This window comes from uncultured Plantibacter sp. (genome assembly GCF_963518075.1).
GTDB lineage: Bacteria > Actinomycetota > Actinomycetes > Actinomycetales > Microbacteriaceae > Plantibacter > Plantibacter flavus_A.
The window spans coordinates 57,672-114,527 of record NZ_CAUQHZ010000002.1 but is presented as its reverse complement, the minus strand read 5'-3'; the positions used below and the strand labels follow the sequence as shown (position 1 = coordinate 114,527).

Here is a 56,856-nt window from a genome sequence, read left to right as displayed (position 1 = left end):
TCATCCCCTTCACCGGCTACGGATCGACGTCCTGGATCCGTGTCCTGGCCAGGGTCGTCCTGGCGGAACCGGGTAAGACCACCGTCCAACCGCAGCAGAAGGTGCGCGGCTGGAAGAGCTTCTTCGCGCTGAGCATCGCCGACCCGACGGTCGAGGTGGAGGTCGACGGGCAGCGTCACACGGTCACGGGCGACCGAGGCGGCGTGGTCGACGCGGTGGTCCAGGTCTCGCTCACCCCAGGCTGGCACACCCTCAGACTGAGCTCGGAGGGCAGCGACCCGGTCGAAGCGCCGGTCTTCATCGTCGCCGACGACATCGAGTTCGGCATCGTTTCCGACATCGACGACACGGTGATGGTGACGGCGCTCCCCCGCCCGCTCGTCGCGGCCTGGAACACCTTCGTCCTCGACGAGCACGCCAGGACACCGGTACCAGGTATGGCGGTCTTCCTCGAGCGCACGGCGCGTGAGCACCCCGGTTCGCCGATCATCTACCTCTCCACCGGCGCCTGGAACGTCGCGCCGACGCTCACCCGGTTCCTCTCCCGCAACCTCTACCCGGCCGGCGCCCTCCTCCTCACCGACTGGGGTCCGACGCACGACCGGTTCTTCCGCAGCGGTCGCGAGCACAAGCGCAACAACCTCGACCGGTTCGCCGAGGACTTCCCTCGTCTGCGGTGGCTGCTCGTGGGCGACGACGGACAGCACGACGAGGCCCTCTACCGGAGCTTCGAGGAACGCCACCCCGACCGCGTCGCCGCCGTGGCGATCCGTCAGCTCTCCCCCGGTGAAGCGGTGCTCGCCGGTGGACGCTCGAAGGTCGGCACCCAGCACGCGGGCGCCCCCTGGGTCTACGCGGGGAACGGTGCAGAACTGCTCGACCAGCTCCACGACAAGCTCTGACGGCACCGATGTCCGTCGTCCCCGTCCTGCGCACCAGATCGCGCCTGCCCCTGCTCCAGGTGCTGAAGACGGCGCTGGCCGCCATCGCGTCCTGGATCGTCGCGATCACGATCATCCCGGGCCAGCTCCCGGTCTTCGCCGCCATCGCGGCCATCCTCGTGGTGCAGCCGAGCGTCAACCAGTCGTTCGGGAAGGCGCTCGAGCGCAGCCTCGGGGTCATCACCGGCGTCATCCTCGCGACGGCCATCGGGATCGTCTTCGGACACTCCGCCTGGATCGTGCTCCTGGCCATCGTCATCTCCATCCTGCTCGGATGGGTCCTCCGCCTCGGGCCCGGATCCGCGAACCAGATCCCGATCAGTGCGATGCTCGTGCTGTCGATCGGCGCTGCGACCCCGGACTACGCGGTCGCGCGGATCGTCGAGACCGTGCTCGGTGCGGGCATCGGGCTGCTCGTCAACGTCGTCCTCGTCGCACCGGTCCTCCTCGCTCCCGCGAAGGCGGCGGTGACCGCCCTCGCGCTCGCGTGCGCCGACACCCTGGACCATCTCGCCACCTCACTCACGCGCGCGAACTCGGACGCGGAGCTGGTGGCGCTGCTCCAGGAGGCCCGCGCGCTGAAGCCCCTGCGAGACCGGGCGATCGCCGCGGTGAAGGAAGGCGATGACAGCCTGCTGCTCAACCCTCGTCGATCGAGGCACCGCGACGAGCTCGACCGTCAGCGCCTGCTGCTGCGTCGACTGGAGCCGGTGGTCACGAGGACCCTCGGCATGGCGCGATCGGTGCACGACCACGACGACCCGACCCTGCACGAGGAGCCGACGGTGGCGGACATCGCCGTCGAGCTGACGCGAGCGGCCCACGATCTCAGGCTGCTCGTGAACGATCGTGCCACGTCCGACGAGCCACCGACCGAGACCGCGGAGATCCCGGCGCTGACCGCTCCCCTCGTGATCGCCCGCCCGCACCCCCAGCACTGGATCCTGATCGGATCGCTCATGGAGGACCTCCGCCGCGTACGCGACGAGATCGTCGGCGAACCGACCTGAGTCGGCCGGATACACGAAGGGCCGGCGGAGCGAAGCTCCACCGGCCCTTCGACGTCCTGGGACTACGCCTGGTGCGCGGCCTGCAGTTCGATGGTGATCGTGACGTCGTTGCCGAGCAGAACGCCGCCGGTCTCGAGCGCCGCGTTGTAGGTGAGGCCGAAGTCCTCGCGGTTGATCTTGGTGGTCGCCGTGGCGCCGAACTTGTAGTTGCCGTAGGGGTCGGTCGCGAAGCCGCCGAACTCGACGGTGAAGGTGACGGGCTTGGTCACGCCCTTGATCGTGAGGTCGCCGTCCACGAGGAAGTCGTCGCCCTTGGCGCGGGCGCCGGTCGAGACGAAGTCGATCGTCGGGTAGGTCTCGGCGTCGAAGAAGTCACCGGTGCGGAGGTGACCGTCGCGGTCGGGCTGGTTCGTGTTGATCGATGCGACCTCGGCGGACGCGGTGACCTTCGTCTCGAGGGGGTTCTCCGGCGTGACGAACGTCGCGTTGAAGCGCTCGAACTTGCCCTTGACCTTCGAGACCATGATGTGGCGGATGCTGAAGCCGACCTCGCTGTGCGTGGTGTCGACCTCCCAGGTGCCAACCTTGTAGCCGGGAATCGTCAGGGTGTCGGTCATGCGGTACTCCTTGCGTCGATGTCGGCGCACTCGCGCCACGTTCTATTCAAACGCACGGACCTGGAAGCTATTCCCACATCCCCGAGAAATTCTCCTCACCGACATCAGCGCGACATCGGCCGGAGCGACGGCAGGCCGAGCCGGACGCGGAGCAGTCGGTGCGCCGCATCGGCGACCGTCGACTCCGGAATCCTGCCGGACCGGACCGCGGCGGCGATGTCGGCCACGAGTACGGCCGGGTCGACACCGGTCGACGACGGGTCAGCCCCGAGGACGAACAGCAGCATCGTGTTCCCGGCGGCCACGGCGCGGATCGCGTTCTCCGAGGGGTTCCGGTACTCCGCCAGGCCGGTGTGCTGCAGCATGAGCATGTCGTCGGTGATCGTGATGCCGGTGAAGCCGAGGTCGTTCCGGAGGCGCTCGTGCCACGCCGCCGACAGCGTCGCCGGCGCGGCGTCGACCGCCGAATAGACCAGATGGCCGAACATCACGACCTCGGCTCCGGCCTCGATACCGGCGACGAACGGCAGGGCGTCGGTCGCAGCCCAGTCCGCGGCACCGATGGCCGTCGTCGGGACCGTCGAGTGCGAGTCCCCCGGCGCCTGCCCGTGGCCGGGGAAGTGCTTCAACGTGCTGAGCACCGCGCCCCGCTCACCACGGACGGCCGCGGCCACCCGCTCCGCCGAGGCATCCGGCGTCGTCCCGAGGGCACGGTCGAAGATGAAGGAGTTCGGATCGGCGGTCTCGTCCGCGACGATGCCGAAGTTGACGGAGCAACCCGTACCGGCGAGCATGGCCGCTCGCTGGCGGAACGCCTCCTCGCTCGCAGCGGGCGCTTGCGACTTCAGGGTGTCGGCAGCGGCGAAGACGTCCTCGTCGATGCGCCGGACATCGCCGCCCTCCTGGTCGATGCCGATGAGCAGCGGCATGGTCGGGTCGGGGCTGAGGGCACTCGTCACCGCAGGCAGCCCCGCGAGGCCCGGCACGTTGTCGCCCATGATGATGAAGCCGCCCGGCTGATACCGCTCGACGAACGCCCGGAGCGTGCCCGGGTCGGTTCCTGGAGCGTGGAGCATCAGCATGGACGCGATCCGCTGTTCCAGGGTCATCGCTGCGAGTTCGGCGGCCGCACGCTGGTCGGCTGCAGCCGGAGTCGTGCTCGTGGGACGGTTCGTCGGCTTCGAGGATCCGGGCCCCGTGCACCCGGACAGGCCGAGGACGGCACCCGCCGCCATCGAGGCGCCGACTGCGAGAAACCCTCGTCGTCCCAGCTGCACCGGCCCACTCTAGGCTCGGATCTTCCATGCAGGCTGGGCGTCGCTCGCGGTGTGGCAGGAGTGACGAATGTGACATCGACGGCTACACTTGCGTGGGTGACCGCCAGGATGGACGCATGCGCAAGCCGCTGACAGCCCTCTCGCCCCGCTCGAGGGGCGTCTCGCGAGCCGCAGCCCTCGGAGCCGCGCTCGTCATCGCGGTGTCGGTCGCGAGCCCGGCGGCCGCCGTGACCCCCACCTCGTTCCGGACCGCCGACTACCCGAGCTGGGACGACGTCCAGGCGGCCAAAGCGAACGAATCGACCGCTCAGGCCGAAGCCGACCGGATCGTCTCCCTCCTCGACGGTCTGCGCGACGAATCCGCCCGGCTCGGCGACGAAGCCGTCCGCCAGGGTGCGGCGGCAGGTGAAGCGAAGGCGGCGTTCGAGGCGCAAGCCGCCGTCGCCGACACCATCAGTGCGCAGGCGACGGCAGCGGTGTCGGCAGCGGCATCGAGCAAGCGTCAGGCCGGCGCGGTCATCGCCCAGATGACCCGCACCGGAGGCGTCGATCCGACGCTCTCCCTCGTCCTCTCCGGTGCGGCCGACGACGACCTCCTCTCCAAACTCAGTGCGATCAGCAAGCTGAGCGAGACCTCGGCGCAAGACCTCGCGTCCGCGACCGCCGCGAGCAACACGGCGACCGCGCTCGCTGAGCAGGCGACGGCGGCGGAGACCGAACGTCAGCGACTCTCGGAGGCGGCTGATGCCAGCTACGAGACGGCGCAGTCCGCGAGCGACGCCGCAGATGCGGCGGTCGCCGAGCAGCAGGCCAATCGCGACCGGTTATACCAGCAGCTCGCCGTCCTCAAGAACACCACGGCGGCGGTCGAACAGGCCTACGCGCAGAGCCAGGAGGCGATCGCGGCGGAAGAGCAGCGACGCAACGAGGCGACCGGTGGCGAGGGTTCCACAAGCGCTCCGCCGCCGGACCTGGCAGCCGACCCGGCCGGCGCGAAGGCGTACGCGCAGTCCGCGATCGGCGCCTACGGCTGGGGTAGCGGAGAATTCCAGTGCCTCCTGCAGCTCTGGACCCGGGAGTCGAGCTGGCGCGTCAACGCCTACAACGAGTCCAGCGGCGCCTATGGCATCCCGCAGTCTCTGCCCGGGAGCAAGATGGCCAGCTCCGGCGACGACTGGCGCACCAATGCGGCGACGCAGATCAACTGGGGCCTGAGCTACATCGACAGCCGGTACGGCTCCCCCTGCGGCGCGTGGGCGCACTCCGAAGCGACCAACTGGTACTGACGCCTCGTCTCAACCAACCTGGGCCGCGCCGAGATTCGTCCCGGCCACTGCCAGCACCACGGTGACGAGCAGGGCGGCCCCGATGATCAGTCGGAACAGCAGACGGTCCGGCGCTCGGGTTCCGACGAGCACGAGCCCCCACACGACGAGCGCGAGGACGCCGACCGCGCCCAGCACCCCGACGATCGGCGGGGCGATGGGCCTGCCGACGAAGATCCCGCTCTGTCCGAGGACGGCGACCATACCTGAGACGCCGAGGGCGATGAAGGCCGTCCGACCGGCGGTCCGCGCGCCGAGCCGGTGCGGCAGACCGCGGACCCCGGTCCGCAGGTCGTCCTCGAGATCGGGTAGGGCGTTCGTGAAGTGGATCGCCACACCGAACAGTCCACCGACCGCGAGCGTCCACGCGGCCGGCACGATCGGCGGGACCGCAGCGAAGGTGACCACGGCGGGCAGTGCGCCGAACCCCACGATGAACGGGACGACCGACCAGGCCGTCGACTTGAGGCCCAGGTTGTAGGCCCACCCGCAGACCAGGAAGAGCAGGTGCGAGGCAGCCGACGCCCAGCCGAGGGATGCCGAGAGCGGAATGCTCGCCGCACCGGCCAGCAGCGCCGCCGCCCGGACTGCCGAGACGCTGAGGTCGCCGCGTGCGACCGGTTTGTCCTGTCGTCCCGAGCGATGATCGCGTCTGGCGTCGAGCCAGTCGTTGGACCAGCCGATCGAGAGTTGTCCGACGAACACCACCACGGCGAGCAGGGCCGTCCGAAGGGGTGGCAGGCCGACGGCCGATCCGAGCACGACGGCGAGGACGGTCACCGCGACGGTCGGTCCGGGATGGGAGGACGCGAACAGACGACGGACCATGGAGAACACCGCCTCAGCTTAGGGTGACACCCATGCCACGGCGGTACACTGCAGCATGACCGTCTCCGTGAGGGCGATCGGCGTGGCCGTTCCTCAGACCATCCTTCATCAAGACGAGATCAGGGATGTGTTCCGCGACCAACCCGGGCGGACCCGGCTCGCCCAGCGTCTCATCGGCGCGGCGTTCGACGCGTCCGCGATCGACACCAGGCACACCGTCATCGACGCCTTCGACCACGAGGTCGAGACGACCACGGCCGCCTTCTACGACGCGGCTCAGCGGCAGGTGCTCTCCCCGCCCACCGGCGTGCGGAACGACGCCTACATCGAGCACGCTCCCCCGCTGCTCCTGGAGGCCGCACGGCGGGCGTTGGACGCCGCCCCCGGTCTGTCGGCGGCGGACGTCACCCACGTCGTAACCGCGTCCTGCACCGGGTTCTTCGCGCCCGGCCCGGAATACCTCCTCGTGCGCGACCTCGGGCTGGACCCGGGCACGGAGCGCTACCACCTGGGGTTCCAGGGGTGTTTCGCCGCGTTCCCCGCCCTTCGCGCCGCAGAGGCGTTCTGTACAGCAGACCCCGACGCCGTCGTCCTCGTGGTCTGCATCGAGCTCTGCTCCATCCACCTCCGTTCCTCCGACGACCCCGACGTGATCCTCGGTTCCTCGGTGTTCGCCGACGGTGCTGCGGCCGCCGTCGTGACCGGTCGGGACACCGGATCCTCCGCGCCCGTGCTCGAGTTCGACGGCTGGTCCACCGCGCTCGTGCCGGACGGCGAGACGGAGATGGCCTGGACGATCGGCGATCACGGATTCGAGATGGTCTTGAGCGGCGCGGTGCCCAAGCTGATCGGCGAGCATCTCGAGATCGCCCTCCGCCCACTCCTCGCCGCAGCCGACGACGCCCCGGTCTCATCGATCGATCGCTGGGCGATCCATCCCGGTGGCCGGAGCATCCTCGACCGGGTCCAGCGCGGATTCGGGCTCGACGACGAACTGCTGGCTCCGTCACGCACGGTGCTCCGCGAGTACGGCAACATGTCGAGCGCCACCGTGCTCTTCATCCTCCAGCGTCTGCTCGACGGCGCGCCGGCTGACGCCGATGAACGGGTGTGCGCGCTCGCCTTCGGTCCGGGACTGACGATCGAGAGCGCACTGCTCCGGCTCCGGGCCGGCCGAGTCTGATGCTGCCCGACCTCGGCCGCCGTGCGACGGATCTCCTCGAACTGATGGACGACCCCGACTGCGATCCCGCTTTGCTGGACGCCACCTACGCCAGGTTCGAGACGGTGAACCGGCTCGTCTCGGGCTGGCGTGGCCTGTACCGGTCACGCATCCGTCCACTCCTCCGCCCGTCCCGGACCACGACGATCCTCGACATCGGCTTCGGTGGCGGCGATGTCGCCGTGGCCATCGCCGACTGGGCGAGGGCCGACCACCTCCGCGTGCAGGTGGTGGGGATCGATCCCGACGAGCGGTCCGTGGCCTTCGCCCGTCGCCGGTACCCCGATGGCCCCGTCGCCTTCCGTCCGGCGCACAGCAGCGACCTCGTCGCCGCTGGCGAGGAGGCCGACATCGTCCTGTCCAACCATGTGCTCCACCACCTCGATCCCGCGGGACTGTCGAGCCTGCTCGCGGACAGTTCACGGATCGCCAGACGACTCGTCCTGCACAGCGACCTCGAGCGCAACCGACTCGCGTACGCGGTCTACGGGCTCGCCACCCGTGCAGGACGACGGCGCTCCTTCCTCCACGTCGACGGGCTGCGCTCGATCCGTCGCAGCTATCGCCAGGGGGAGCTGCAGCGCGTCGTGCCGAACGACTGGATCGTCGAGCGTCGGTTCCCCATGCGACTCCTGCTCTCGCAGACCGTCTCGTCGGCAGCGGACGAGCCCCGATGACCGAGGTGCTCGTCATCGGAGGCGGACCGGTCGGCCTCGTGTCCGCGATCCTCCTCGCTCAGGCCGGCGTCGACGTGACCGTCTGGGAACGACGGTCGGACTCCCCCTCCGGCACCCGGGCTATCGGGATCCACCCACCGTCACTCGACCTGTTCGAGGAGCTCGGCGTCCTCGACGAGATCCGCCGCGACGCGGTCCGGATCGACCAGGGCGAAGCCTGGAACGCCGGACGACGCCTCGGGGCGGTCGTGTTCCGTGATCGGCCCGTACCGCACCCCTACGTCGCCGCGCTCGAGCAATGGCGGACCGAACGGGTCCTCCGTGCTCGACTTGAGGCCGTCGCACCGGGATCGCTTCGGACGGGGACGAGCTGCACGCGGTTGACTCCGGCCGAGGACGGTGTCCTCGTGTCCGGGAACGACGCCGATGGAACGGTGAGCACCCGCGCAACCGTCGTGGTCGTCGCAGCAGGCGGACGCGCCGCCGTCGACGGGATGCAGGCTCCGGGCCCGGTGCACCGGTATCGGGACCGGTACCTCATGGGGGACGTCGCGGATCGGAGTGGGGCAGGTTCCATCGCCAGGGTGCACCTGCACCACCGCGGCGTGGTCGAGTCCTTCCCGCTCCCCCATGGCATGCGACGATACGTCGTACACACCGGGTACTCGGACGGTCAGGACGCGGCCCGCCCGGAACCCACCGCGTCCGACCTCGCGTCCCTCGTCGCCGACCGCACCGGCGACGACGTCGACCCGGCGACGAACACCATGCTCAGCGCGTTCGGCGTGCTCCGTCGACGACGGAAGCGCGTCGTCGACGATCGGGTCGTCTATCTGGGCGACGCCGCCCACGAGATCAGCCCGATCGGCGGCCAGGGCATGAACCTGGGCTGGTCCGACGCACGGGTCTTCGCGCCACTGATCGCCCGCATGACCGCCGGGCATCGCTCGACACAGCACGACGTGGCCGCGGCCGTCTCCCGCCAACAGCGCGCGATCCGTCGGGCCTCCTGGCAGGCGGAACTCAACATGCGCTTGGGACGTCCACTGCCGGGCCCGCTCGTCGGCGTGCGGGACCTCGCGCTGCGAACCGCGCTCAACGGTCCCGCGATGCCGATCCTCGCCGACGCCTACACGATGCGCTGGCTGCGCTGACGCCGTCCGAGGTCTTCCGGTTCAGTGACCGACGTGCATGCCCGCGGAAGCCTGGTCCGTTCGCCGGATGAGGAACGACGCACCGATCGCGAGCAGCGAGAGCACGGCCCCGCACATGAACGCAGCCTGCACACCGGCCGCCGTCGCGTCGACCGCGGCACTCCCGGCCGCCGCACGAGCCGCCGCCGTGGTCGACATCATGGTGATGAACAACGCCGTCCCCGCCGCTCCGGCGAGTTGCTGGACCGTGCCGACGATGGCGCTGCCGTGCGGGTAGAGCTCGGGCCGCAGGGAACCGAGCGCCGAGGTGAGGAGCGGGGTGAACATGAACGCGAGGCCGGCGCTCAGCAGCACGTGGACGGCGATGATCATGACGATGGCGCTGCCGACGCCGAGCATCGTCAACAGCCAGAGCGCAGCACTCACGGCGAAGGCCCCGGGGATCACGAGTGGACGCGGACCGAACCGGTCGAACAGCGACCCGACCAGCGGCGCGAGAGCGGCCATCGTCAGGCCGCCTGGCAGCAACATGAGGCCCGTGGTCAGGGTGTCGACCTGGAGCACGGTCTGCAGGTAGATCGGCAGGATGATCAGCGAGCCGAACAACGCCATCATGACGATGACCACCAGGATGATCGAGACGGAGAACGAGCGGTTCGCGAAGGTGCGGAGGTCCATGAACGCCCGGTCGTCGCGGGCGAGCGCACGCTGGCGGAGCACGAAGCCCAGCAGGGCGAGGACACCGACCGTGAGGGGGATCCAGACGGGCATGAGCGCGTGTCCCTCGGCAGACTCGCCGATGCTGCTCAGCCCGAAGATGAGACCACCGAACGCGAACGCGGAGAGGACAAGCGACAGCACGTCGAAGCGGACCCGACGCGGCTCCGTCACGTTCCGCACGAGGACGGCACCGAGGACCAGCGAGGCGACGGCGATCGGGAGGACGATCCAGAACATCCAGCGCCAGTCGAGCACGCTGAGGATGAGGCCGGAGACAGTGGGCCCGACGGCCGGCGCGACCGAGATGACGATCGAGATCGCCCCCATCGTCCGGCCGCGTGCCGACACCGGCACGACGTTGAGCACGGTCGTCATGAGCAGCGGCATCATGATGGCGGTACCGCTGGCCTGGACGACACGACCGAGCAGGAGCGTGCCGAATCCCGGGGACAGCGCGGCGATGAGCGTACCGAGGCTGAACAGCACCATCGCGGTGATGAACATCGTCCGCAGGGAGAACCGCTCGAGGAGGAACCCGGTCGCGGGGATCACGACGGCCATGGTGAGCATGAAGCCGGTGGTCAGCCACTGTGCGGAACTCGCCGTGATGTCGAGGTCCTGCATGAGCCGCGGCAGGGCGACGCTCATGATCGTCTCGTTGAGGATGACGACGAACGCCGACACGAGGAGCAGCCCGATCAGGAGCTTGGACCCGGGTGGGAGGCGATCGTCCGAGGGCTTCCCGGTCGTCGGGACGGAACCGGTCGGATTCGGCACGGTTTCAGTCGTCATAGCGGTGTCATCCTTCTCAGGCCTCGGCCGTCGTGCGGGCAGACGCCTGCCCTCTCGAAACACAAGCGTCATGCCGCCGCTGGTATTCCCATGCGTGTCGACCGGTTACGCGCAGGGCGAAGACCTGTTCCGGCCGGACGGTTCCGGTGCCAGCATGAGGACATGACAGTTCCCACCATCACCCTGAACGACGGCCACACCATCCCTCAGCTCGGCTTCGGCGTCTTCCTCGTCGACCCGCAGGAGGCTGAGCGCATCGTCTCGGACGCGCTCGAGGTCGGCTACCGCCACATCGACACCGCGGCCATCTACAAGAACGAGGAGGGAGTCGGCGCCGCCATCGCGAAGTCCGGCATCCCCCGCGACGAACTCTTCATCACCACGAAGCTCTGGAACGACCGTCACCAGAAGGCGTCCGCTCACGCCGCCATCGACGAGAGTCTCGAGAAGCTCCGGCTCGACCACGTCGACCTGTACCTGACCCACTGGCCGACCCCGGCCAAGGACGACTACCTCGAAGCGTGGCTCGCCCTCGAGGAGATCAAGGCGGCAGGCAAGGCGCGTTCGATCGGCGTGTCGAACCACCAGGTCGAGCACCTCGAGAAGCTGATCGCCGGTTCCGAGACGGTCCCTGCGGTCAACCAGATCGAACTCCACCCGGCGTTCGCCCAACGTGAGCTGCGCGCCTTCGGTGCCGAGCACGGCATCCACATCGAGTCCTGGGGCCCGCTCGGTCAGGGCAAGTACGACCTCTTCGGCGAGCAGGCCGTCTCCGCTGCAGCAGAGGCGCACGGCGTCACGCCGGCGCAGGTCGTCATCCGGTGGCACCTGCAGAACGGGCTCATCGTCTTCCCGAAGTCGAACTCGCGCGAGCGCATCGCCCAGAACTTCGACGTCTTCGGCTTCGAGCTCTCCGCCGACGAGATCGCGTCCATCGACGCCCTCGACTCGGGCAAGCGCGTCGGCAGCCACCCCGACGAGGTGAACTGACCTCAGGGTCCCGCCAAACCCAGGGTCTGACCAACGCAGAAGTCCCCGTCAGCTGTTCCGCTGACGGGGACTTCTCGGTGTTCGGGTGGATCTGAGGGGACTCGAACCCCTGACCCCCTGCATGCCATGCAGGTGCGCTACCAGCTGCGCCACAGACCCGTATTCAACTTGCTTGCCCCTGCTGTTTCAGCGGAAGCAACTTGAATAGGTTACTACATCTTGAGAGCGGTTGTGACCACTTTCGGTGCTCGGCACCGACGGGATGGTCAGTTCGCGGGCTGCGGTGCGGACGAGACCAGCGGAATCACCGGGCAGTCCTTCCACAGACGCTCCAGCGAGTAGTACATCCGCTCCTCCTCGTGGAAGACGTGGACGACGACCTCGCCGAAGTCGAGCAGGATCCACCGCCCCTCGGACTTGCCTTCGCGCCGCAGCGTCTTCACGCCGCTCGCGTTCAAGCGGTCCTCGACCTCGCCGGCGATGGCGACGACGTTGCGCTCGCTCCGGCCGGTGACGAGGAGGAAGGCGTCGACGAACGGCAACGGACCGGAGACGTCGAGCGCGACGAGATCCTCGCCGCCCTTGGACTCGGCTGCGGTCGCTGCGAGCTGGACGGCGTCCAGTGTGGTGTCGGACAGGGTCATGTGGTGTACTCCTCTGACGATCGCATGGAGCGCGATCGGGTGAATGCCGGCAGGGCTAGAACGCTCCGCCGAAGAAACCGATGATGAGCACCGCGATCACGCCGGCGGCGAGCACCGCGGCGGCGATCGCGAGCGTCATCAACAGTTTGTTGCTCTGGTTGGTGGTGGCCGGGACGACGTCGCGCGTGGAACCGTGGCTGCTGACCGCACGGCTGGCCGCGACCGGAGATGCCGCGGTGACCGAGGCCGGCAGCTCATCGCCCTCGATGAGTCGGTCGATCCCTGCACCGTCGAAATGGTTCGGGTCCTGACCGGCGGAACCCAGTCCGCGGGGCAGATCGATGGTTCCGGTGATGAGGATCTCGCCAGTGGAGTTGGACGTGGCTCCCGCTTCAGCCTGGGCCGGAGCGACGGGGATGATGAGCGAACTCGTGGTGATCTGCCCCGTGCTCGTCATGCCGCTTCCGAGGAGGTCCTCGAACGCGACCTCGTTGTCCGCCTGCGAAGCCTTCTCGGCCTCGAGTGCCGCGACGAGCATGGAGTCGCGCCCGAACCCCTTGGACAGGGTCGACGCGGGGTCCTCGGAGATGTCGTCGCGATCCGAGACGTCGAAGAGTGAACCGGTGGCCACCGGCGCCGCAGCGGCGGGGGTCACGGAAGGCGTCGGCGCCTCGGCCGACCGGGCCTTGGCCGCGCGCTCGTCGGCGGCGGCCCGCTCAGCGGCCTTGCGCTCTGCCGACTTGCGTTCTGCAGCCTGCTGTTCTTCGGCCTTGCGCGCGGCGGCCTGGCGCTGCTCGGCCTGCTTGGTGGCCTCGGCTTCGCGACGTTCCTGCTCAGCAGCAGCGGCAGCCTTGGCGTCCGCTTCCTGCTGCGCGAGCTTCGCTGCCTGCTGACGGGCCGCCTTGTTCTGCTTCTGAGGCGGAGCGACCACCTGATCGGGCGTCCGCGGCGGCAGGGCGACCGAGGGGACCGGCTGCTCGACCGGAGGAGCGACCGGCGCTGCCGGGGAGCCCACCTGCTCGATCGAGCCGGTGCGCTCGAGTTCTCGCAACTGACGACGCGTGAGTCCACCGGTCGGGGCCGGAGCCGGCGCACCGGATGCCGGAGCGCTCGACGACGGCGCGGGTGACGTGGACGCTGGTGCTGGAGCGCTCTCGTCGCGCGACGTGGTCCGCCCGGGGATCGCTCCCCCGGCGACGGGTTCGGATGTCGACGCGCGTCGTGTCCGTGGCGCAGCAGTGTCGGGCGTCGCTTCGTCAGCGGACGTCGAGGGCTGCTGGCTCGCTCGAGCCTGTCGCCTGGTCAGGGGCGCATCCTCTGGCAACGCGGTCATGTGGCTTCACTCCGATACAGGTGGTGCTTGGTGATGTACTGCACGACACCGTCGGGAACCAGATACCAGACCGGAAAGCCTTTGCTCACCCGGCTCCGGCAATCCGTCGACGATATCGCTAGGGCCGGAACTTCCAACAAGCTTACGTCGTGCTGTGGTAATCCGGAAACGTTCAAATCGTGTCCCGGTCTACTCACAGCGACGAAGTGAGCGAGGTCCCAGACCTCCCTGACGTCTTTCCAACTGAGGATCTGGGCGATCGCGTCGGCACCCGTGATGAAGAACAGCTCGGCATCGGGACGCTTGCGGCGCAGATCGCGCAGCGTGTCGATTGTGTACGTCGGTCCGGCTCGATCGATGTCGACCCGGCTGACGGTGAAGCGGGGGTTCGCTGCGGTGGCGATCACGGTCATGAGGTAGCGGTGCTCGCTGTCGCTCACGCCCGACTTCCGGTACGGCATGCCGGTCGGGACGAAGACGACCTCATCGAGATCGAAGTGCTGCGCGACCTCCGAGGCGGCGACGAGGTGCCCGTGGTGGATCGGATCGAACGTCCCGCCCATGACCCCGATCCGAGGACGACGGGTCGTCGTCTCGGTGACGGGCGCGCTCACGCCGGACAGCCTAGTGGCCGTGCTCGCCGTGAGCGGAGGCCGACTCGCCCTTGTCGGCGTGACGGTTGGCGACGTCGCGGTAGCTGAAGGTCACAGCGCCGAGGATGGCGAACAGCACGAGGGCGACCGCACCGAACACCCAGGTCGGTGCGGCGAGTTCGACGGCGTGCTCCGATTCAGCCAGGACGGCGGTGGCCAAGACGGACGCGGCAATCGACATGATCTCTCCTTCTGTGCGACGCCTGGTGACGCCCGTACCAGTCTAGCGACTACCGACGGGTGTGGCCCGAACCACGCACGAGCCACTTCGTGCTCGTGAGTTCCGGCAGTCCCATCGGACCGCGGGCATGGAGTTTCTGCGTCGAAATGCCGACCTCCGCGCCGAATCCGAACTCGGCGCCGTCGGTGAAGCGGGTCGAGGCGTTGACCATGACGACGGCCGAATCGACCTCGGCGAGGAACCGATCGGCGTTCACCACGTCGTTCGTGATGATCGCGTCGGTGTGTCCGGTGGAGTATCGGTCGATGTGCTCGAGCGCGGCGTCGAGGTCGTCGACCACGCGCACCGAGAGCTCGAGCGACATGTGCTCGGTGGACCAGTCCTCCTCCACGGCGGGCACGACGTCGGCGAAGACCTCCCTGGCGCGTTCGTCCGCGTGGATCAGCACCCCGTGCTCGCGCAGGTCGCCGAGCACGGCGGGCAGCACGCGCGCGGCCGCAGCACGGTGGACGAGGATCGTCTCGAGCGCGTTGCAGACCGATGGGCGCTGCACCTTGGCGTTGCGGACGATGTCCACCGCCCAGTCGAGTTCGGCACTCTCGTCGAGGAACACGTGGACGACGCCGGCGCCGGTCTCGATCACGGGGACCGTCGACTCCCGGACGACCGTCTCGATGAGTGACGCGCTCCCCCGCGGGATGAGGACGTCGATCAGGCCTCTGGCGTTCATGAGCTGCTTCGCACCGTCGCGACCGAACTCGTCGATGGTCTGTACCGCATCCCCGGGAAGGCCGACGGACTCGAGTGCCGATCGCAGCAGCCCCACGAGGACCGCGTTCGAGTGTTCCGCTGCCGACCCGCCGCGGAGCACCACGGCGTTGCCGCTCTTGATCGCGAGGGCGGCGATGTCGACCGTGACGTTCGGGCGCGCCTCGTAGATCGCGCCGACCACGCCGAACGGGACGCGTACCTGCTCGAGCTTCACCCCGTCCGGAGTGTTGCTTCCGCGGACCACCTGGCCGACCGGGTCGACGATCGCGATGACGTCGCGGACCGCCACCGCGAGCCCGTCGATGCGGCCCCGGTCGAGGCGGAGACGATCTTGCAGACCGACACTGATGCCCTGCTCGCGTCCCGCGATGAGGTCGCGCTCGTTGGCGGCGATGACCGCATCCGCACCCTCGACGATCGCGACGGCGATGGCCTCGAGGGCCCGGTTCTTCTGCGCGGTGGTCGCCTGGGCGAGGACCCGGGAAGCACGCTTCGCAGCGGTGAGACGATCCGCGAGTGGCAGCACGGTGGTGGTTGGCGACGACATGCGTCGATTCTACTCAGCGGCGTCTGGTGGACGCTCTCCGCGTCACGCCGGTTGGAACCAGGTGCCGAGGTGCTCACCGCGGAGGGCTGACGCGACGTTCGTGGTCGACGTCACGAGGACGGACGTCCCCGCCTCGGCGGCCAACCGGGCGGCCGACACCTTCGTGCCCGCTCCCCCGGTACCGACGCCCGCGGAGCCGATGTCGCCGAAGGTGACGCCCGAGAGGGTGTCTCCGAACGGGACCTCCTCGATGCGCTCGGCACCCGCTTCGTGCGGAGGGCGGGTGTACAGCGCGTCGACGTCGCTCAGGAGGACGAGGACGTCGGCCGCGACGAGGACCGACACGAGGGCGGCCAGGCGGTCGTTGTCGCCGAACCGGATCTCGTGCGTGGCGACGGTGTCGTTCTCGTTGACGATCGGCAGGATGCGCAGGCCGAGGAGGCGTTCCATCGCCCGCTGGGCATTGCTCCGGTGACTGGGGTTCTCGAGATCACCGGCGGTGAGCAGCACCTGGCCTGCGACGATGCCGAACCGGTCGAGGCTGTCCTGGTATCGGTAGATCAGCACGTTCTGCCCGACGGCGGCAGCCGCCTGCTGCGTCGCCAGGTCGCTCGGACGGGCGTCGAGGCGGAGGTAGGGCATCCCGGTCGCGATGGCGCCGGAGGACACGAGGATGACCTCGGTGCCTCGGGCGTGCGCCTCGGCCAGCGCCTCGACCAGCGCAGTGATCTGCCCGGCGTTGTCGCCACTGATCGAGGAGGACCCGACCTTCACGACGATGCGTCGCGCCGAGGGGATGCCACTGCGCTGGTGGATGGTCACCGGTCGTCGTCCTCCGTCGTGACACCCTCGTCCTGGGGTGCGTCGGCCGGCACGGAGCCGACCTCGAAGCCCTCGTCGTCGTTCCAGAGACCGGCCGCACGTTCACGGAGCAGCTCGGCACGGGCCTCGGCCTTGGCGTCCATGCGCTCGAAGTACTCGTCACGACGCTGGTTGCGCGTCGGGCGGTGGCTCGCGTCGAGACGCGGGTCCGTTCCACGCGGCTGCGTCAGCAGTTCCGCGGTGCTCGTGAGCGTGGGCTCCCAGTCGAAGACCACACCGCCACCCGCACCGATCATCACGGTCGCGCCGGCGACGGCACCGGCCTTGAAGAGCGCCTCTTCGACGCCGAGCTTCGCCAGGCGGTCAGCGAGGAACCCGACGGCCTCCTCGTTGTTGAAGTCCGTCTGCTGCACCCAGCGTTCCGGCTTCGCGCCGATGATGCGGTAGAGGTTGCCGTAGGTGCCACCCTCGACCGTGACGGTGAACTTGGAGTCGTCGACCGGCTTCGGGCGCAGCACGATCCGGGGCTTGGCGGCCTCGAGGGCTGCGCGGGCGCGGCTCTCCTCGACGAGCTCGCTCAACGCGAACGAGAGCTGTCGGAGGCCCTCGCGCGAGACCGTCGAGATCTCGAAGACCTTGTAGCCGCGCGCCTCGAGGTCGGGACGCAGGAACTCGGCGAGCTCCCTCGCCTCCGGGACGTCGATCTTGTTGAGGGCGATGAGCTGCGGGCGCTCTACCAGCGGCGTCTGCCCCTCCGGTACCGGGTAGGCGGCGAGCTCGGCCAGGATGATGTCGAGGTCGCTGATCGGGTCGCGTCCCGGTTCGAGCGTCGCGCAGTCCAGCACGTGCAGGAGCGCGGAGCAGCGCTCGACGTGACGCAGGAACTCGAGACCGAGGCCCTTGCCCTCACTGGCGCCCTCGATGAGCCCTGGGACGTCCGCCATGGTGTAGCGGACCTCGCCGGCCTCGACGACGCCGAGGTTCGGGTGCAGGGTGGTGAACGGGTAGTCCGCGATCTTCGGCTTCGCAGCGGACATCGCCGCGATGAGGCTGGACTTGCCGGCGGAGGGGTACCCGACGAGCGCGACGTCCGCGACGGTCTTCAGCTCGAGGAGGACATCGCCTTCCCAGCCGGGCGTGCCGAGCAGCGCGAACCCGGGGGCCTTGCGCTTGGTCGAAGAGAGCGCCGCGTTCCCGAGGCCGCCCTGGCCGCCGGGAGCGACGACGAACTCCATGCCGGGCTCGACGAAGTCGACGAGTTCGACGCCGTCGACGTCCTTGACGACCGTCCCGACGGGGACGGGCAGGATGAGCGTCTCGCCCTGGAACCCGTTGCGGTGGTCGCCCATGCCGAAGCCGCCGGTGTCGGAGCTCCGGTGCGGTGACCGGTGGTACCCGAGCAGCGTCGTGATCTGAGGATCGGACACGAGCACGATGTCACCACCGTGTCCGCCGTTGCCGCCATCGGGGCCGGCCAGCGGCTTGAACTTCTCGCGCTTCACGGAGACGCAGCCGTTGCCGCCGCCGCCCGCTCGCAGGTGCAGTGTGACCCGGTCGACGAATGTGACCATGGACGCTCAGCCCCTCTCTGGATCATGGAACTCGGTTGTACGACAGCAGGGGGCGGGCCGAAGCCCGCCCCCTGCTGGAAAGACGTTGTTGCTACTCTGCAGCAGCGACGATGTTGACGACCTTGCGGCCGCCCTTGTTGCCGAACTGCACGGAGCCTGCCTCGAGGGCGAACAGCGTGTCGTCGCCGCCACGACCGACGTTGGCGCCGGGGTGGAAGTGCGTGCCGCGCTGACGAACGAGGATCTCGCCCGCGAGGACGACCTGGCCGCCGAAGCGCTTCACACCGAGACGCTGTGCGTTGGAGTCACGACCGTTGCGAGTGGAACTCGCACCCTTCTTGTGTGCCATCTCTTCTTCTCCTCGATGCCTTACTTGATGCCGGTGATCTTGACGCGCGTGAGCTCCTGACGGTGCCCCTGACGCTTCTTGTACCCGGTCTTGTTCTTGAACTTCTGGATGATGATCTTCGGACCGCGGAGGTTCTCGAGCACCTCGGCCGTCACCGTGATCTTCGCGAGCGACTTCGCGTCGGAGATGATCTTCTCACCGTCGACGTGGAGCACCGCGGGAAGCTCGATGTTGCCATCCTTGTCGGCCTTGACCCGGTCCATCGTGACGATGGTTCCGATCTCGACCTTCTCCTGCCGTCCTCCGGCGCGCACAACTGCGTAAACCACTACGTACCCGTTCTTTGGGGAGCGAAACGCTCCGACTGACTGTTGCTGGAAGTTACTGCTCGGAAAGGCTCGAACACGTGGGACACCTTGATGGCAGAAAACCGTTGGGCGTGGCAATGAAAACTCAATGCACACCAACGGTCGAGTTTACTTCATCGTGCAGTCCAGGTCAAACCAGCGGGCACAGAACCTCGTGACCGAGGCTGTTCCTCACGGCTCCCACACCGGACGCACTCGACCAGTGTACCCCGGGGGCTCCTGAACGCCGGCCGGGTGCCCGGCGCGTCCGAGCGCGGACGGGAATCGCGATGGACGCTCGATGGTTGGATGGTGGCATGACGGTGCTCATCGATCCCCCGCTGTGGCCGGCGCACGGCACGCTCTGGTCCCACGTGGTGAGCGACAGCTCCCTGGAGGAGCTGCACGCCTTCGCCGGACGCACCGGGCTCCCGCCGCGATCGTTCGACCTCGACCACTACGACGTCCCCGCCGAGCGCCACACCTCGCTCGTGGCGGCCGGCGCCGTCGCGGTGACCGGCGGCGAACTCGTCCGTCGACTCATCGCCAGCGGCTTGCGCATCACCGCACGCGAACGGCGCGCCTCCCGAGGAGACGCGCCGTCCTGATGCGACCGGACTATTCGGCCTGACGCTGCGCGCCGTCCGACCCGACGGCCTGTCCGCCCGCGAGAGAAGCGGTGGACACCCGACGGCTGCGGCCGCGACCCTGGCCAGGCTGCTTCGGCTCGGGGAGCGCGTCGAGGACGGATTCGAGCAGGTGCTCGGGGTCCGCGACGGCTGCGCGACGCGGCTTGTCGGCGACCGGTGCGATCGGCAGGTCGAGCAAGGCCAACGTCGGGGCCGCGGATTCGCTCGGCGCCTCGGTGGGGCGTTCCTCCGAAGAACCCCGGCGGGATCCGTCACCGCCACGACGACGCGGTTCCCGCTTCTCGCGCCGGCTCCGACGACCGTCGTGCGACCCGGACTGATCCTCCGGTGACGTCGTGGACTCGTCCGCGACCGGCCCCTCGGAACCCTGCGCCTCGGTGTGCTGGGACTGCGTGTGCTGCGCCTCGGCCACGACGGCGTCGGCCACGGCCTCGGCGGCGGCGAGCTCCTCGTGGTGCAGCGTGCGCGCCGCGATCAGGGCGAGCGCGTTCTTCGCGTCGTCGGTGATCCCGTGCGTCTGTCCCGCCGGCTTCTGCTGGGCGCCCTGGCCGTTCGAGGACGGCTGGCCGCCCTGTGACCCACCCTTGCCGCGCCGGCGCTGCTGCTCCGGCTGCGGCGTCTGGCGATGCTTCACGACGGGGTCGTGGTGCACGACGACGCCGCGTCCGGCGCAGACCTCGCAGGGCTCGCTGAACGTCTCGAGCAGGCCGAGACCGAGCTTCTTGCGCGTCATCTGCACGAGACCGAGCGAGGTGACCTCGGCGACCTGGTGCTTCGTGCGGTCGCGGCTGAGGCACTCCACGAGGCGGCGCAGCACGAGGTCGCGGTTCGATTCGAGCACCATGTCGATGAAGTCGACGACGATGATCCCGCCGATGTCGCGCAGCCGCAGCTGACGCACGACCTCCTCAGCGGCCTCGAGGTTGTTCTTGGTGACCGTCTCCTCGAGGTTGCCGCCGGAACCGACGAACTTCCCCGTGTTGACGTCGACGACCGTCATGGCCTCGGTGCGGTCGATCACGAGGGATCCGCCGGACGGCAGCCAGACCTTGCGGTCGAGCGCCTTCTCGATCTGCTCGGCGATGCGGTAGTCGACGAAGGAGTCGCCCGTGCCGTCGTACGGCTCGACCCGCTCGAGCAGGTCGGGGGCGACGCCGCGAAGGTAGCTCTGGATGTCCTGCAGCGCGTCCGAGCCCTGGATGACGAGCTTGTGGAAGTCCTCGTTGAAGACGTCGCGGATGATCTTGATGAGCAGGTCGGGCTCGCTGTGCAGCAGTGCCGGCGACTGGACCGTCTCGATCTGACGGGAGATCTCCGACCACTGCGACTTCAGCCGCGTGACGTCGAGCGTGAGCTGCTCCTCGGTCGCTCCCTCGGCGGCCGTGCGGACGATGACGCCGACGTTCTCCGGAAGGACCTCCTTGAGGATCTTCTTCAGGCGGGCGCGCTCCGTGTCGGGCAGCTTGCGCGAGATGCCGTTCATCGAGCCGTTCGGCACGTAGACGAGGTACCGACCGGGCAGCGAGACCTGACTCGTCAGGCGCGCACCCTTGTGTCCGACCGGGTCCTTCGTGACCTGGACGAGGACCTTGTCGCCGCCCTTGAGCGCGAGCTCGATCCGGCGGGGCTGGTTACCCGTCTCCACGGAGTCCCAGTCGACCTCGCCGGAGTAGAGCACCGCGTTGCGTCCGCGACCGATGTCGACGAACGCCGCCTCCATGCTGGGCAGGACGTTCTGCACCCGGCCGAGGTAGACGTTGCCGATGAGCGACGCCTCCTGGCTCCTGGCGACGTAGTGCTCCACGAGCACGCCGTCCTCCAGCACGCCGATCTGCGTCTTGCCGTTCTTGGAGCGGACGACCATGACACGGTCGACCGACTCGCGGCGGGCGAGGAACTCGGCCTCGGTGACGACCGGACGACGACGACCCGCGTCGCGTCCGTCACGGCGACGCTGCTTCTTGGCCTCGAGCCTCGTCGAGCCGCGCACCTTCTGCGGTTCGGTGATGAGTTCCGGCTCACGCGGCGTGCGGACCTTGACCACGTTGCGGGTGTCGGGGCGCGAGTCGCCACCCCGCTCGCCCTGCTCCGGTCCGTCATCGCCGGCACGACGACGCGTGCGACGCCTCGACGAGCTGAGCTCGGCCTCGAGCGGTTCGTCGTCGCGGTGGACGATCGGCGGCAGGTCGGGCGCCTGGAACAGCAGCATGGTGGTCGGTGGACGCACCGGTGCGGCAGGTGCCGACTGCTCGTCGGGCCCGGCCGCCTGGGCGTCCGCCTCGGTGCTGGTCGACTCGTCCGCCGTCTCGGGCGTCGTGAGGTGCTGGTCGGTCGGTTCGTGCTCGGTCCCCGGCGTGGCCGGATCCTCGGTGTGCTCTTTCACCATTCCTGGTGTACTCCCCTATGCCGGGTCGGTGGCCGCGCCACCCTCCGGTTCTTCGTCTCGTGCGTGCGGCCGCGGTTGCAGCCGTTCGCAAATCCTGTGTGATCGCTGGCTCTCGGAGCTCTCACGATCGTGCCGGCACGTGCCGGCGGGTCCTGGGCTCTCATTGCCCAACAAGCCTGTTGTGTCGTGCGGTCGAGCGCGGCTCGGGCACCACCCCACGATTATCGCACGAACAGGGCCGACGGTCCTGAGTACGGACCACCCGGGCATGTCCCGCCGCCGTTCAGGCGGGCGTGCGAGAATCAGGGCGTGTCAACTCCGGTCATCGACGCGCGCCCCAGGGGCTTCGCGATCTTCCTCATCGTCGCAGGCGTCATCGGGTGGATCGCGGCGTTCGCGCTCACCCTCGACAAGTTCCAGCTCCTGCAGGATCCGAACGCCCAGCTCGGCTGCAATCTGAGCATCCTCGTGCAGTGCGGGGTCAACCTGAACTCCTGGCAGGGTGCCATCCTCGGGTTCCCGAATCCGATCATCGGCCTCGCCGCCTGGATCGCCCCGATCGCCGTCGGCGTCGCGGTCCTCGCCGGTGCGCAGTTCGCGCGGTGGTTCTGGATCGCCTTCAACATCGGGTTCCTCGGCGCGCTGGGATTCGTCATCTGGCTGATCTCGCAGAGCATCTTCGTCCTCGGCACGCTGTGCCCGTGGTGCATGGTCACCTGGTCGGTGACGATCCCCTCGTTCATCGCGGTGACCGAGTTCACCCTGCGGAACGGCATCATACCGGCGTCCCCCGCCGTCCGCCGCGTCGCCGGGGTCGTGTCCTCGTGGATCGTGGTGGTGACGCTCGGGTGCTACCTCGTCGTGGCGGTCATCGCCCAGCTGCGCCTCGACGTCCTGTCCTACCTGTAGCCGGCGGCGGCCCGGACGGCCGCCTCACGCACACGACGAAGCCCGCCCCGGAATCGGAGGCGGACTTCGTCGTACGGAGTCGGTGCGTCAGGCGAACCAGAGCGCGAGCTCGCGGGAGGCGGACTCGGGGCTGTCCGAACCGTGGACGAGGTTCTGCTGGACCTTGAGGCCCCAGTCGCGGCCGAAGTCGCCGCGGATGGTCCCGGGCGCGGCGGTGGTCGGGTCGGTCGTGCCGGCGAGCGAGCGGAAGCCCTCGATGACGCGGTTGCCGGCGACGCGGATCGCGACGACGGGACCGCTCAGCATGAACTCGACGAGGGGCTCGTAGAACGGCTTGCCCTCGTGCTCGGCGTAGTGGGCGGCCAGCAGCTCGCGGTCCGGCTCGACCATGCGCAGGTCCACGAGCGAATAGCCCTTCGCCTCGATCCGACGGAGGATCTCGCCGGTCAGGTTGCGTGCGACGCCGTCAGGCTTCACGAGTACCAGGGTTTCTTCAACAGCCACGGTCAATCCTTCGCTTCTCGGTAGAGCGCCTGCTGACGCTCGATCTTGTCGCCTTGGACCATCGCATAGGTCCAGACGGCTGCGGCCATCCCGCCGACGAGGAACATCATCGGCACGAGCAGGCCGGTAGCCACGATAGCGGCTTGCACCGCCCAGCCCAGCCAATACCCCCAGCGGAATCGCAGGAGCGGGATCGTCGCGACGATGATCAGGCACAGCACCGCTCCGCCGATCAACGCGACCGGGGCCGGGAGGGCCTTCAGCCCGAAGATGACGAGCGCGCCGAGGAACATGACGATCATCTCGAAGCCCAGGATGATCGATCCGAGAGTCTGCTTGATGCTCCGTGGAGCCCGGCTCCGTGCCGTGCCGCTCATGCGGTCGCCTTCCATTCCCGGTCGTCGGCGATCTCGATCGCCTCGCCCACGAGGGTGATCGAGCCGGTGATCACGACCAGGCGGCGCGGCGCCTCCTCGGCCCAGCGCCGTGCGTCCTCCGCGGCCTCGTCGAGGGTGTCGGCGAAGGTCGACGCCGGCAGGTCGAGCGACGCCGCGAGGCGCGAGAGCTCCTCGGCGGGGATCGCCCGCTCCGACTCCGACTGGGTGAAGAAGAAGCCGGATGCGGCGGGCGCCAGGGTCGTCAGGATGCCGGCGGCGTCCTTGTCCTGGAGGATGCCGACCACGAAGGCGATCTCGTCGACGTCGAAGTAGCTGCCGAGTGCGGCGACCAGGGACGCGGCGCCGTGCGGGTTGTGCGCCGCGTCGACGAGCACGGTCGGTTCGGTGCCGATGAGCTGCAGACGCCCCGGGGAGGCGACCTCGGTGAGGCCCTCCGCGAGGACGTCCTCCGCGATCGGCTGGGTCGCTCCGCCGAGGAACGCCTCGACCGCGGCGATCGCGAGCGTCGCGTTCCGTCCCTGGTGGTCCCCGTAGAGCGGGAGGTACAGCTCCGGGTAGGTGCCGGCGCGTCCTCGGACGGTGATGAGTTGTCCGCCCACCGCCACGGCGTCCTGCACGAGGGCGAACTCCTCACCCTCGAACACGGCCGGGTCGTCGACCGCGGCGGCGGCGTCGATGATCGCCTGACGCGCGTCGGGGTGCTGAGCGGCCGAGACCACCTGCGCTCCGGGCTTGATGATGCCGGCCTTGGTGCGCGCGATCTCGGCGATCGTCTTGCCGAGCCGCTGCACGTGGTCGAGGTCGATGGGCGTGAAGACGGCGACCTCGGCATCGGCGGCGTTCGTCGAGTCCCAGGCACCGCCCATCCCCACCTCGACGACGGCGACGTCGACGGGGGCGTCGCCGAAGCAGGCGAAGCCCAGGACGGTGAGCGCCTCGAAGAAGGTCAGCGCGGGTTCACCGGCCGCCGTGAGCTCGGCGTCGACCATCGCGAGATACGGCTTGATGTCGTCCCAGTTCCTGGCGACGGCCTCGTCCGAGATCCGCTCGCCGTCGATCCCAATGCGCTCGGTGAACCGGACGAGGTGCGGACTCGTGAAGAGACCGGTGCGGAGCCCGTGGGCACGGAGGATGCTCTCGATCATGCGCGCCGTACTCGTCTTGCCGTTCGTCCCGGCGATCTGGATGATCGCGAAGGACGACTCAGGGTTGCCGAGGAGCTCGAGCGCCCGCTTGGTCGCACCGAGACGCGGCTGCGGCTGTGCCTCCCCCAGCCGTTCGAGGAGTTCGCGGTACACGGCGTCGGCGGCATCGGCCGCAGACAGCTCGTCTCCGGGGATCAGGTCATCGGACATGGGCGGTCTCCTCTGCACGCGCAACGGTCACGGTGAAGGCTCCGGCGTTGCCGAACTTCCCGGCAGCGAACGACTGGGCGAAGCCCGACGCCCCAGCCTGCGCCTCGACGTCCGACCAGGTCAGGGACGTCGCCAGGGTGTCGCCGGCGAGGTCGACCACGTCGAGGGCGCTGCGCACCGCACGTTCGTCGGCGTCGTCCTCGAATCGGAGCTGGAGCCGGATCCGGTCGCTCACCTGCAGATCCGCCGCCTTCCGGGTGTCCTGCACGGCGCGGATGACGTCGCGGGCGAGTCCCTCCGCTTCGAGTTCGGGCGTCAGCGTGGTCTCGAGCAGGGCGAATCCACCCGAGGGCAGGAGCGCGAGTGCGACACCACCGGCGGCGCCCGAGGAGGCCTCCATGACGAGTTCGTACTCACCGTCGACGAGCTCGATGCCGCCGGCCGTGACCGTGCCGTCGACCTCCGACCAGTCGCCGCTCCGAGCGCCCTTGATCGCCTGCTGCACCGTCTTGCCGAGGCGCGGACCCGCCGCGCGGGCGTTGATCGAGAGGCGCGAGGTGACACCGAACTCGGTGCCGCTGGTGTCGGTCAGCTCGGCGAAGGAGACGGCCTTGAGGTTGAGTTCCTCTCGGAGGATCGCCTCGAACGGTGCGAGCGACGCGGGGTCGGGTGTGACCACCGTGAGCGATGCCAGGGGCAACCGGACACGGAGACCGGCCTGCTTGCGGAGGGCGAGGGTGACGCCGGAGACCTCGCGGACCCGGTCCATCGCTTCGACGAGTGCCGCGTCCTCCGGGAACGCCTCGGGTTCCGGCCAGTCGGTGAGGTGCACGCTGCGGTCGCCAGTCAGGCCGGTCCAGACCTGCTCCGTGACGAGCGGCAGGAGCGGAGCGGTGACCCGGCAGTACGTCTCGAGGACGGTGTAGAGCGTGTCGAAGGCGTCGCGGTCGAAGGCGCCACCGTCGGTCGACCAGAAACGGTCACGGGAGCGACGGACGTACCAGTTGGTCAGGACGTCCGCGAAGTCCCGCAGCGAGGCCGCTGCGAGGGTCGCGTCGAACGCCTCGAGGTGGTCGGTCACGGTGACGACGAGCTCACGCGTCTTGGCGAGGATGTAGCGGTCGAGGACGTCGGTGGAGTCCGTGCGCCACACGGCGTCGTAGCCACCAGGCACCGCCGTGTTGGCGTACAGCGAGAAGAAGTACCAGGTGTTCCACAACGGCAACATCACCTGTCGGACGCCCTCACGGATGCCTTCCTCCGTGACGACGAGGTTGCCGCCGCGCAGCACCGAGCTCGACATGAGGAACCAGCGCATGGCGTCGGAACCGTCGCGGTCGAAGACCTCGTTGACGTCCGGGTAGTTGCGCAGCGACTTCGACATCTTCTGGCCGTCGCTGCCGAGGACGATGCCGTGGCTCACGACGCTCGTGAACGCCGGCCGGTCGAACAGCGCGGTCGACAGCACGTGCAGGAGGTAGAACCACCCGCGCGTCTGGCCGATGTACTCGACGATGAAGTCCGCCGGGCTGTGCGAGTCGAACCACTCGCGGTTCTCGAACGGGTAGTGCACCTGGGCGAACGGCATCGATCCGGAGTCGAACCAGACGTCGAGGACGTCGGTGATGCGGCGCATCGTCGACCGGCCGGTGGGGTCGTCGGGGTTCGGCCGCGTGAGCTCGTCGATGTACGGGCGGTGCAGATCGGTGGGGCGTACGCCGAAGTCGGCCTCGAGCTCGTCCAGCGAGCCGTACACGTCGATGCGCGGGTAGGCCGGGTCGTCGCTCTTCCACACCGGGATCGGCGAACCCCAGTACCGGTTGCGGCTGATCGACCAGTCGCGTGCACCCGCGAGCCACTTGCCGAACTGCCCGTCCTTGACGTTCTCCGGCACCCAGGTGATCTCCTGGTTGAGTTCCTCCATGCGGTCGCGGAACTCGGGCACGCGGACGAACCAGCTCGACACCGCCTTGTAGATGAGCGGCTGCTTGCAACGCCAGCAGTGCGGGTAGGAGTGCTCGTAGCTCGCCTGACGCAGGAGGCGTCCCTGTGCCTTCAACAGCTGGGTGAGCGGCTTGTTGGCGTCGAAGACCTGGAGACCGGCGACGTCGGACACCTCGGGGAGGAACTTCCCGCCGTCGTCGACGGAGACGATCACCGGGATGCCGGCGGCCTCGCACACCTTCTGGTCCTCTTCACCGTAGGCGGGGGCCTGGTGCACGATGCCGGTGCCGTCCTCGGTCGACACGTAGTCGGCGACGAGGATGCGCCAGGCCTGCTCCATGCCCCACTCGGCGTCGGCGTAGTAGTCCCAGAGGCGGTCGTAGGAGACGCCTTCGAGCTCGCGCCCGACGACCGTCCGGGAGACGGCGGCCTGCGCCTCGGCCGCGGAGTCGTAGCCGAGGTCCTTCGCGTAGTTGCCGAGCAGCGCCGAGGCGATGAGGTACTCGCCGCCGAGGACCTCGGTGTCGGCGTGGGCGGAGCCCTCCTCCCGGAGCACCGTGGCGTCGGGGGTGCCGTTCGGGCCGGCCGGGACGACCGCGTACTCGATGTCGGGCCCGACGGCGAGCGCGGCGTTCGTCGGCAGGGTCCAGGGCGTGGTCGTCCAGGCGAGCGCGCGGACGGCGGTCAGGCCGAGGCTCTCGGCCTTCGGACCGACCAGCGGGAAGGTGACGGTGACGGTCTGGTCCTGGCGGGAGCGGTAGACGTCGTCGTCCATCCGCAGCTCGTGGTTGGAGAGCGGCGTCTGGTCGCGCCAGCAGTAGGGCAGCACCCGGTAGCCCTCGTAGGCGAGGCCCTTGTCGTGGAGCTGCTTGAAGGCCCAGATGACCGACTCCATGTAGGTCACGTCGAGGGTCTTGTAGTCGTGCTCGAAGTCGACCCAGCGCGCCTGGCGCGTCACGTAGTCCTGCCATTCCTCCGTGTAGCGGAGGACGGAGTCGCGTGCGACCTGGTTGAAGGCGGCGAGCCCCATCTCGTCGATCTGGCGCTTGTCGGTGATGCCGAGCTGTCGCTCCGCCTCGAGCTCGGCGGGGAGGCCGTGGGTGTCCCAGCCGAACCGGCGGTGCACCTGCTTGCCGCGCATCGTCTGGAACCGGGGGAAGAGGTCCTTGGCGTAGCCCGTGAGGAGGTGACCGTAGTGCGGAAGTCCGTTCGCGAAGGGCGGGCCGTCGTAGAACACCCATTCCGCAGCCCCCTCGCGCTGGTCGATGGAGGCCTGGAAGGTGCCGTCGGCGGCCCAACGGGCGAGCACCCCCTCCTCGATCGACGGGAAGCTGGGCGACGGCGTCACGCCGAACGCCGCGCCGTTCGACGCCGACTCGGTTGGGGTCGGTTCCTGGGACTTCGGGTAGCTCATCGTTCTCCTGGCAGGTCTCGTGGGTCCTGCGAGGACGCCGGCACTGCCGACGCGGTACCACCCCGCTTGCCGCTCCACTGGAACGGCCGCTCTGCATCGGCTGTGACGGGCCTGACCCGCTCGGTTCTACTGGGCTCCCGCTGGGCGGTCGCTGTTCTGCCGAGGACTCCCCGGTGATGTCCGGATCGATGTCGATGGTCCAATCGTACAGCCTGCGGAGCGGCTCCGCGGAGGGTCGGCTACGAGGAACTCCGCCCCTCGACCCGGGCGACGGCGCGGCCGTACCCGTCCACCACCGGAGCGATCGCGCGGCGGAGGTAGTCGCCGAGCTCGCCCCGGCCGACGCCTGCAGCCGCCCAGGCCCCGGCGCCGGCGACGATCGCGCCGGCGAGCGCCGCTGCGGCGGACCGGATCGTCAGCTCGTCGGCGCGGACGGCGAGGCGCGCGAGCGAGACCCGGAGCACGGCTTGGAGACGCAGCAGCCGTTCGAGGCCGGACGCCTGCAGCTCCCAGGCGGTGTCCATCAGTTCGATCTGCGTCAGCGCCCAGGGCACGGCGCCGTTCGAGCGCTCCTCGGCGATGCCCAGGAGGGCGGCCTGCAGTGACGGCATGGCGTCGGCGACATCCGTCGCGGGGGTTTCCCCGCCTGCGGCGAGCGCCCGTTCGAGTCCGGCGAGCGCGGCGTCGACGTCGACCCAGAGGACGTCGCTCTTGGAGCCGAAGTAGTTGAAGAAGGTGTTGCGGCTGACGCCGGCGCGGCTCGCGATCTGGTCGACGGTGGTGCCGGGGTATCCCTGTTCGAGGAAGAGTTCGGCGGCCGCCTCCTCGAGGACGCGTCGGGAGGATCGTCGGGGTCTGCCGACGGCGTTCCGTGCCGGTGGTCGTGACATGGGGGCTCCTTCCGCCGCCTGTGAGCCTAGCCGTCGTGCGAGGGGTCGGGGCGTGGTGCTGAGGCTCTATGCTGGTTCCGAGACGGCGTCCAATAATTCGTCCGACGCCGCCACCGGGCCCTCAGCACCCGGTCGATCGTCTTCTGGAGTCCCTGTGCCCGCATCCCCCTCCCCTGCCCGTCGGCGCCCGGCGTCCTCGCGTCGTCCGTTGCACATCGCCGCGGCGCTCGTTCCGCTCGCGGTCCTGCTCGCGGCGTGTGCACCGGGGACGCCGGCCGCGTCGAGCACGCCGAAGGCCGGTGGGACCCTCGTGTACGCCAGCGGGGACGCCGAGCCCACGTGTCTCGATCCGCATGTCGGCGGCAACTACCCACAGGCCCTGTTGAGTGCGCAGTTCCTCGAGCCGCTCGTCTCGCGAGACGCCAAGGGCGAGATCATCCCGTGGCTCGCCGAGTCCTGGACGACGTCGGAGGACGGTCTGACCTGGGAGTTCACCCTGCGGTCGGACGTGACCTTCACCGACGGCACCCCGTTCGACGCGGCGGCGGTCAAGGCGAACATCGAGCACCTGCAGGACCCGGCGACGAAGTCGTCCACGGGTTACCTCGCGGTGGGCAAGGTCGCGTCGGTCGAGGCGGTCGACGCCACGACGGCCCGGTTCACGCTCTCCGCTCCCGACAGCGCGCTCCTGGAGTCGTTGTCGCAGCCGTGGACGGCGATGGAGTCCCCGACGGGGATCGCCCGCGGTGAAGCGGCGAACTGCGACGCTCCGGTCGGTACCGGGCCGTTCGTCATCGACGAGTGGGTGAAGCAGGACCACGTCTCGCTCGTCCGGAACGACGCCTACGACTCGGCACCGGGTGATGCCGCGAACGACGGTCCGGCGTACCTCGACGGCATCACGTGGCGCTTCATCCCCGACTCCGCGTCGCGCTTCGCGGCGCTGCAGAGCGGCGACGTCGACATCATCGACAACGCGCAGCCCGACACGATCGCGCAGGCGAAGGACTCGAAGACGATCGTCGATCTGGACGCACCACGTCCTGGCGCCTCGAACCGCATCGAGCTCAACGCGGGACAGGCGCCGTTCGACGACCAGCGCGTGCGTGAGGCCTTCGTGCGGTCGACGGACGTGAACGCCGGCATCGAGTCCCTGTTCTTCGGCACGGCGAAGCGTTCCTACTCGCCGCTGTCGAGTGCGGAGGCGACCGCCTACTCTGACGAGAGCCTGTTCGGCTACGACCTCGATGCGGCCAACAAGCTCCTGGACGAGGCCGGCTGGACCGAGAAGGACGAGGACGGCGTGCGGACGAAGGACGGCGTCCGGCTGACCGTGCGGTTCCCGGTCAGCACGAACCAGTCGATCCCGGCCGAACAGTCGCTCTTCGAGCAGATCCAGGCCGGAGCCGGTGACGCCGGCTTCGACGTGCAGCTGGAGCTGCTCGACCTGTCGAGCTGGTACGAGGCGCTCGGCTCCAACGCCTACGAGGCCGTCAGCGCTCCGTACACGAAGGTGGGACCGGACGTGCTCCGCGTGCTCTACGACTCCTCGGGCATCGTTCCGGCGCCGAGCGGCTACTTCGCGAACCACGCCCAGCTGGACGACCCCGCGCTCGACGAGATCCTGAAGCAGGCGAGCGACACCCTCGATCCCGAGGAGCGGGCGTTCCTCTACGAGCAGGCGCAGCAGATCATCCTCGACGGCTACTACATCCTGCCGCTCTACGACCAGCAGAACCACTTCCTGCTGAGCACCTCGCTGCAGGGCGTCCGCGCACTGCCGACGGTGTCGACGCCGGTCTTCGGGGACGCCTGGCTCGTGGAGTGAGCTCCATCGGCCGCTCGGGACGCGACCTCCGCCGCCTGGCCGGGCGGATCGGGGCGCGTCTGGCCGGTGCGGTGTTCGTGCTCTGGGCGGTCGCGACGGTCACCTTCTTCGCCGTCCGGCTGATCCCCGGCGATCCGGCGCAGGCCTATCTCGGTGGCCCCGGCTCCCAGGCCTCGGCGGAAGCGCTCGAGCGGGTGCGCGAGCAGTACGGCCTGGACCAGCCGCTCCTCGTGCAGTACCTGGCGCAACTGGTCCGACTGGTCCAGGGGGATCTCGGCGAGTCGGCGTCCCTCCGCACGCCGGTTGCCCAGGTGCTCGGCGAACAGCTCGGCGGCACGCTGGTGCTGGCGACGGCGTCGCTCGCCGTCGCCTGGCTCCTGGCGCTCGGCCTCGCGGTCTGGTCGACCCGGGGTGGGCGAGTGTCAGCGGCCCTCGGATCGGCCGTCGAGCTCGTGGCGGCGTCGCTCCCCCAGTTCTGGCTCGCGACCGTCCTCATCACACTCTTCAGCACCTGGCTCGGATGGCTCCCTCCGGTGAGCACGGGTGATGCGGTCGGTCTCATCCTCCCGGTGCTGACCCTGGCCATCCCGGTCGCCGGGTTCCTGGCCCAGGTGATGCGGGAACCGTTGCTCGACGCGGGGAGCGCACCGTTCGCCGTCTCCGCAGCCGCCCGTGGTGAATCGACCACCGGCCTCCTGCTGAGGCACGGCCTACGCCACGCCGCCGTGCCCGCGGTGAACCTGTCGGGATGGGCCTTCGGGTACCTCATCAGCGGCGCGGTGGTGGTGGAGACCATCTTCGCCCGGCCCGGTCTCGGACGGACACTGCTCCAAGCGGTGACCGTCCGTGATGTCCCGGTGGTCACCGGCGTGGTGTTGAGCTCGGCGGTGGCCTACGTCGTCGTCATGTTCGTCGCGGACCTCGCGGCGGAGCTGCTCGACCCACGCGACCGGATCCGGCGGTCCGGCTCATGAGCGGGCTCGCGATCACCCCGACATCCGGAAGCCCCGACGCCCGGGTCCGCCGCGGACGGCGCCGCTCGTCGGGATTCGGCGCACCCGAGATCGTCGCGGCCGTGGTGGTGCTGTTCCTGCTCGGCTGTGCGCTCGCCCCCCAGCTGTTCGCGACAGCGTCACCGACGGCGGTCGACCCGCGGGCCGCGTTTTCGCCGCCCTCCCTCGCGCACTGGTTCGGCACGGACGAGTCCGGTCGCGACGTCTGGAGCCGGGTCGTGCACGGTGCGGGGACCTCGCTCCTCATCGGCGTCGCCGCGACGGCCATCGGACTGATCCTCGGAGCGGTCCTCGCGACGATCGCCGCAGTCGGCGGCCGGATCGCGGACTTCGCCGTGGGACGCGTCCTCGAGGTGCTCTTCGCGTTCCCCGGCCTGTTGCTCGCGCTCCTCGTGATCGTCATCGCGGGGCCCGGCCCCGTCACGGCGACGATCGCGGTCGGCCTGTCGACTGCGTCGGGCTACGCGCGCCTCATCCGCGGTCAATTGCTCCAGGTCCGCTCCTCCGACTTCGTCGAGGCCGCGCGAGTGCTCGGGCACGGGCCGGCCCGGATCCTGTTCCGACACATCCTCCCGAACGCCGTCGCCCCGCTGTTCGTCCTCGCGACCCTCGGCATCGGACAGGCGGTCGTCTGGGCGTCCGCCCTGAGCTACCTCGGGCTCGGGGCGCAACCACCCGCGCCGGAGTGGGGTGCCATGCTCGCCGCAGCACGCACCTACCTCGCGACGGCGTGGTGGCTCACGGCGTTCCCGGGTCTGATGATCGTCGCGACCGCTCTGTCCACCACGGTCCTCGGCCGGGGTCTCCAGCGCCGATCTCGGGAGGACGGCCGATGAGCGACTCCGCGCCACTGCTCCAGGTGGAAGCACTGACGGTCGGATTCGGCAGTGGGGACGCCGTCGTCTCCGGCGTCTCCTTCCAGGTCGAGCGCGGCACCTGCGTCGCGATCGTCGGCGAGTCGGGCTCCGGCAAGAGCGTGACCGCCAGATCGCTCCTGGGCCTCGCCGGCGCATCGGCGCGGGTGACGGCCGCTCGACTCGACTTCGACGGCACCGATCTCCGCGGACTCGGAGCATCGGCCTGGCGACGCCTGCGCGGGCGTCGCATCGGACTCGTCCTCCAGGACGCGCTGGTGTCGCTCGACCCCCTGCGACCGATCGGCCGCGAGATCGACGACGCACTCCGACTCGGCACCGACCTCGACCGGACCGCCCGCACCCGGCGGGTGCTCGAACTCCTCGAATCCGTCGGCATGCCCGACCCGGCTTCGCGCATCGGCCAACGTTCCGGTGAACTCTCCGGCGGACTCCGTCAGCGCGCGCTCATCGCATCGGCGATCGCATTGGCCCCCGACCTCCTCATCGCCGACGAACCGACGACCGCGCTCGACGTCACCGTCCAAGCACGTGTCATCGGCCTCCTCGACGACGTCAAGCGGCGCGGGGCGGGCCTCCTCCTGATCAGCCACGACCTCGCCGTCGTCTCGTCGATCGCCGACCACCTCGTCGTGATGCAGCACGGTGTCGTCGTCGAGCAGGGGCCGGCCGAGCAGGTGCTGACCAGGCCGACACACCCGTACACCCGAGCCCTCATCGCCGCGGTCCCCACCGACCGCGCTCGAGGGACGCGCCTCAGCGCAGACCAGCCGGTCGACGCGGCCCCGGTGGCCGAACAGCCGACGACGCGCACCCGTCCGACGACGCAGACCGGATCGGATGCACCAGCGCTGGAGTTCCGATCCGTCACCCGGAGCTTCGAGCGTGGCCGGAGCGCCTCGCCGATCGTGGCGGTCGACGAGGTCTCGCTCCGCCTGGAACCGGGGACGACCCTGGGCGTGGTCGGCGAGTCCGGTTCGGGCAAGACCACCCTCGCCCGCATCGCACTCGGTCTCACCGCACCGCAGTCGGGAGCCGTGCTCTTCGAGGGCGAACCGTGGTCGGAGCTCCCCGAGCGAGCGCGTCGTCCACGACGGAACCGTCTGGGCTGGGTCTCGCAGGATCCGCTGAGCTCGTTCGACCCACGCTGGCGCGTCGACGCCATCCTCGCCGACGCCGTTCGTGGACGCGCGGCCGCACCTCGCGACATCAGCCGTCTCCTCGCGGACGTCGGCCTCGATCCCTCGCTGGCCCGCGCTCGCCCGCGGACGCTCTCCGGCGGGCAACGGCAACGCGTGGCGATCGCCCGGGCACTCGCGAGTCGACCGTCGACGCTCATCCTCGACGAACCCGTCTCCGCGCTCGACGTCACCGTCCAGGCCAGGATCCTGGACCTCCTCGACGAGCTGCAGCGACGCCACGGCCTCAGCTACCTGCTGATCTCCCACGACCTCGGCGTCATCCGCCACATGAGCGACCGCGTCGCCGTGATGCAGCACGGGCGGGTCGTCGAGCATGGCGACGCCGAGCAGGTCTTCACCGCCCCGGCCCACCCCTACACCGCCCGACTGGCAGCCGACGCTCCGCGCCTCATCGCGCCGGGTGCGGCATCAGGGAGCGACGCGGTCTGAGTCCGGCGTCGGGATCCGGTCGAGCACCGCCTGGACGACGGGCGCGAGGGTCTCGGCGTACACCCAGCTCAGGTGGTGGTGATCGCGGTACGCGAGGACACCGCCGATCACCGGCGAGCACCGATCGGACGCGCACAGGGCGTCCGAGAGGTCGACGGCACGGACCCGTGGGTCGGTGCTCGCGAGGGCGGCCTCGTACTGCGGATCCTCCGAGAGCGCGTCGCTCCGGTCCCGGGCGCACCCGTCCTCCGGAGCAGCGTCGTCGCGGACGCACTCCAGCACGTCGTCCGCCATCGTCGGGGTGTCGCGCAGGACGACGATCTGCTCGATCGTCTCGGGCACGAGCGCCCAGCGCTCCGCATAGGCTTCCGCAGCCACCTCCCGCCAGTCGCGGTCCCCCTCGGCGACGACCGGGTTCCGGGCGCGCGCCGAGACGACGAGCGTGTCGATCCCCGGCTCGTGCCGCAGCAGCTCGAGGGCGTCGCGGTTCCAGCTCAGGCACCCGGCGCGCATCTCGGCGAGCACCGCCGCGCTCGTCCCGGGCTCCGTGCGCTCGGCGTCGCTGAACGGGCAGGAGCTCTTCGCCGCGACGAGGAGCCGCCACCCGTTCGTCTCGGCAGCCGTCGCGAACGCCGGCAACCACTGCTCGGCGTGCGAGTCCCCGATGAGCGCCACCGTCCTCGTCGCCTGCTCCGCGCCGGCGCCGTAAGCGCAGACCTCGAACGCGGCGGCTCGGATGCCGGTGATGCAGCGGTCCGGCGGCAGGTCGGCCAGCGACGCGTCGGGAATGACGACCCCGCGGGTCTCATCCCCGGGAGACGCCGAGGAACCGTCGCGCGAGGTCTCGCCACCGGAGCCTTCCCTGCCGTCCGATGACGCTCCGTCGTCCCGCGGACACGCTGCCGCATCGACGAGCTCTGCGGCACCGAGGCAGTTCGACGGGGTCGCGACCAGGGTCTCGATGCGCTGCTGTTCGGCCGCGACGCGTGCCTCGGCACCGGGGAGCACCCCGATCGAGGCGATCGACAGGACGCTCATCGCGAGGGCGGTCGCGCCGATGACCCGTCGTGGCCGCCAAGCTGCGACACGCCCGAACCGGATCGGGCGCTCCACGAACCGCGTCGTCACCTCCGCCAGGACGCCGGTGATGACGAGGAGGACGAGCTGCTCGGGGACCGTGGCCGAACGACCGAGCACGATCCCGCCGAACACGATGAGGGGCCAGTGCCAGAGGTAGACCGCGTAGGAGCGGTCGCCGAGCCACTGGATCGGCGACCGGGCGAGCAGTGCGGTCGGCGACCACCGGACGTCCGGGGCCCAGGCCGCCATCACGGCGATCGTCCCGCCCACCGGCAGCGCCGCGGTCAACGCCGGGAAGGGTGTCTCCCCCGAATACCAGACGGCAGCCGCCCCGATCGCGGCGAAGCCGAGCCAGGCGACGACCGTGCGCCCACCCGCCCGCAGCCCCCAGCCGCGCCGGGCCCCCTCGGCGACCATGATCGCCGTCAGTCCCCCGGCGGCGAACTCCCAGGCCCTCGTCGTCGTCGCGAAGTAGGCCGGAGACGGGTCCTGCGCGGTGAAGACGACCGACCAGGCGGCCGACGCGATGCAGACGAGTCCGATCGCGATCGCGACGCCCCGACGCCGCACCGTCGGCGCAGCCGAGCGACGGGCGACCCGCACGGCGAGCCAGCCGGCGCCGAGGACCAGGATCGGCCAGACGAGGTAGAACTGCTCCTCGACTGACAGCGACCAGAAGTGCTGCACCGGCGACGGAGCGTCCTCCGCCGCGAGGTAGTCGATCGCGGATCCGGCGAGCGCCCAGTTCTCGATGTACAGGGCCGACCACGCGATCTCGCGCAGGAACCGGGGCAGGTCCCCGAGCGGCGCGAGGTACCAGCTCGCGACGAAGGTCGCGGTGAGGACGGTGAGTGCGGCGGGGAGCAGCCGTCGTGCGCGCCGGGCCCAGAACCGCCCGAGTCGGACCGAACCGGATCGCTCGACCTCGTCGAGGAGGTGCGCCGTGATGAGGAACCCGGAGATCGCGAAGAACACGTCGACGCCGACGAACCCGCCCGGTATGAGCCCCGGCCAGAGATGGAACACCACGACGAGCGAGACCGCCACGGCACGAAGGCCCTGGAGGTCGGCTCTGACGGGTCCGGTGACGGCTCTGGTCGACACGGTCCGATGCTATCGGCGGAGGATGGCGGTCGGCGGTCCGGCGACCTCCCGGTCCCCTGCGATAGCATGGGATGTTCCCACACACTCAGGCACGCAGACACGGTGCCGCACATATCAGCAGGAGATCGCCTCATGACCGCTGCCAGCATCCCGGACAAGCCGGCCCTCGAAGGTCTCGAGCAGAAGTGGGGCTCCTCCTGGGAGTCCGCGGGGACCTACCGGTTCGAGCGCGACGGCGCCACGCGTGAGTGCATCTACTCGATCGACACCCCGCCGCCGACCGCATCCGGCTCCCTGCACATCGGTCACGTCTTCAGCTACACGCACACCGACGTGATCGCCCGCTACCAGCGGATGACCGGCAAGCGCGTCTTCTACCCCATGGGCTGGGACGACAACGGCCTCCCGACCGAACGCCGCGTCCAGAACTACTACGGCGTCCGGTGCGACCCGACACTCCCCTACGACGCTGACTTCACCCCGCCGTTCGAGGGTGGCGACAACAAGAGCACGAAGGCCGCCGATCAGATCCCGATCTCGCGTCGCAACTTCATCGAGCTGTGCGAGCGCCTCACCGTCGAGGACGAGCAGCAGTTCGAGGCCGTCTGGCGTGCGCTCGGCCTCTCCGTGGACTGGACGCAGAGCTACCGCACCATCGGCGACGAGTCGATCACGGCGAGCCAGCTCGCGTTCCTGCGCAACCTGGACCGCGGCGAGGCCTACCAGGCCATGGCGCCGACCCTCTGGGACATCACCTTCCGCACGGCGGTCGCCCAGGCGGAGCTCGAGGACAAGGAGCAGCCGGGCACCTACCGTCGGCTCTCCTTCCACCGCCCGGACGGCGGCACCATCGAGATCGAGACCACACGGCCGGAGCTCCTCCCCGCCTGCGTCGCCCTCGTCGCCCACCCCGACGACGAGCGCTTCAAGCCGCTGTTCGGCACGACCGTGACCACGCCGGTGTTCGGCGTCGAGGTACCCGTGCTCGCCCACCACCTCGCCCAGCCCGACAAGGGCGCCGGCATCGCGATGGTGTGCACCTTCGGTGACATCACCGACATCGTGTGGTGGCGCGAACTCGACCTCCCCAACCGCGCGATCCTCGGCTTCGACGGCCGCGTCATCTCGGAGGCCCCTGAGGCGATCACCTCCGAAGCCGGTCTCGAGGCGTACGCGCAGCTCGCCGGGAAGACCGTCTTCAGCGCCAAGCAGACCGTCGTCGACCTCCTCGCAGCCTCGGGCGACCTGATCGGCGAGCCGAAGCAGATCACCCACCCGGTGAAGTTCTTCGAGAAGGGCGACAAGCCGCTCGAGATCGTCTCGACCCGCCAGTGGTACATCCGCAACGGCGCCCGCGACGAACAGCTCCGCAGCCGCCTCCTCGAACTCGGCTCGGAGCTCGAGTGGCACCCCGACTTCATGCGCGTGCGCTACGAGAACTGGGTCGGTGGTCTGTCCGGCGACTGGCTGATCTCCCGCCAGCGCTTCTTCGGTGTGCCGATCCCCCTCTGGTACCCGCTCGACGCCGACGGCAACCCGGTCTACGACCAGCCGATCGCGCCGGACCACGCCGCTCTGCCCGTCGATCCCTCCAGCGATGCCGCACCCGGTTACGACGAGTCGCAGCGCGGCGTCCCCGGTGGGTTCATGGGCGAGGTCGACGTCATGGACACCTGGGCCACGTCGAGCCTCACCCCGCAGCTCGCGGGCGGCTGGGAGCGCGACCCCGAGCTCTGGGATCTCGTGTTCCCGTACTCGCTGCGCCCGCAGGGTCAGGACATCATCCGCACCTGGCTGTTCTCCACCATGCTCCGCAGCGTCCTCGAGTACGACCGGAAGCCGTGGGAGCACGCCTCCGTGTCCGGCTTCATCGTCGACCCCGACCGCAAGAAGATGTCGAAGTCGAAGGGCAACGTCGTCACGCCGGCGGCCATGCTCGAACAGCACGGTTCGGACGCCGTCCGGTACTGGGCTGCCTCGAGCCGTCTCGGCACCGACGCCGCCTTCGACCCGCAGAACCCGACGCAGATCAAGATCGGCCGACGCCTGGCGATCAAGGTGCTCAACGCCTCGAAGTTCATCCTCGGGTTCACCGGTCGTGAAGACGCCCCGGTGACGGAGGCCGTCGACCTCGCCATGCTGAGCGTCCTCCGCAAGACCGTCGCCGACGCCAGCAGTGCGCTGGCCGGTTACGACCACGCGCGCGCGCTCGAGCTCACCGAAGCGTTCTTCTGGACGTTCTGCGACGACTACCTCGAGCTCGTCAAGGAGCGGGCCTACGGCGAGGAGAGCCCTGAGCAGGCTTCGGCGGTGGCCGCGCTGCGGATCGCGCTCTCGACCCTGCTCCGCCTGTTCGCCCCGTTCATCCCGTTCGCGGCCGAGGAAGCCTGGTCTTGGACGCACGACGGCTCCGTGCACCGTGCCAGCTGGCCCACCGACGAGGAGTTCGCAGGACTCGCAGCGGGCGAACCGCAGGTGTTGCAGCTCGCGAGCGAGGCACTCACGGGCATCCGGCGCGCGAAGACCGACGCCAAGGCGTCCCAGAAGACCCCGGTGGACTCCGCGGTCATCGCCGGACCCGCCGCATCGATCGAGCTGCTCGCGCTCGTCGCAGACGACCTCCGCGCCGTCGGACGCATCGAGTCCCTCGAGTTCCGCACCGCCGATGTCCTGTCGGTCGGCGACATCGTCTTCGCCCCGGCGGCCGACGCCGAGGAGGCACGCGCATGAGCGTCACCATCCGTCCCGCCGTCGAGAGCGACCTGTTCGCGTGGCACGCGCTGTACTCCGGCTACGGGGAGTTCTACGGCAACCCCCTGACCGACGAGAAGGCCGTCCTCGTGTGGGGCTGGCTCAGCGACCCGACCCACCCGTTGACCGCGCTCGTCGCGGAGGACGCACAGGGCGCCCTCGTCGGCCTCGCTCACTATCGGGTGTTCCCCCGTGCCCTCGCCGGCGGGACCGGGCTCTACCTCGACGACCTCTTCGTCGCCGAGGACGCCCGCACCGGAGGAGTCGGCACCGCGCTGATCGAGCACGTCCGCGACCTCGCGAAGGCGGACGGCCACAGCGTCGTACGGTGGATCACCGCCGCCGACAACGAGCGCGCCCAGGCTGTGTACGACAAACTGGCGACCCGCACGAGCTGGGTCACCTACGACCTGGAGCCGTGATGCAACTCGGGACCCGCTGGGCCGTCGGCGCCAAGCCACCGGAGAACGTGCCGACGCCGGTGCAGACGGCCATCGCCGCCGAGGAGCAGGAGTTGCTCGCGCAGGGCGTGGACGCATCCTCGTGGCGCTGGACCCTCACCTGGCTCGAACGCCGACCCGTCGTCGAGCTCGACGACGGTACGACCATCCGTCAGCACGCGGACGGTTCCGTCAGCCTCACCCGGCCGGACGACGACCACGACGACGACGAGGACTGAGCCTCCTCCCCGGCACGCTGGATAGGGTGAGGTATGGAATCACACACGAATCCGTTCCTCCAGCCGAGCACACTCCCCTATCAGCTGCCGCCGTTCGGCGAGATCCGCGAGGAACACTTCCGCCCCGCCTTCACAGCCGGGTTCGCGCAGCAACTCGACGAGATCGCGGCGATCACCGCGCAGGACGACGCGCCGACCTTCGAGAACACGCTGATCCCGCTCGAACGGAGCGGCGCGATCCTCAGGCGGGTCGCAGCGGTCTTCTTCAATCAGAGTTCGGCGGACAGCTCCGCGTTCACCAATGCACTCGAGGAGGAGCTCGCGCCACAGCTGGCCGCCCACGAGGACGCGATCAGGCTCGACCCCGCGCTGTACGCGCGGATCGCGGCGGTCCACGCACGTCTCGACGACCTCCAGCTGTCGGCCGAGGCGGCCTACCTGGTCCGACGCGTGTACAGCGAACACACGCTCGCGGGCGCCGGTCTCGACGCCGAGGAGAAGCAGCGGCTCTCCGACCTCAATCTCCGCCTCTCGACGCTGACCACCCGGTTCGAGAAGCAGCTCCTGGCCGACACCAACGACCTCGCCGTCCACCTCACCGATGCCGCTGAGCTCGACGGGCTGAGTGCGGGCGAGATCTCCGCCGCGGCCCAGGCGGCCGCCGAACGAGGTCTCGACGGATGGCTCATCACCCTCGTCCTCCCGACCGGCCATCCGGCGCTGTCGTCGTTGACGCACCGCGGCGTCCGCGAGCGGATCATGACGGCCTCCCGTGCCCGCGGCACGCACGGCGGACCGAACGACAACCGTGACCTCGTGCTCGAGATCACCCGCCTCCGAGCCGAGCGCGCCGCACTCCTGGGGTTCCCGTCGCACGCGGCGGTGGTCACCGCGGACCAGACCGCGGGGACCCCGGAGGCCGTCGCAGCGCTCCTCTCCCGTCTGGCGATCCCCGCTGCCCGCAACGCGGATCGGGAACAGCGCGAGCTCGAGCGGGTCACCGGCCTCGAGACCGTCGAAGCATGGGATTGGCCGTTCGCGACCGAAGAGGTCAGGATCGACCGGTTCGACGTCGACACCAGCGTGATGCGCCCGTACTTCGAAGCGGAGCGGGTCCTGTTCGACGGGGTGTTCGCCGCTGCGACCAAGCTCTACGGCATCACCTTCGCCGAACGGACCGATCTCCGGGGCTATCACCCCGACGTCCGTGTCTTCGAGGTCTGGAACGAGGACGGCTCCGGCCTCGGCCTGTACCTCCTCGACTTGTACACCCGCGACAGCAAGCGCGGCGGCGCCTGGATGAACGCGCTCATCTCCCAGAACCGCCTGCTCGACCAGCCCACCGTCGTGGTCAACAACCTGAACGTCCCGAAGCCGGCCGAGCGCGAACCCACCCTGCTGAGCCTCGACGAGGTCACGACCTTCTTCCACGAGTTCGGCCACGCGCTGCACGGCCTTTTCGCGGAGGTCGAGTACCCGCGGTTCTCCGGTACGAACGTGTTCCGGGACTTCGTCGAGTTCCCGAGCCAGGTGAACGAGATGTGGATGCTGTGGCCCGAGGTGCTCGCCGGCTACGCCAGGCACGTCGAGACCGGTGAGCCGATGCCGCAGGAACTGGTGGCGAAGCTCCAGGCGTCCGAGGGGTTCAACGAGGGCTTCTCAACGAGCGAGTACCTCGCTGCGGCGATGCTCGACCAGGCGTGGCACAGCATCGGTGCGGATGACCGCATCGACGATGTGGAGGCCTTCGAGGCGGCGGCGCTCCGATCCGCCGGACTCGACAATCCGGCCGTCCCGCCCCGGTACGCGAGCACGTACTTCGCCCACACCTTCTCGGGTGGATACGACGCCGGCTACTACTCCTACATCTGGAGCGAGGTGCTCGACGCCGACACCGTCGACTGGTTCACGGAGAACGGCGGACTGACGAGGGAGAACGGCGACCGCTTCCGCACCAAGCTCCTCGGGGTCGGCGGTTCGAAGGATCCGCTGGAGGCCTACCGCGACTTCCGAGGGCGCGACGCGGTCCTCGAGCCGCTCCTCCGACGCCGCGGGCTCGAGGACTGAACGACGAAGCCCCCCGCAGCTACTCCGGAGGATCCGGGGCGCTGCGGCGGGCTGTCCACCGCTGGGTGTCGTCTAGGCCGACTTCTCCTGGCGGCGAGCCGCGCGCGGGACGATCGTCGGGGCCGCGTTCTCGACGACGGACTCCCGGGTGATGACCACGCGAGCGACCTCGTCGGTGGAGGGCACCTCGAACATGATCGGCCCGAGCACCTCTTCCATGATGGCTCGGAGCCCTCGGGCACCGGTCTTGCGGAGGACGGCGAGGTCGGCGATCGCTTCGAGTGCCGCCTGGTCGAACTCCAGCTCGACGCCGTCGATCTCGAACATGCGCTGGTACTGACGCACGAGCGCGTTCTTCGGGACCGTGAGGATCTCCATGAGCGCGTGCTGGTCGAGCGGTGTGACCGTCGTGACGACCGGCAGGCGACCGATGAACTCGGGGATGAGGCCGAACTTGTGGAGGTCTTCCGGCAGGACCTCGCCGAAGAGGTTCACGTCGTCGCCCTTGCTGTGCAGGGGTGCGCCGAAGCCGATGCCCTTCTTGCCCGCGCGGGAGGAGATGATCTCCTCCAGGCCGGCGAAGGCGCCGGCCACGATGAACAGGACGTTCGTCGTGTCGATCTGGATGAACTCCTGGTGTGGGTGCTTCCGGCCGCCCTGCGGGGGTACCGAGGCGACGGTGCCCTCGAGGATCTTGAGGAGCGCCTGCTGGACGCCCTCACCGGAGACGTCGCGCGTGATGGAGGGGTTCTCCGCCTTACGGGCGATCTTGTCGACCTCGTCGATGTAGATGATGCCGGTCTCCGCGCGCTTGACGTCGTAGTCGGCGGCCTGGATGAGCTTGAGGAGGATGTTCTCGACGTCCTCGCCGACGTAGCCGGCCTCGGTCAATGCGGTCGCATCGGCGACGGCGAAGGGGACGTTGAGTCGCTTCGCGAGGGTCTGCGCGAGATAGGTCTTGCCGCAGCCCGTCGGGCCGATGAGGAGGATGTTGCTCTTCGCGATCTCGATGTCGTCGTGCACCGTCTCGGCGGGAGCGAGCGTGGCACGGGAGCGGACGCGCTTGTAGTGGTTGTACACCGCGACCGAGAGCGCCTTCTTCGCGGCCTCCTGGCCGATGACGTACTCCTCGAGGAAGGCGAAGATCTCCTTCGGCTTCGGGAGGTCGAACTCGCTCACCGTCTCCTCGCTCGCTTCGGCGAGTCGCTCGGCGATGATCTCGTTGCACAACTCGACGCACTCGTCGCAGATGTACACGCCGGGACCAGCGATCAGCTGCTGGACCTGCTTCTGGCTCTTGCCGCAGAACGAGCACTTGAGCAGATCGGCGCTTTCGCCTATCCGTGCCATGTCTTTCCCTCTCCCTGGAGATTCGGTGCTCCGAGCCTAACCTGTCCGTGCGACAACTCGGCGCGCCACCCCGCTGGGATGACGCGCCGAGTCGTGAGCACGGGAACCGGGTCAGGCCGTGATGGCCGCGATCGGGTTCTTCCGTGAGGTGAGCACCTGGTCGATGAGGCCGTACTCGAGCGCCTCGGCGGCCGAGAGGATCTTGTCGCGGTCGATGTCCTTGTTGACCTGCTCCACCGAACGGTTGGAGTGGTGGGCCAGGGTCGACTCGAGCCAGCCGCGCATGCGGAGGATCTCGGCCGCCTGGATCTCGATGTCCGAAGCCTGTCCGTGGCCGGCCTCGCCGACGGCGGGCTGGTGGATCAGGATGCGGGCGTTCGGGAGCGCCAGGCGCTTACCCGGCGTACCGGCGGCGGTGAGCACGGCAGCGGCGGAGGCCGCCTGTCCGAGGACCACCGTCATGACGTGCGGACGGATGTACTGCATCGTGTCGTAGATCGCCGTCATCGCGGTGAACGAGCCACCGGGCGAGTTGATGTACATGACGATGTCGCGGTCGGGGTCCATGCTCTCGAGCACGAGCAGCTGGGCCATGATGTCGTCGGCCGATGCGTCGTCGACCTGCACGCCGAGGAAGATGATGCGGTCCTCGAAGAGCTTCGCGTACGGGTCCTGGCGCTTGTAGCCGTAGGCCGTGCGCTCTTCGAAGCTCGGGAGGATGTAGCGAGCACCCGGCATCTGCAGCGAGCGGCCCGCCGCACTGAACGTTGGAGTCTCCATGTGTTGCATTCCTGTCTGGTCGAAGCCGGGTTACTTGTCGCTGTCGACGGTTCCGCCGCCGCCGGCCACGTCGAGCGCGGACTCACGGAGGTGGTCGACGAAACCGTATTCGAGCGCCTCTTCGGCGTTGAACCAACGGTCGCGGTCGCCATCGGCGTTGATCTGCTCGACGCTCTTGCCGGTCTGTGCCGCGGTGATCTCGGCGAGACGGCGCTTCATGTCGAGGATGAGCTGCGCCTGGGTCTGGATGTCGCTCGACGTCCCGCCGAATCCGCCGTGCGGCTGGTGGAGGAGCACGCGGGCGTTCGGGGTGATGTAGCGCTTGCCCTTGGTGCCGGCCGTGAGGAGGAGCTGACCCATCGACGCGGCCATGCCGATACCGACCGTGACGATGTCGTTCGGCACGAACTGCATGGTGTCGTAGATGGCCATGCCGGCCGTGATGGAGCCACCGGGCGAGTTGATGTAGAGGTAGATGTCGCGCTTCGGGTCGTCCGCGGCGAGCAGCAGCAGCTTGGCCGCGATCTCGTTCGCGTTCTCGTCGCGGACCTCGGCGCCCAGCCAGATGATCCGGTCCTTCAGCAGGCGGTCAAAGACACTGGGCGAGAACTGTGGTTCGGCCATTATCGCTCCGTTTCGGTTGTGCAGTGGTTCGAATCTATCGGAGGCGACGCACCACCAACGCCCTGTTCGCCCTCGGCAGACTCCCGGGCGGCGGGGTTCGCCGGAGGCGGACGGCGAGCGGACGGACCGCGCGACCGCCGGGTCTCAGCGGAGCGGATCCGTCTCGAGTTCGTCGGCGTAGGCGCGGACGGACCGGTGGTAGCGCGGGAGGTGCGGCACAAGGGCACGGAGGGCGACCGCGGTCGCTCGGCGCGGGTCCCCCGAGCTGGCGAGCGCCAGTGCCAGGAAGGCCGCGGTCGCGTCCGCGTACGGACCGGTCGGATCGTCCGCGAGCTGCTGTTCGAGCAGATCGACGCTCTCAGCGGTCCGGCCGAGGTTACGGAGCGTGCTGGCCAGTTGGATGATCGCCTGCGGACGGTGCTCCTCGTCGAGCCCGGCTTCGAGGGCGGCGCGGTAGAAGACCTCGGCCTCGACCTCGTGGCCGGCGGAGTCGCGTGCACCGGCGGCCTGGAACGCGGCACGGGCGTCACCCGCCGGACGCTCCGCGACCAGCGCGTCGATGGCCGCGATGCGCTGCTCGTCGTCGATGGTCTCGTCGGCCCAGACGGCTGCGACCCGTTCGTCCCAGCCGGTTGGTTCGATCGTCGTCATCATTGCTCCCATTCGGCTGATGTGTCCGGAGACGACGACAGGGGCGGAATCGCTTCCGCCCCTGTCGTCACTGCTGGTTGCTGTCCTACTCGGCAGCGGCCTCGTCGGCAGCGGCCTTCTTGGCCGGTGCCTTCTTGGCGGGCGCCTTCTTCGCAGGTGCCTTCTTGGCGGCGGCCTTCTTCGGCTCGGCCTCGACCGGAGCCTCGTCGGCGGCGTCCTCGGCCGGAGCCTCGGTCGTCTCGTCGGCTGCAGTCTCGGTGGCGGCGTCCTCGTCCTCGACCACGGCGACGAAGTCGCTCAGGTCGACGGGCTTGCCGTTGGAGTCGACGACCTCGGCCTTGCCGAGCGCGATGGCGATGGCCTTGTTGCGGGCGACCTCGCCGACCATGGCTGGGATCTGACCCTGCTGGCCGAGTGCCTCGATGAATTCACCGGGTTCCATGCCGTACTGCGACGCGCTCTGGATGAGGTATTCGGTGAGCTCGTTCTGGTTCACCTGGACGTTGAGCGACTCGGCGAGGGCGTCGAGGAGGAGCTGCGTGCGCAGTGCCTTCTCGCTGGACTCGGTGACCTCGGCGCGGTGCTCGTCGTCCTCGAGGCGGTTCTCGCCCTCGAGGTGACGGTGCACCTCGTCCTCGATGACGCTCTCGGGCACGGGGATCTGCGCGGCCTCGAGCATGGCGTCGACGAGCGCGGTGCGTGCGTCGCGGCCCTGGGTGATGACCTGCTGGCGCTCGACGACCTCACGCAGCTGCGCCTTGAACTCGTCGATGGTGTCGAACTCGCTCGCGATCTGAGCGAAGTCGTCGTCGGCCTCGGGGAGCTCGCGCTCCTTGACGGCGGTCAGGGTGACGGTGACCTCGGCGTCCTCGCCCTCGTGCTCGCCACCGAGCAGCGGCGAGGTGAAGGTGGTGGTCTCACCGGCGGTGAGGGAGTCGAGTGCCTCGTCGATGCCGGTGAGCAGCTCGCCCGAACCGATCTCGTAGGAGACGCCGCTCGCGCGGTCGACCTCGGCGTCGTTGATCTTGGCGACCAGGTCGAGCTGGGCGAAGTCGCCCGTCTTGGCCGGGCGGTCGACGGTCACGAGCGTGCCGAAGCGCGCGCGGATGCGGTCGAGCTCGTCCTGGACGTCGGCTTCGCCGGCTTCCTGGGCGTCGACGGTGAGCTTGAGGCCCTCGTAGTCGGGAAGCGTGATCTCGGGACGGACGTCGACCTCGATGTTCACGAGCAGGTCGCCGGAGAAGTCCTTCTCGTTCGGCCACTCGACGATGTCGGCCTGCGGGCGGCCGAGCGGACGGAGTTCGTTCTCCTCGAGTGCCTTGCGGAAGAAGCCGTCGAGGCCCTCGTTGACGGCGTGCTCGATCACGGCGCCCTTGCCGACGCGCTGGTCGATGATCGCCGGTGGCACCTTGCCCTTACGGAAGCCGGGGACGTTGATGTCCTCGGCGATGTGTCCGTAGGCGTGGGTGATGCTCGGCTTGAGCTCCTCGGGCGTCACCGCGATGGCGAGCTTGACGCGAGTGGGGCTCAGCTTCTCGACCGTGGTCTTCACGTGATTACTTCTCCTGTGTCGGGGATTCTGCCTCAGTTGAGGACGCAAAACGGAGTCGGGGCGACAGGATTCGAACCTGCGACCTCCCGGTCCCAAACCGGGCGCTCTACCAAGCTGAGCTACGCCCCGGATCGGCGACAATCCGGCCAGCCGGCCCGACCGACGAGCGGTGGGCGAAATGGCCTCGGTCAGTCTAGCCCAGAATCTGTGCGGCCCCTGTGCGGTTCCCGGGGCGGAACCGGCCTCGGCACACGTGGCTGCACGGATGGGCGCTCGGGATGCAGTAGCATTACCGGGTGAGTTCGTCGCAGTGCGGCGCCTCGGGGATGTAGCTCAATGGTAGAGCCTCAGTCTTCCAAACTGATTACGCGGGTTCGATTCCCGTCATCCCCTCTCAATACATCAGAACCAGGCGGCGGCGCGAAAGCAGGCGCGACGGTTCGGTCATCGCACAGGGCCTTCCTGACGTCACACCCTTCGACAGGCTCGTCGCACTCTTCGACAGGCTCAGGGGGCGAAGCGTCCCGAGCGAACCTCTCCCGGTCGCTGAGCCTGTCGAAGTGCCCACGAGGACGCCTTGTCGTTCCGAGGTCAGAACGGAGCAGGGTCCGGTTCTGTGCGGTGGTGTTTCCCGTCGGGTGTCGTCCACTCGAGCACCCCACCGGGACCATGATCGAGGTTCCAACCCGGCAGGTGCTTCATCCGGTGGTGATGTCGACACAGGCACGCGAGATTGCCGACATCCGTCGTCCCGCCGTCTTCCCACGCGACGGAATGGTCGAGATCGCACGCTCTGGCTCGCCTCCCGCAGCCCGGTGCGCGACAGGTGCCGTCCCGGAGGCGCACCGCGCGTTGCAGGTCGGCCGGGACCCGGTACTGGTTCCGCCCGACGGACAGCACGGATCCCGTTTCCGGCTGGACCAGGATCCGGGTGAAGCTCGGAGCGTTCACCGCGATGCGTGCTGCGGTCTCGGGGTCGATGGGCCCGTAGCCGTCGAGGGTGGCCGGGGCGTCCGAGACACCGGCCATGCTCAGTGCCGGGACCGTGATCTGCACGGTCGGCTTGATGTGCTCCTGCACCTCGATCGGGTGCGGGAGGACCGCGCTGGACATGACGTCGTCGGGTGTGACGCCGGTGAGTGCGAGCGCCGCGAGCGCGTCGGCCTGGAGTTGTCCGCAGGTGCGGGTGTCACCGGCCTTGCGCGATTCCGCAGCTGCCGTCTCGACCCGCTCGATGATGCCTTGCGCGATCGGTGCCGTGGTGAACAGGTGCACCCACGCCATGCCGTCGGCGGCAGGTTCGAACTCGACCCGGCGGTCAGCCTCCGAACGGGTTGCGCGCGCGGTGATCGATTCCGGGTGGAGGCGCTCGCGCAGAACGCGGGCACGCTTCCGGAGGTACGCATTGGTGGATTGTTCGGCGACCGGCAGGACCTCGGCGAGGAACACCGCTCGCCCTGCGGTCGGGACGTCGCAGAGCTGGTCCGTGATGGTCTGCGCATGCCGGGCGGAGATACGACCGGCCTCAAGTGAGGCAAGCACAGTCGGCGCTTCGTTCACGAGCAGTTCGGCATCGTTGGTCGCACGCTGAACCGTCCGTTCCGGCGTCCGTGTCGCCATCGCGAGCGCCGCACAGGTCGACCGGCGGGAGAGGGCCTGACGTTCAGCCGGCGGGAAGATCGCCGGAACCGCGACGTCTGCGAAGGCGTCCGCGTAAGCGGCAGAGCGGGCGAGCAGCCGGGCCTCCTCGGCGTCCAGAGCAGCACGCCGACGCTGGATGTCCGCATAGTGGTCCGAGAACTCCGCGAGGCGTGCGGCGTGCTCGTCGCTCGCGCGGATCGCGGTGATGGTGGTCTCGGTCATGGGACAAGTCCACCATGGACCACTGACATTCCAGATGCCGAGTGAGGGTGACTGTGGAAGTTGTTCGTGTGCCCTTCGACAAGCTCAGGGACCGGAGGACGCGCGCCGGATTCGTGAGGTTCCCCGCATGCCCTTCGACAAGCTCTGGACCGGAGGGAGGGCGCCGGATTCGTGAGGTTCTCCGCATGCCCTTCGACAGGCTCAGGGACCGGAGGAGGTCCCCCAGGGACCGGAGGTGGTCATCGGGGTCGGGAGGGAGACCACCGGAGCGGGGAGGTCGCTCGTGTGCCGTTCGAGGGGTCGAAGCGCGGGGAGGACGGAGCACGGGATGCGCGACGGCCTAGGCTGAGCGCATGCGACTCGACGCGATCTGGCCCCACATCTGGACGGTGGCCGGCGCGCTCGTCTTCTTCATCGGGGTGTACGCGCTCGCGACCGGACGACTCGGCGTCGGCCTCATCTGCATGATCGGCTGCGTCGTCTGCCTGTCCGGCTCGCTCGCCGCGCAGCGTCGCCTCAAGAAGCGCGACGCACGCCGCCGCTAATCCTCGTCGACGGCTGCGGCGTGGACCGCTCTGAGCGCGACGTAGTGCGCTGCGTTCTGCCGGATCGCCTCCTGCTCGTCGGCCGTCAACTCCCGCCGCACCTTGGCCGGGACCCCCGCGACGAGCGAACCGGGCGGCACGATCATGCCCTCGAGGACCACGGCTCCCCCGGCGACGAGCGACCCGGCACCGATCACGGCTCCGCTCAGGACCACGGAACCCATACCGATGAGGCAGTCGTCCTCGACGGTGCAGCCGTGGACGACCGCGTTGTGTCCGACGGAGACGTTGCGCCCGATGACCGTCGGGTGGCCGCTGTCCGTGTGCACGGCGACCCCGTCCTGGATGTTGGACCCGGCGCCGAGCGTGATCGAGTCGGAGTCCGCACGCAGGACGGCGTTGTACCAGACGCTCGAATCCGCGGCGAGCGCGACGGCCCCCACCAGCACGGATCCCGGCGCCGTGTAGGCGCTCGGATCGATGCGGGGCGAGCGTCCGTCTGAGAGTTTCCTGACCGAACCGTGCAGCGTCATACCGGCCACGCTATCGCAGGCGGCTCCGACGGACGGGAACCCGCGTCGTTCCGGGGTGAATCGCCGGTACGGTCAGGCTTTCCTTGCTGAGTGCACCCTTCGTAAGCCGAGCCTCGACTTCCTTGCGGAATGTCTGCGGCTGAGTACCGTTGCATTCAAGCAGACCGACGAATCCGTCCGACCAGGGCCTCACTCGTCAACGAAGGGGAAACACCATGACCGACATCACCACCTCCATTCCGCAGGCCGTCGCCAACCCGGACGTCGCAGCAGGCACCGCGCAGTTCCTCAGCCCCGTCGTCGTCGACCTCACCGCCATCGTCGTCAACGGCAAGCAGGCCCACTGGCACGTGCGTGGTGCGAACTTCATCGGGGTCCACGAACTGCTCGACGACATCGTCGACCACGCGCAGGAGTGGGCCGACCTCGCCGCGGAGCGCATCGTCGCCCTCGGCCTCCCGGTCGACGCACGCCTCAGCACCGTCGCCGCGAAGACCAGCACGCCCGAGCTGAGCGAGGGCTTCCAGCAGTCCGACCGCACCATCGCCGAGGTCATCGCCCTCATCGACGCAGCGTCCGCCTCGGTCAACACCGCGGTCGACGAGCTCGACGAGCTCGACCAGACCAGCCAGGACATCGCGATCGAGATCGCCCGCGGCCTCGACAAGGACCGCTGGTTCCTCTTCGCCCACCTCAGCCGCTAGCAACCGGGCGGATCACCCGCAGCATCACGGCCGAAGGGGCAGTCGATCGTGGCTGCCCCTTCGTCGTGTTCCCGCGGACCGAGCAGCGTCACGCCCCCGGGCCGGGCCTCACGGCTGCCGTCAGGCGCCCACCCAGCATCGTCGCCAGGACCGGCATGGTGCGCAGGGCCTCCGGCGCGCAGGAGAACGGGTCGAACCCCACGACGACGAGGTCGGCGGGGCGGCCGACGGCCACCACGTCGTCGTCTCCTCTGGTCGACGCCGCCAGCGCCTCCTCGACCGTGATGGCCTGCTCGCCGTGCCAGGCCTCGCGTCCATCGCGGCTGCGCGTCACGGCGGCGGCGATGGAGACCCACGGGTCGAGCGGAGCGACCGGGGCGTCGGAACCGAGTCGGAGCGTTGCACCGGCGTCGAGGAGGCTGCGGAGCACGAAGGCACGGTCGGTGCGCCCGGCCCAGTGGACCTCGGCGATGTCCCGATCGTCCATCGCGTGTTCCGGCTGGACGCTCGCAGCCGTTCCGGTCCGCGCGAACCGCGCGAGGTCCGACGCCCGGAGGAGCTGCGCGTGCTCGATCGTGCCCTTCGCGCCGGTCGTCTCGATCGCGTCGAGCGCCAGGGTGTTGGCTCGGTCGCCGATGGCGTGCACCGCACAGTGGAGGCCGTTGGCGGTCGCAAGGGTGAGCAATGCGGTGAGTCGCTCCGGCGGGACGTTGAGCATCCCGTGCGCGTCGGTTCCAGGAGCCGAACCCGGATAGGGCGCGTCGCAGCAAGCCGTCCGGGTGTTGAGGGATCCGTCGGTGATGACCTTGAACGGGCCGACCTGCACCAAACCGTCCGTTCCGGCGAGTACTCCCCCGGTCACGAGCCCGGCGTCGATCGCGCGCTCGAGGTGCTCGGCGTACACACCGAAGGAGATGCGCAGCGCGCGAGTCCCGTTCCCGACCCGACGGATCCAGTCCGCGGCGTTCCAGCGCATCTCCAGGTCGACGACACCGACGACGCCGCGGGACGCCGCCTGGTCGGCTGCGGCGTCGACCCAGCGGTCGGAGAGCTCGTCGGCGACCTGGTCGAGCTGCTTGAGGACGGCGAACGACTCCTCCTCCCGCAACAGGCCGGTGGGATGGTCGGCGAAGCCCGTGGCCCGGAGCGCCGCGCTGTTCAGCCAGCAGCAGTGGAGGTCGGCGCTGACCAGCACGACCTCGCGATCCGGTGCGATCGCGTCCAGCAGGGCGAACGTGGGCGTGTCCGGCCAGAGGGCGTCCCGGAACCTCGCGCCCTCGACCCAGCCGTCACCGTCGGCCTCCTGAGCGATCCGCTCGGCGACCAACTCGACCGCCTCGGCGGCGGATGCGGCCGAGGACAGGTCAACGCGCCTGGCCGTGCGCGCCCACTGGGTGAAGTGCACGTGGTGGTCCCAGAGCCCCGGCAGGAGGAAGCCACCACCACCGTCCAACACCCCCGGGTCGGAGCTGAGCAGGACCTCGGGATCGGCGGGTCGGATCGCCACGATCGAGCCGCCCTCCAGCAGGACGTCGACCCGTTCGGCATCGGACGAGCCTCCGCGGCGCGGTCCGGACAAGTGGACGTCGGCGATCGTCGTGACGAGGTCGCCGACGGGTCCAGGGCGGTGCTCGGTCATCACATCGGTCCTCGTCGGTTCGGCAGGCGGGTTCGGTTCAGCGCTGACAGTTCGGGCACCAGTACAGCTTGCGGGCGCCCATCTCCTCGAGGAGGATGTTCGTCCCGCAGACCCGGCACGGAAGCCCCTCCCGCTTGTAGACCCAGTGGCGATCGGCGCGGTTGGCCATCGCGAGGCGGTAGTCGGCCGCCGACAGGTCGTCCATCGTCATCATCTGTCCGGTCTCGACCCCGATCGCGAGCAAGCGCGTCCAGTCGAGCCAGATCTCGCGGAGCGTCTCGACGGGGACCGTCTTCCCGGTGCGGTGCGGATCGAGACGGGCGCGGAACAGCAGTTCGGCGCGGTAGACGTTGCCGATCCCGCTGATGATCTGCTGATCCATGAGGAGCAGGCCGATCGGGGAACCCTTGCGGTGTGCACGCGACACGAACCGTTCCCCCGCCTCCGCGCTCGGGTCGAGCAGTGGATCCGGTCCGAGCCGATCGATGACGGCCTGCACCCCGGCGGCGTCGATCACCTCGCAGGCGGTCGGCCCGCGGAGGTCTGCCACGGTCGTCTCGGTCAACAGCCGCACGCGCACCTGACCCACCGGTTCGGGTGGGAACCGCTCGTCGATCTCGGCGAGTGGACTCGACTGCTCGGACATCCGGACCCTGGCCCGGCGCGGTGCACCGATGCTGTGCAGGGAGTTCTCCCCGTCCGCATCGTGGATCGGCGCATCGTCGTCGTCGAGCACCGTGCCGCGCTGGTTCGTCTGCCCCATGCGGCCGTTCGAGGCGGCGATGGTCGGGTCCGACCGGATCTCACCGGCGAAGTCCCACGCGCCGTACAGACCGAGGTGCACCCGCAACCACAGTCCGTCGTCGAACTCGAGGAACATCTGCTTGCCCACGGCCTTGGCGTCGGTGACCGTCCGGCCGTCGAGCACGGCGGCACCCTCGGCGAAGCGCCCCTGGGGAGAGGACACGGAGACCCGGTGGCCGACGAAGTTCTGAGCGAACTGTCGGGCGATGCGATGGACGGAGTGCCCCTCGGGCATGGTGACTCCTCACTCGGTGGGCGACGCGATCCGGCGCGCCGCGCGGTGGCGGTGGAGGACGCGTCAGGCGTCGACGTGCTTGCCGGCGATGGTGCCGGTCGCCTCGAATTCGGCGAGTTGGGCGATCCGACGGGCGTGACGTTCCTCGAGGCTGAACGGCTCGGCTACGAACGCGTCGATGAAGGACACCGCCTCGTCGGTGCTGTGCTGACGCGCACCGATCGAGATGACGTTGGCGTCGTTGTGCTGCCGAGCCAGCTGCGCCGTGCTGAGGTTCCAGACGAGCGCCGCGCGGACACCGACGACCTTGTTCGCGGCGATCTGCTCGCCGTTGCCCGAGCCGCCGAACACCACGCCGAGGGCGTCGACACCGGCCTGCTGGTCGCGCACGACGGCCTTCGCCGCGTTGATGCAGAACGCCGGGTAGTCGTCCAACGCGTCGTACTCGGCCGGGCCGTGGTCGACGACGTCGTGACCGGCTGCGCGCAGGTGGTCCTGCAGGAACTGACTGAGTTCGAGACCGGCGTGATCGGTGGCGATGTGGATGCGCATGTGGAAAGTCTAGGGTTCCGGGCGCCGGCGTCGCGTCAGTCGAAGATCGGGTCCGCCGTGCGGCTGCGCTTCAGCTCGAAGAAGCCCGGGTAGGAGGCAGCGGCGACGACACCGTCCCACAGTGCGAGCGCCTGCTCGCCCTTCGGCGCCGGCGAGATGACGGGTCCGAAGAACGCCACGTCGTCGATCGCGATGACGGGGGTGCCGACATCCTGGCCGACCCGGCCGATGCCGTCGAAGTGGCTCTCGCGCATGGGCCCGTCGTAGGCGTCCGTCGTCGACGCTTCGGCGAGCGCCGCCGGGAGCCCGGTCTCGGCGAGTGCCTCGGCGATCACGGCGTCGACGTCCTCCGCGCGTCCGCCGGGGTGGATCCGCGTCCCGAGCGCGTCGTAGAGCGGCTTGACGACCGCGAGTCCGTGTTCGGCTGCCGCGGCGGCGACGAGCCGCGTGTATCGGAGCGCCCGGGGGAAGAAGGCCCGGTAGTCGTCGCTGACGTCCTGGTCCTCGTTGAGGACGGCGAGGCTCATGATGTGCCAGTGGACGTCGAGGTTCCGGGCTTCGGTGACCTCGTCGACCCAACGCGAGGTCATCCAGGCCCACGGGCAGGAGGGGTCGAACCAGAAGTCGACGCGGGTGTTGTCTGCAGCGGAAGTCGTCATGCCGTCACCCTACGCGCCGATCCCCGTCGACTCCCCCGAAACGGACGGACGGCGGGTCTAGGCTGGTTGACCGTGCCGCGGTCGTCACGAGCGACCACGTGCAGTTCACACGTCACGTGTCCATCAACACCAGGGAGCAGTTGTGCCAGGAGAGAACCTCACCCGAGTCGAAGCCCAGGAGCGCAGGGCGCTCGTCGACACGTCGAGCTACGAGGTCGTGCTCGACCTCACGACCGGTCCCGAGGTGTTCCGCAGCACCACGACGGTCCGCTTCACCGGTGAACCGGGTGCTTCGACCTTCATCGACGCCATGACGCGCACCGTGCACTCGGTCACCCTGAACGGCGTCGAGCTCGACCCGTCGACCGTCTCCGACGGCGTGCGCATCCAGCTCGACGGCCTCGCTGCGGAGAACGTGCTCGTCGTCGACGCTGACGCCGAGTACACCAACACCGGTGAGGGCCTCCACCGATTCGTCGACCCCGTCGACGGCGAGGTGTACCTCTACAGCCAGTTCGAGGTGCCGGACTCCCGTCGGGTGTTCGCGGTGTTCGAGCAGCCCGATCTGAAGGCGACGTTCACCTTCACGATCACGGCGCCCGCGGCCTGGCAGGTCGTCAGCAACTCCCCCACGCCCGAGCCGGTACCGGCGCACGACGGCGCGGCGACCTGGAGCTTCGCACCCACGCAGCGCATCTCCTCCTACATCACCGCGATCGTGGCCGGCCCGTACGACGTGGTGCGCAGCGAGCTCACCTCGAGCGACGGCCGGACCATCCCGCTGGGCGTCTTCGCGCGGAAGAGCCTGGCGGAGTACCTCGACGCCGACTACATCTTCGAGAAGACGCGTCAGGGCTTCGCGTACTACGAGGAGAAGTTCGCGTACCCCTACCCGTTCGAGAAGTACGACCAGCTCTTCGTCCCCGAGTTCAACGCGGGCGCGATGGAGAACGCCGGCGCGGTGACCTTCACCGAGACCTACGTGTTCCGCTCGAAGGTGACCGACGCGATCAAGGAGCGCCGGGTCGTCACGATCCTGCACGAGCTCGCGCACATGTGGTTCGGCGACCTCGTCACCATGAAGTGGTGGAACGACCTGTGGTTGAACGAGTCGTTCGCCGAATGGGCTTCGACGATCGCCACCGCGGAGGCCACCGAGTGGACCGAGGCGTGGACGACGTTCAACGCGATGGAGAAGACCTGGGCCTACCGCCAGGACCAGCTGCCGTCGACGCACCCCATCGTCGCGACCATCAACGACCTCGAGGACGTCCAGGTCAACTTCGACGGCATCACCTACGCCAAGGGCGGCTCCGTCCTGAAGCAGCTCGCCGCATGGGTGGGCATCGAGGCGTTCTTCGCCGGCGTGGGCAACTACTTCCGCAAGCACGAGTTCGGCAACACGGTGCTCGACGACCTGCTCGTCGAGCTCGAGGCGACGAGCGGCCGCGACCTCCGCGAGTGGTCCAAGCTGTGGCTCGAGACCGCCGGGGTCGGGACGTTGAGCCCGGAGTTCACGGTCGACGCCGACGGCGCGTTCACCGCGTTCGCCGTCCGTCAGACGGTCCCCGCGGACTACGACACGCTGCGTCCGCACCGCCTCGCCATCGGCCTGTACCGGCTGCAGGACGGCAAGCTCGTCCGCACCCGACGCGTCGAACTCGACGTCGACGGGGCGCTCACCGAGGTGCCGGAGCTCGTCGGTGCGACGCAGCCCGACCTGGTGCTGCTGAACGACGACGACCTCGCCTACGCGAAGATCCGCCTCGACGAGCGGTCGCTCGCGACGGCGATCGGCCACCTCGCCTCGATCGAGGACCCGCTCGCACGCTCGCTGGTCTGGGGCGCCGCCTGGGACGCGACCCGCGACGCCGAGTCGAGCGCCTCCGACTACGTGGAGCTCGTCCTCGGGAACATCGCCACGGAGACCGAGTCGACGACCCTGCGCACGACGCTCGGCCAGCTCGGTCTGGCCGCGCGCAACTACGTCGCTCCGGAACGCCGCCTGGCTACCATCTCCCGTGTCGGCGACGCGCTCTGGACGCTCGCCCAGGAGGCTGAGGCCGGCTCGGACGCGCAGTTCCAGTTCGTGAAGTTCTTCGCCGCCCTCGCCTCG

51 protein-coding genes and 3 tRNA genes (2 of these 54 running past the window's edge) are annotated in these 56,856 nt (G+C 69.3%); 21 read left to right on the top strand and 33 right to left on the bottom strand.

Features of this window, described 5'->3' with window-relative positions:
- Both RWN05_RS04290 and RWN05_RS04285 read left to right on the top strand, forming a co-directional pair.
- A protein-coding gene (locus RWN05_RS04290; RefSeq protein ID WP_079003898.1) for an App1 family protein crosses the window boundary here: on the top strand, positions 1–902 show its 3' portion. 64 nt of this gene lie to the left of the window's left edge; only the last 902 of its 966 coding nucleotides appear in the window; its start codon lies beyond the left edge, outside the window; its stop codon occupies positions 900–902.
- Between the two features lie 8 nt (positions 903–910).
- Positions 911–1,951 carry an aromatic acid exporter family protein gene (locus RWN05_RS04285; RefSeq protein WP_079002337.1) on the top strand — a complete coding sequence of 347 codons (1,041 nt, stop codon included), beginning with the start codon at positions 911–913 and terminating at the stop codon, positions 1,949–1,951.
- Between the two features lie 62 nt (positions 1,952–2,013).
- Here the strand turns inward: RWN05_RS04285 and RWN05_RS04280 are convergent, their stop codons facing one another.
- Positions 2,014–2,568, bottom strand: coding sequence for a YceI family protein (locus RWN05_RS04280; protein WP_064295582.1), 555 nt, complete (start codon positions 2,566–2,568; stop codon positions 2,014–2,016).
- Between the two features lie 104 nt (positions 2,569–2,672).
- Positions 2,673–3,845, bottom strand: coding sequence for a glycoside hydrolase family 3 N-terminal domain-containing protein (locus RWN05_RS04275; RefSeq protein WP_240555757.1), 1,173 nt, complete (start codon positions 3,843–3,845; stop codon positions 2,673–2,675).
- Between the two features lie 116 nt (positions 3,846–3,961).
- On the opposite strand from RWN05_RS04275, the gene RWN05_RS04270 reads away from it, so the two are divergent.
- Positions 3,962–5,131, top strand: coding sequence for a lytic transglycosylase domain-containing protein (locus tag RWN05_RS04270; RefSeq protein WP_079002335.1), 1,170 nt, complete (start codon positions 3,962–3,964; stop codon positions 5,129–5,131).
- 9 nt (positions 5,132–5,140) lie between these two features.
- Here RWN05_RS04270 and RWN05_RS04265 read toward each other — a convergent pair whose 3' ends face one another.
- The gene (locus RWN05_RS04265; RefSeq protein ID WP_079003897.1) at positions 5,141–5,998 is read right to left on the bottom strand and encodes a UbiA family prenyltransferase; all 858 of its coding nucleotides are present in this window, start codon (positions 5,996–5,998) and stop codon (positions 5,141–5,143) included.
- Positions 5,999–6,053: 55 nt separating this feature from the next.
- On the opposite strand from RWN05_RS04265, the gene RWN05_RS04260 reads away from it, so the two are divergent.
- Genes RWN05_RS04260 through RWN05_RS04250 form a run of 3 tightly spaced genes read left to right on the top strand, consistent with a single transcriptional unit; the run spans position 6,054 to position 9,051 of the window.
- A complete protein-coding gene (locus tag RWN05_RS04260; protein ID WP_079002334.1) occupies positions 6,054–7,181 on the top strand; it encodes a type III polyketide synthase in 1,128 nt (375 codons plus the stop codon).
- Positions 7,181–7,897, top strand: a complete 717-nt coding sequence (locus tag RWN05_RS04255) for a class I SAM-dependent methyltransferase (RefSeq protein WP_314138676.1) — start codon at positions 7,181–7,183, stop codon at positions 7,895–7,897. Before RWN05_RS04260 ends, RWN05_RS04255 begins: the two co-directional genes overlap by 1 nt.
- Positions 7,894–9,051: an NAD(P)/FAD-dependent oxidoreductase gene (locus RWN05_RS04250; protein ID WP_079002332.1), complete on the top strand. Its 1,158-nt coding sequence runs from the start codon at positions 7,894–7,896 to the stop codon at positions 9,049–9,051. Before RWN05_RS04255 ends, RWN05_RS04250 begins: the two co-directional genes overlap by 4 nt.
- Positions 9,052–9,072: 21 nt before the next feature.
- On the opposite strand, the gene RWN05_RS04245 is transcribed toward RWN05_RS04250, so the two are convergent.
- Positions 9,073–10,563: a DHA2 family efflux MFS transporter permease subunit gene (locus tag RWN05_RS04245; RefSeq protein WP_079002331.1), complete on the bottom strand. Its 1,491-nt coding sequence runs from the start codon at positions 10,561–10,563 to the stop codon at positions 9,073–9,075.
- Between the two features lie 162 nt (positions 10,564–10,725).
- Here RWN05_RS04245 and RWN05_RS04240 point away from each other — a divergent pair, with 162 nt between their 5' ends.
- Positions 10,726–11,553, top strand: coding sequence for an aldo/keto reductase (locus RWN05_RS04240; protein WP_079002330.1), 828 nt, complete (start codon positions 10,726–10,728; stop codon positions 11,551–11,553).
- A gap of 86 nt (positions 11,554–11,639) precedes the next feature.
- Here RWN05_RS04240 and RWN05_RS04235 read toward each other — a convergent pair.
- The 10 genes from RWN05_RS04235 to rplU all read right to left on the bottom strand — a co-directional run bounded on the left by RWN05_RS04235 (position 11,640) and on the right by rplU (position 18,753).
- Positions 11,640–11,712: transfer RNA gene (locus RWN05_RS04235), tRNA-Ala, on the bottom strand.
- A gap of 107 nt (positions 11,713–11,819) precedes the next feature.
- Positions 11,820–12,197, bottom strand: coding sequence for a ribosome silencing factor (gene rsfS, locus RWN05_RS04230; RefSeq protein ID WP_079002329.1), 378 nt, complete (start codon positions 12,195–12,197; stop codon positions 11,820–11,822).
- Between the two features lie 55 nt (positions 12,198–12,252).
- Positions 12,253–13,248, bottom strand: a complete 996-nt coding sequence (locus RWN05_RS04225) for a hypothetical protein (protein WP_079002328.1) — start codon at positions 13,246–13,248, stop codon at positions 12,253–12,255.
- A gap of 278 nt (positions 13,249–13,526) precedes the next feature.
- The gene (gene nadD / locus RWN05_RS04220) at positions 13,527–14,144 is read right to left on the bottom strand and encodes a nicotinate-nucleotide adenylyltransferase (protein WP_255376693.1); all 618 of its coding nucleotides are present in this window, start codon (positions 14,142–14,144) and stop codon (positions 13,527–13,529) included.
- Between the two features lie 10 nt (positions 14,145–14,154).
- A complete protein-coding gene (locus RWN05_RS04215; RefSeq protein ID WP_064295593.1) occupies positions 14,155–14,364 on the bottom strand; it encodes a hypothetical protein in 210 nt (69 codons plus the stop codon).
- Between the two features lie 49 nt (positions 14,365–14,413).
- Complete coding sequence (locus tag RWN05_RS04210; protein WP_079002326.1) at positions 14,414–15,682, bottom strand: glutamate-5-semialdehyde dehydrogenase; 1,269 nt, start codon at positions 15,680–15,682, stop codon at positions 14,414–14,416.
- A gap of 42 nt (positions 15,683–15,724) precedes the next feature.
- Positions 15,725–16,504: a glutamate 5-kinase gene (gene proB, locus RWN05_RS04205; RefSeq protein ID WP_079002325.1), complete on the bottom strand. Its 780-nt coding sequence runs from the start codon at positions 16,502–16,504 to the stop codon at positions 15,725–15,727.
- Positions 16,501–18,075 carry a GTPase ObgE gene (obgE, locus tag RWN05_RS04200; RefSeq protein ID WP_071260832.1) on the bottom strand — a complete coding sequence of 525 codons (1,575 nt, stop codon included), beginning with the start codon at positions 18,073–18,075 and terminating at the stop codon, positions 16,501–16,503. Before obgE ends, proB begins: the two co-directional genes overlap by 4 nt.
- A gap of 91 nt (positions 18,076–18,166) precedes the next feature.
- Positions 18,167–18,424: a 50S ribosomal protein L27 gene (gene rpmA / locus RWN05_RS04195; protein ID WP_056006626.1), complete on the bottom strand. Its 258-nt coding sequence runs from the start codon at positions 18,422–18,424 to the stop codon at positions 18,167–18,169.
- A 20-nt stretch (positions 18,425–18,444) separates the two neighbouring features.
- The gene (gene rplU / locus RWN05_RS04190) at positions 18,445–18,753 is read right to left on the bottom strand and encodes a 50S ribosomal protein L21 (RefSeq protein WP_079002324.1); all 309 of its coding nucleotides are present in this window, start codon (positions 18,751–18,753) and stop codon (positions 18,445–18,447) included.
- 335 nt (positions 18,754–19,088) lie between these two features.
- On the opposite strand from rplU, the gene RWN05_RS04185 reads away from it, so the two are divergent.
- A complete protein-coding gene (locus tag RWN05_RS04185) occupies positions 19,089–19,379 on the top strand; it encodes a DUF4031 domain-containing protein (protein ID WP_079002323.1) in 291 nt (96 codons plus the stop codon).
- Between the two features lie 10 nt (positions 19,380–19,389).
- Here RWN05_RS04185 and RWN05_RS04180 read toward each other — a convergent pair whose 3' ends face one another.
- Positions 19,390–21,804, bottom strand: coding sequence for an Rne/Rng family ribonuclease (locus RWN05_RS04180; protein WP_314138670.1), 2,415 nt, complete (start codon positions 21,802–21,804; stop codon positions 19,390–19,392).
- Between the two features lie 312 nt (positions 21,805–22,116).
- Here RWN05_RS04180 and RWN05_RS04175 point away from each other — a divergent pair, with 312 nt between their 5' ends.
- Positions 22,117–22,716, top strand: coding sequence for a vitamin K epoxide reductase family protein (locus RWN05_RS04175; protein WP_314138669.1), 600 nt, complete (start codon positions 22,117–22,119; stop codon positions 22,714–22,716).
- Between the two features lie 87 nt (positions 22,717–22,803).
- Here the strand turns inward: RWN05_RS04175 and ndk are convergent, their stop codons facing one another.
- The 5 genes from ndk to RWN05_RS04150 form a co-directional block, all read right to left on the bottom strand.
- Complete coding sequence (ndk, locus tag RWN05_RS04170; RefSeq protein WP_064295600.1) at positions 22,804–23,220, bottom strand: nucleoside-diphosphate kinase; 417 nt, start codon at positions 23,218–23,220, stop codon at positions 22,804–22,806.
- A gap of 2 nt (positions 23,221–23,222) precedes the next feature.
- A complete protein-coding gene (locus tag RWN05_RS04165; RefSeq protein WP_167620455.1) occupies positions 23,223–23,597 on the bottom strand; it encodes a DUF4233 domain-containing protein in 375 nt (124 codons plus the stop codon).
- On the bottom strand, positions 23,594–24,973 hold the full coding sequence (locus tag RWN05_RS04160) for a folylpolyglutamate synthase/dihydrofolate synthase family protein (RefSeq protein ID WP_079002319.1): 1,380 nt from the start codon (positions 24,971–24,973) through the stop codon (positions 23,594–23,596). The genes RWN05_RS04165 and RWN05_RS04160 overlap by 4 nt, the downstream gene beginning before the upstream one ends.
- Entirely contained in the window at positions 24,963–28,331 is a 3,369-nt protein-coding gene (gene ileS, locus RWN05_RS04155; protein ID WP_079002318.1) for an isoleucine--tRNA ligase, read from the bottom strand. Before ileS ends, RWN05_RS04160 begins: the two co-directional genes overlap by 11 nt.
- Before the next feature lie 239 nt (positions 28,332–28,570).
- Entirely contained in the window at positions 28,571–29,221 is a 651-nt protein-coding gene (locus tag RWN05_RS04150) for a TetR/AcrR family transcriptional regulator (RefSeq protein WP_079002317.1), read from the bottom strand.
- A 154-nt stretch (positions 29,222–29,375) separates the two neighbouring features.
- On the opposite strand from RWN05_RS04150, the gene RWN05_RS04145 reads away from it, so the two are divergent.
- The 4 genes from RWN05_RS04145 to RWN05_RS04130 are packed head-to-tail and all read left to right on the top strand — an operon-like array spanning position 29,376 to position 34,568.
- Complete coding sequence (locus RWN05_RS04145; protein ID WP_399542872.1) at positions 29,376–31,049, top strand: ABC transporter substrate-binding protein; 1,674 nt, start codon at positions 29,376–29,378, stop codon at positions 31,047–31,049.
- Positions 31,046–32,023, top strand: coding sequence for an ABC transporter permease (locus RWN05_RS04140; protein ID WP_399542871.1), 978 nt, complete (start codon positions 31,046–31,048; stop codon positions 32,021–32,023). Before RWN05_RS04145 ends, RWN05_RS04140 begins: the two co-directional genes overlap by 4 nt.
- Positions 32,020–32,898: an ABC transporter permease gene (locus RWN05_RS04135; RefSeq protein WP_314138665.1), complete on the top strand. Its 879-nt coding sequence runs from the start codon at positions 32,020–32,022 to the stop codon at positions 32,896–32,898. The genes RWN05_RS04140 and RWN05_RS04135 overlap by 4 nt, the downstream gene beginning before the upstream one ends.
- Positions 32,895–34,568 carry an ABC transporter ATP-binding protein gene (locus RWN05_RS04130; protein ID WP_314138663.1) on the top strand — a complete coding sequence of 558 codons (1,674 nt, stop codon included), beginning with the start codon at positions 32,895–32,897 and terminating at the stop codon, positions 34,566–34,568. Before RWN05_RS04135 ends, RWN05_RS04130 begins: the two co-directional genes overlap by 4 nt.
- Here the strand turns inward: RWN05_RS04130 and RWN05_RS04125 are convergent.
- The gene (locus RWN05_RS04125) at positions 34,548–36,752 is read right to left on the bottom strand and encodes an acyltransferase family protein (RefSeq protein WP_314138661.1); all 2,205 of its coding nucleotides are present in this window, start codon (positions 36,750–36,752) and stop codon (positions 34,548–34,550) included. The two genes, RWN05_RS04130 and RWN05_RS04125, sit on opposite strands and share 21 nt — an antisense overlap.
- Positions 36,753–36,884: 132 nt before the next feature.
- On the opposite strand from RWN05_RS04125, the gene valS reads away from it, so the two are divergent.
- From valS to RWN05_RS04105, 4 genes are read left to right on the top strand one after another with little or no spacing between them, the layout of a single operon-like run.
- Positions 36,885–39,482, top strand: coding sequence for a valine--tRNA ligase (valS, locus tag RWN05_RS04120; protein WP_314138659.1), 2,598 nt, complete (start codon positions 36,885–36,887; stop codon positions 39,480–39,482).
- Complete coding sequence (locus tag RWN05_RS04115) at positions 39,479–39,925, top strand: GNAT family N-acetyltransferase (protein ID WP_064295157.1); 447 nt, start codon at positions 39,479–39,481, stop codon at positions 39,923–39,925. The genes valS and RWN05_RS04115 overlap by 4 nt, the downstream gene beginning before the upstream one ends.
- On the top strand, positions 39,925–40,182 hold the full coding sequence (locus tag RWN05_RS04110; protein WP_079002311.1) for a hypothetical protein: 258 nt from the start codon (positions 39,925–39,927) through the stop codon (positions 40,180–40,182). Before RWN05_RS04115 ends, RWN05_RS04110 begins: the two co-directional genes overlap by 1 nt.
- Positions 40,183–40,215: 33 nt before the next feature.
- Positions 40,216–42,249: a M3 family metallopeptidase gene (locus RWN05_RS04105; protein ID WP_314138658.1), complete on the top strand. Its 2,034-nt coding sequence runs from the start codon at positions 40,216–40,218 to the stop codon at positions 42,247–42,249.
- Between the two features lie 72 nt (positions 42,250–42,321).
- Here the strand turns inward: RWN05_RS04105 and clpX are convergent, their stop codons facing one another.
- The 6 genes from clpX to RWN05_RS04075 all read right to left on the bottom strand — a co-directional run bounded on the left by clpX (position 42,322) and on the right by RWN05_RS04075 (position 47,335).
- The gene (clpX, locus tag RWN05_RS04100; protein ID WP_064295154.1) at positions 42,322–43,599 is read right to left on the bottom strand and encodes an ATP-dependent Clp protease ATP-binding subunit ClpX; all 1,278 of its coding nucleotides are present in this window, start codon (positions 43,597–43,599) and stop codon (positions 42,322–42,324) included.
- Positions 43,600–43,710: 111 nt separating this feature from the next.
- Positions 43,711–44,379, bottom strand: a complete 669-nt coding sequence (locus RWN05_RS04095; protein WP_071260849.1) for an ATP-dependent Clp protease proteolytic subunit — start codon at positions 44,377–44,379, stop codon at positions 43,711–43,713.
- 30 nt (positions 44,380–44,409) lie between these two features.
- A complete protein-coding gene (locus RWN05_RS04090; protein ID WP_056006680.1) occupies positions 44,410–45,003 on the bottom strand; it encodes an ATP-dependent Clp protease proteolytic subunit in 594 nt (197 codons plus the stop codon).
- A 144-nt stretch (positions 45,004–45,147) separates the two neighbouring features.
- Positions 45,148–45,654, bottom strand: a complete 507-nt coding sequence (locus RWN05_RS04085; RefSeq protein WP_314138654.1) for a tetratricopeptide repeat protein — start codon at positions 45,652–45,654, stop codon at positions 45,148–45,150.
- Positions 45,655–45,739: 85 nt separating this feature from the next.
- Positions 45,740–47,206: a trigger factor gene (gene tig / locus RWN05_RS04080; protein ID WP_071260850.1), complete on the bottom strand. Its 1,467-nt coding sequence runs from the start codon at positions 47,204–47,206 to the stop codon at positions 45,740–45,742.
- A gap of 55 nt (positions 47,207–47,261) precedes the next feature.
- Positions 47,262–47,335 (bottom strand) — tRNA-Pro (locus RWN05_RS04075).
- Positions 47,336–47,528: 193 nt separating this feature from the next.
- Between RWN05_RS04075 and RWN05_RS04070 the strand changes: the two genes are divergently transcribed.
- Positions 47,529–47,599, top strand: a tRNA-Gly gene (locus RWN05_RS04070).
- Positions 47,600–47,797: 198 nt separating this feature from the next.
- Here the strand turns inward: RWN05_RS04070 and RWN05_RS04065 are convergent.
- On the bottom strand, positions 47,798–49,069 hold the full coding sequence (locus tag RWN05_RS04065) for a DUF222 domain-containing protein (protein WP_314138651.1): 1,272 nt from the start codon (positions 49,067–49,069) through the stop codon (positions 47,798–47,800).
- Positions 49,070–49,422: 353 nt separating this feature from the next.
- Here RWN05_RS04065 and RWN05_RS04060 point away from each other — a divergent pair, with 353 nt between their 5' ends.
- On the top strand, positions 49,423–49,614 hold the full coding sequence (locus tag RWN05_RS04060) for a hypothetical protein (protein WP_079002307.1): 192 nt from the start codon (positions 49,423–49,425) through the stop codon (positions 49,612–49,614).
- Here the strand turns inward: RWN05_RS04060 and RWN05_RS04055 are convergent.
- A complete protein-coding gene (locus tag RWN05_RS04055; protein ID WP_314138649.1) occupies positions 49,611–50,147 on the bottom strand; it encodes a gamma carbonic anhydrase family protein in 537 nt (178 codons plus the stop codon). The genes RWN05_RS04060 and RWN05_RS04055 overlap by 4 nt on opposite strands.
- A gap of 215 nt (positions 50,148–50,362) precedes the next feature.
- Between RWN05_RS04055 and RWN05_RS04050 the strand changes: the two genes are divergently transcribed.
- Entirely contained in the window at positions 50,363–50,851 is a 489-nt protein-coding gene (locus RWN05_RS04050) for a Dps family protein (RefSeq protein WP_064295149.1), read from the top strand.
- Positions 50,852–50,939: 88 nt separating this feature from the next.
- Here RWN05_RS04050 and RWN05_RS04045 read toward each other — a convergent pair whose 3' ends face one another.
- The 4 genes from RWN05_RS04045 to RWN05_RS04030 form a co-directional block, all read right to left on the bottom strand.
- A complete protein-coding gene (locus RWN05_RS04045; protein WP_314138647.1) occupies positions 50,940–52,490 on the bottom strand; it encodes an amidohydrolase family protein in 1,551 nt (516 codons plus the stop codon).
- 37 nt (positions 52,491–52,527) lie between these two features.
- The gene (locus tag RWN05_RS04040) at positions 52,528–53,529 is read right to left on the bottom strand and encodes an Fpg/Nei family DNA glycosylase (RefSeq protein ID WP_085510674.1); all 1,002 of its coding nucleotides are present in this window, start codon (positions 53,527–53,529) and stop codon (positions 52,528–52,530) included.
- A 63-nt stretch (positions 53,530–53,592) separates the two neighbouring features.
- Positions 53,593–54,081 (bottom strand): ribose-5-phosphate isomerase, encoded by a 489-nt coding sequence (locus RWN05_RS04035; protein WP_314138646.1) that lies wholly within the window; start codon positions 54,079–54,081, stop codon positions 53,593–53,595.
- A gap of 35 nt (positions 54,082–54,116) precedes the next feature.
- Positions 54,117–54,740: a DsbA family protein gene (locus RWN05_RS04030; protein WP_314138644.1), complete on the bottom strand. Its 624-nt coding sequence runs from the start codon at positions 54,738–54,740 to the stop codon at positions 54,117–54,119.
- A gap of 142 nt (positions 54,741–54,882) precedes the next feature.
- On the opposite strand from RWN05_RS04030, the gene pepN reads away from it, so the two are divergent.
- Positions 54,883–56,856: the 5' portion of an aminopeptidase N gene (gene pepN, locus RWN05_RS04025; protein ID WP_314138643.1), read on the top strand. The gene runs 570 nt beyond the window's last position; the window shows 1,974 of its 2,544 coding nt (coding positions 1–1,974); its start codon is at positions 54,883–54,885; the stop codon falls past the right edge of the window.

Excerpts from the sequence above, each read along its gene's own strand:
- RWN05_RS04060 (WP_079002307.1), top strand. The coding sequence starts at position 49,423 with ATGCGACTCGACGCGATCTGGCCCCACATCTGGACGGTGGCCGGCGCG.
- RWN05_RS04130 (WP_314138663.1), top strand. The coding sequence starts at position 32,895 with ATGAGCGACTCCGCGCCACTGCTCCAGGTGGAAGCACTGACGGTCGGA.
- RWN05_RS04085 (WP_314138654.1), bottom strand. The coding sequence starts at position 45,654 with ATGACGACGATCGAACCAACCGGCTGGGACGAACGGGTCGCAGCCGTC.
- RWN05_RS04215 (WP_064295593.1), bottom strand. The coding sequence starts at position 14,364 with ATGTCGATTGCCGCGTCCGTCTTGGCCACCGCCGTCCTGGCTGAATCG.
- RWN05_RS04260 (WP_079002334.1), top strand. The coding sequence starts at position 6,054 with ATGACCGTCTCCGTGAGGGCGATCGGCGTGGCCGTTCCTCAGACCATC.
- RWN05_RS04210 (WP_079002326.1), bottom strand. The coding sequence starts at position 15,682 with ATGTCGTCGCCAACCACCACCGTGCTGCCACTCGCGGATCGTCTCACC.
- RWN05_RS04065 (WP_314138651.1), bottom strand. The coding sequence starts at position 49,069 with ATGACCGAGACCACCATCACCGCGATCCGCGCGAGCGACGAGCACGCC.
- obgE (WP_071260832.1), bottom strand. The coding sequence starts at position 18,075 with ATGGTCACATTCGTCGACCGGGTCACACTGCACCTGCGAGCGGGCGGC.
- RWN05_RS04255 (WP_314138676.1), top strand. The coding sequence starts at position 7,181 with ATGCTGCCCGACCTCGGCCGCCGTGCGACGGATCTCCTCGAACTGATG.
- RWN05_RS04090 (WP_056006680.1), bottom strand. The coding sequence starts at position 45,003 with ATGGCCGAACCACAGTTCTCGCCCAGTGTCTTTGACCGCCTGCTGAAG.
- rpmA (WP_056006626.1), bottom strand. The coding sequence starts at position 18,424 with ATGGCACACAAGAAGGGTGCGAGTTCCACTCGCAACGGTCGTGACTCC.
- RWN05_RS04030 (WP_314138644.1), bottom strand. The coding sequence starts at position 54,740 with ATGACGACTTCCGCTGCAGACAACACCCGCGTCGACTTCTGGTTCGAC.
- RWN05_RS04185 (WP_079002323.1), top strand. The coding sequence starts at position 19,089 with ATGACGGTGCTCATCGATCCCCCGCTGTGGCCGGCGCACGGCACGCTC.
- RWN05_RS04105 (WP_314138658.1), top strand. The coding sequence starts at position 40,216 with ATGGAATCACACACGAATCCGTTCCTCCAGCCGAGCACACTCCCCTAT.
- RWN05_RS04280 (WP_064295582.1), bottom strand. The coding sequence starts at position 2,568 with ATGACCGACACCCTGACGATTCCCGGCTACAAGGTTGGCACCTGGGAG.
- RWN05_RS04095 (WP_071260849.1), bottom strand. The coding sequence starts at position 44,379 with ATGGAGACTCCAACGTTCAGTGCGGCGGGCCGCTCGCTGCAGATGCCG.
- RWN05_RS04150 (WP_079002317.1), bottom strand. The coding sequence starts at position 29,221 with ATGTCACGACCACCGGCACGGAACGCCGTCGGCAGACCCCGACGATCC.
- ileS (WP_079002318.1), bottom strand. The coding sequence starts at position 28,331 with ATGAGCTACCCGAAGTCCCAGGAACCGACCCCAACCGAGTCGGCGTCG.
- RWN05_RS04115 (WP_064295157.1), top strand. The coding sequence starts at position 39,479 with ATGAGCGTCACCATCCGTCCCGCCGTCGAGAGCGACCTGTTCGCGTGG.
- RWN05_RS04240 (WP_079002330.1), top strand. The coding sequence starts at position 10,726 with ATGACAGTTCCCACCATCACCCTGAACGACGGCCACACCATCCCTCAG.
- RWN05_RS04250 (WP_079002332.1), top strand. The coding sequence starts at position 7,894 with ATGACCGAGGTGCTCGTCATCGGAGGCGGACCGGTCGGCCTCGTGTCC.
- RWN05_RS04135 (WP_314138665.1), top strand. The coding sequence starts at position 32,020 with ATGAGCGGGCTCGCGATCACCCCGACATCCGGAAGCCCCGACGCCCGG.
- RWN05_RS04040 (WP_085510674.1), bottom strand. The coding sequence starts at position 53,529 with ATGCCCGAGGGGCACTCCGTCCATCGCATCGCCCGACAGTTCGCTCAG.
- RWN05_RS04245 (WP_079002331.1), bottom strand. The coding sequence starts at position 10,563 with ATGACGACTGAAACCGTGCCGAATCCGACCGGTTCCGTCCCGACGACC.
- rsfS (WP_079002329.1), bottom strand. The coding sequence starts at position 12,197 with ATGACCCTGTCCGACACCACACTGGACGCCGTCCAGCTCGCAGCGACC.
- valS (WP_314138659.1), top strand. The coding sequence starts at position 36,885 with ATGACCGCTGCCAGCATCCCGGACAAGCCGGCCCTCGAAGGTCTCGAG.
- clpX (WP_064295154.1), bottom strand. The coding sequence starts at position 43,599 with ATGGCACGGATAGGCGAAAGCGCCGATCTGCTCAAGTGCTCGTTCTGC.
- RWN05_RS04165 (WP_167620455.1), bottom strand. The coding sequence starts at position 23,597 with ATGAGCGGCACGGCACGGAGCCGGGCTCCACGGAGCATCAAGCAGACT.
- RWN05_RS04285 (WP_079002337.1), top strand. The coding sequence starts at position 911 with ATGTCCGTCGTCCCCGTCCTGCGCACCAGATCGCGCCTGCCCCTGCTC.
- RWN05_RS04160 (WP_079002319.1), bottom strand. The coding sequence starts at position 24,973 with ATGTCCGATGACCTGATCCCCGGAGACGAGCTGTCTGCGGCCGATGCC.
- RWN05_RS04035 (WP_314138646.1), bottom strand. The coding sequence starts at position 54,081 with ATGCGCATCCACATCGCCACCGATCACGCCGGTCTCGAACTCAGTCAG.
- RWN05_RS04055 (WP_314138649.1), bottom strand. The coding sequence starts at position 50,147 with ATGACGCTGCACGGTTCGGTCAGGAAACTCTCAGACGGACGCTCGCCC.
- RWN05_RS04110 (WP_079002311.1), top strand. The coding sequence starts at position 39,925 with ATGCAACTCGGGACCCGCTGGGCCGTCGGCGCCAAGCCACCGGAGAAC.
- RWN05_RS04050 (WP_064295149.1), top strand. The coding sequence starts at position 50,363 with ATGACCGACATCACCACCTCCATTCCGCAGGCCGTCGCCAACCCGGAC.
- RWN05_RS04265 (WP_079003897.1), bottom strand. The coding sequence starts at position 5,998 with ATGGTCCGTCGTCTGTTCGCGTCCTCCCATCCCGGACCGACCGTCGCG.
- RWN05_RS04045 (WP_314138647.1), bottom strand. The coding sequence starts at position 52,490 with ATGACCGAGCACCGCCCTGGACCCGTCGGCGACCTCGTCACGACGATC.
- RWN05_RS04270 (WP_079002335.1), top strand. The coding sequence starts at position 3,962 with ATGCGCAAGCCGCTGACAGCCCTCTCGCCCCGCTCGAGGGGCGTCTCG.